The sequence below is a fragment of the Bacillus sp. EB600 genome, assembly GCF_024494385.1.
Classification (GTDB): domain Bacteria; phylum Bacillota; class Bacilli; order Bacillales; family Cytobacillaceae; genus JAEVLT01.
This window is the reverse complement of record NZ_JAEVLT010000028.1, coordinates 1-57,671: the sequence shown is the minus strand read 5'-3', so window position 1 is coordinate 57,671 and position 57,671 is coordinate 1. Positions and strand designations below refer to the sequence as shown.

Here is a 57,671-nt window from a genome sequence, read left to right as displayed (position 1 = left end):
TTAATGCTTAATTTTACTTTTATTATGTATCGTAATGAATAAAAAAAGACCGTATTATGGTCTCGATTATTGATTAAGAAAATCTCTAATTTCATCAACTGATATTCCTAACTCTAAAGCCTCCTTAATAAGTTCCACCCATTCTTTATCCAGTTCTTTTTCAGTAGCTAGAGTAATCAAACTAAATCCCCCCAAAAGTGTGCTATTTTAGGCAGCCCAGCCGTCATAGCGTCAACCTTAGACCTGTTTGCTTTGCATCCCAATCTTTCGAAAGGTTTGCTTTCTAATCAATATTTAATTAATTGTATAAATTTTACTACAAATGTTCACTATATCGAACAAATATAGTTCCCGAAAGTTCGACATTAAGAAATAAATTTACCAAATACGACGCTATTCGAAGTTAATGCGCACAAGCTTAGCCCACTAACGGGTGCTTGAGATGAATAAGCGTCAGGTTGCATGAGCAGCTTTTTTTGTGGATTCAGATGCTAAAAATGAATGTTACATAATGGTGTTTTGTTACATTGGGTGAATTGCAGATCTTTTGTTTACTAAGCTGACGTGGCAGTTTAATTCAAAAGACATATATGAAACCATCAGATTAGAATTTATAAAAACTACACATTATAAACACTAGAGGTGGTACAGTTGAAAAAATCAAAATTACTTTTAGTTCTACTAATTCTTCCTTGGTTAACCGTCCCGTTCCTAGGTGTAAATGCTTTTAAAAAATATCTTCCTTCAGCACTATTCATTTGTACGTTTACAAAGGCATTAGATATGTTCGGTGAAAAAAAGAAATGGTGGCGTATTTATAAAGGTATCGGTCCCTTAGATAGTATGAACTTTTTTAATTGGGGTCCTTACTTTGTTTCTGCTCTTTGGATGTTAAAAATGTCTTACGGTAAATTTCCGTTATATTTACTCATTAATGCAATTAATCATATAATATTTACCTTCTTTGGCTTAAAACAGTTAAAACGTTACAAAATTGCCTTAGTTAATATAAAAAAATTTCCATATTTAATGTTGCTCACTTTGAGAGAGTTAGTTCTATATGGTTTTCAATTGATAAGTGACTTAAAAAAATCAAATTATAAAGTATAGAAAACCAAATTTTTAGTTTTTTTATTTCAATAATTTGTGAAGGATTGTACTTAAAGAAAGATCAGGCTGCACCAGCAGCTTTATTTATGGATTCAGAAGAAAAAATGAATGTAACATAATGGATGCTTTGTTACATTGAAATACAAGGCCTTTGTTTCTTAAGCTAATGAGCAGGAGTGTTTAAATAGATAATGAAAAAGGGACTAATTTTAGCATTAACGGGTTCCCTTTGAGGTGCAAACTTAGCAGATCACATCATATTTTTTGTAACTAATATCAATGGAATTCTTTGATTAAATAACGCCAATAAACGCAAAGAAGGGATAGCTTATTGGCTATCCCTTAAATTCTCTATCGACTACCTTTAATTAAATAAATTTGTTGTCTGTTTTTATTGAGTGTCTTCGTCGCTTTTGTACTCCAAAATATCACCTGGCTGACAATCCAAAGTCTTACATATCGCTTCTAATGTTGAAAAACGAACCGCTTTTGCTTTCCCATTTTTCAGAATGGAAATATTTGCCATAGCAATTCCAACCCTCTCCGAAAGCTCCGTTACGCTCATTTTCCTTTTAGCCAACATTACATCAATATTGATGATAATCGCCATGTTATTCACCTCAGATCGTTAAATCATTTTCTGATTTTATATTAATAGCTTCTTGTAAAAGTCTTTGGAGAACAGCAGCAAAAACGGCGATCACCATAGAGGCGAAAATAATGACCAATCCCATTGGTATGAAACTTGGAGGGTCAACTCTCTTCCCCATGAGATAGTAGAGTGGCATACCTAGCAGGTACAAGGTACTGATTGTGATGGCACAGTATTTTATATTCTTTAAAGCCTTTACCGATAATTCCGAGAACGCTTGGTTCTTATCAATATAGCTTAAAAGTTTAAAAACTTGATACAGAGCAAAGTAAAAAGGTATCGCTGCCGTGTACATATCGATTAAAACGAGAGATTTCATATAAGCAATATCTGGATACAATTCTCCAGCAAAGTTCCCGATCTTAGGCACCAAAAATATGCACAATGCAAGAATTGGGATTCCAATAAGAATAACAGCTATCTTCAAAAAGAGCGTTGTTCCTTGTTTCATAAAAAGCACCTCTCTTATTTAATGTCATTCTTGACTTTAACACATAATTTATCGTTTTACAATAAATTTGTATCGTATTTTATTATATTGTTATCGTTATAGAAATATCCTTTTAATTTCAGACAAAGATAAAGAGCATTTCTTATAACAAAGAAATGCTCTAACTTTAAAATGTTAAATTTACAACTTGTTCAACAAAACTACCAAATAGTTTAATAAAGCAAATCAACAACGAAAGATAACAGAACCTACTTAAAATAAATAATATCCTTCGTAATTCACAGTAAAAATCACATGTTAATTCACAGTTAAATTCACAGTTAAATTCACACTGTACAATAATTATTTCCATATTCGAGAATTGGTATGCGAAATAATGATTGAATTTTAATAAAAACATCAAAGAGCGTAGTAATATCAAGGAAATAAAAAACGTGAATTCATGTGTGAATTCACGTTAAAAATGTATTGTGAAATTGACTTTTGCACCCCAAAAGAGAACCCGTTATTTTAGCATTAGGTCCCTTTTTTTGTGTTAAATCAATTTTTCAGTTGTTTATTGTATTTTATTTCCATCTCGGGGATATTAAATTTGATTGATTAAATAGTTAAAAATACGGTTTAAGGAGTAAGTTTATGTATAAACATAATAAACAAATAGCATTCTCATTAGCAATGTTAATCATTCCGTGGCTGACTGTTCCTTTCATGGGAAAAAAATCATTTTTTAGGTTTTTACCTGTAGCAAGTTTTATTAATTTATTCCTAAGTGTTTTTAGTGTAATTGCTAATAAGAAAAGATGGTGGAAAAATAAAAATCCCTTATTTTCTGGTGTTCCTATGGATTTTTCATTTATATTAGGTCCTTATTTTGTAACCACACTATGGGTGTTTAAACTAACATACGGCAGTTTTCTCAAATACTTAATTACAAATGCAGTATTGGATTATATTTGTGCTTTTCCTTTTTATGCTATTAATAAAAAAGTTGGAATATTTGAGTTTAAAAAAATGACACGTTCTATGTGGTATTTTATATGTGTGTCTTTAGCAATTATTATTTATGGGTATCAGTACATTGTTGAACAAACAATTAAGAAAGCAAATAATTCCCAATCAGAATTATGAGTAGCTTTTAATTGTTTGTTATTGAACTGAAGGGTGTTAAATTTAAAAATATCAGCTGCAGATGCAGCTTTTTTTATGTCTTAAGTAAAAAAACGAATATAACTTAAAGGATAAAAAGTTACATTCAATATGTTGAAAATATTGGCCTTGACCATTCGATTTTTTTGAATGTAACGTTTATAAAAATATGTTACATTCAACTGATTTGCTCATGCATACCCTATTCATTCTTGGTTTACATAAAAAAACCTCTAGGAAGTTGGCAAATTTAAAACCCCTTGAGCTACAAGGGGTTTTTGTTTGACCGTTTTTCTGGATTATGCAGGATTTTATACATTCTCGTCATAACAAGGGTTTTGGAATCTTTTTAAATCGGCTCTGACGCTTCATTTTGTATAAAATCCTGCATAAAAAGAGGAAGTTCTATTTTAGAACGGGGTCTATGCCTTTATATTTAAACTCGCCACATAATTCAGATTATGTTAATGGTTTTGTCCTCAAAAAAATCCTAGTGAAAGAGCCCTTCCATCCTTAATTTCTCAACATATTTTGTAAGGATTAAGTATATAAAGGAGGGTATGAAATGTTTGGATATGGTGGATACGGCGGATATGGTGGTGGCTTTGGCTACGGCGGCGGTTTCGGTTTTGGCGGCGGTTTTGCGTTAATCGTTGTATTGTTTATCTTGTTAATCATCGTTGGAGCAGTTATCTGTTTCTAAGTAAAAACCAATTACGCTTATCTTAAAAATACAAAAAAAGCCCTTGCAGGGCTTTTTTATTTGAGACTATTCCTATTGAGATGATGTGGTATGGGATACGTTTGACTATGCTATGGGTTTACGGCTACTTTAGCTTATGCATCAGTTTAAGTTAATAGCCATTGGGTTAAGCCTTATTTTTAAGTAATATCAAGATAGAAGGAATTTTCAAATGAATTGACTTAAATCAGCACTTGTCCATTCATTTTAATCTCTTGTACATATGTTATTATTACTCCATCATAGCCATAAAACATAAACATTACCTTCCCAGGAACGTTTGCCTTATACAGCAGACGTTTTTTGTATTTTAGACAAGAGTTGATTTAGACCTAAACATATGATGATTGTCCAATCAACTCTTGTCTAAAAAAATATAAATACATAGAACAGTGTTTATATTTGGAATCCAATAGGTGGTCAAAAATATGGGATTTGGTTACGGCGGATTTGGTGGTTGCGGTGGCTTTGGCTACGGCGGTGGCTTCTATGGAGGCAGCACTTTTGTATTAATCGTGGTATTGTTCATTCTCCTGATCATTGTAGGTGCAAGTATGGTTTATTAATCCAAACAGTATGAATAGGGCAAGTTAAGTCCTTTAGTGCTGGAGGTGTTATAAAATGAGTGATGGGCACGGAACTTCTGGTTTTGCGCTAGTCGTGGTATTGTTCATTCTCCTGATCATTGTTGGGGCTTCTTTTATGTTCTACTAAAATGGATTTGATCGGGAAAAAGGCTCCTTATAAGGGGCTTTTTTGTTTGACAAATTCCAAGCTTCTAAAGAACAAACAAGTAAGAAGAGCGCCTGCTTGTACATTTATCAGGCAGGAAAAAACGGTTCGAAATTTCGGAAATTTCTGTTGATTTCCACAAATTTCCAGTTTTTAATTATACTTTAAACGTGTAAAACACATTTCGAGCGTTGGAAAATCCAGCATTCGATCTATGCTCGCTATTAACATTTAAATTTTATAATCCTGTAAGTAATGAGTAAAGTTATTCTATAGTACAAATAGATTCAATGGAGTATAAAGTAATGGTTTTCTAGCTGAAAGTTTGAAACGTCTAAAATATACCTTTAAATGCGTAAGAAGGGTACCTCAATTTTGGGGTACCCTTTTTTACATATCCCAGAAATCACTACTTTTTACATTTGGATCAATGCATGTCTTACATTGATCGTTTATGCAGGATTTTATACACCTATGATAAATCAACGTTTTTGGCTTTTGAAAAAGCCTGGATGCTGCATAAAAAAGAGAGGTTTTATGCAATTTATTTTAACCATCCTTGTCTTAAAAAAAAAACAAAATACTGTTTATCGTTGTTGCTACCAAATAGAGCAAATTTCTTCACACTGCTAATGTTTTTATGTTAAGCTTTGCTGAAACATAGGGGCGATGAATATGTCCATATGTTTACAGTTGTTAGCCAATGGGGAAGATAATAATGTGAACTTGGAAAAGGAGGAATGAAGAATGGATGTTCCATTAACATCAAAGGAAGTCATTACTCAGATCCAGAAGTTACAGAACGAAGGTCAATCTCTAAAGAAAAAAGAGGTAAAACAACTTTATCCTGATTTAATGCGGAGTGCTTTGTATTACTACCCAAGTTGGCAACAGGCCCTAGAAGAAAGTAAAACAGGCTAATTTACATTAAAACATTAAAAAACATGACCCTCTGTTAACAAAAAAGGCCATCCTATTGGATGGTTTTTGTTTTGTTTCTTTTAAACAATTTATAAAAATAAAAGAGTGATTGTCCGTTAATTTGGCAATCACTCTTTTATTACTTAAAAATTCGCCTATTTTGGCTATTGTTTTAATTAAGTAATAGGGATTGATTGTAGCCTAACAGGGTTGAAATGACTGTACAAGTCTCCTGGATACCTTAGAACAGGTAAATGATTCTACATATCCCAAAAGTCTGTGTAATCTATCTTTGAATCATATTTTTTTAAAGCTCTAACAATCTTTTTTGCACCCCTACAGTCGGTTCGTTTTCTTCAGGCTGACATAAACGACTAATTGTACTTTTACTAACCCCACTTTCATTTGCTATTTCTTGTTGCGAAATAGAATGGTCATCTAAATATTTACCGAACCGGGATCTCCTCTTAACAAGCCCAAACAATGCAGTTACCTCCTTGCTAAATATTATTTTTATCCTTTTTGTCTAATTTTATCATTTTTAAAACAATCTCCAATTTTTTAAATTAAATTTTTTTATTGGAAAGTTGGACAAGGAGTAATCCATAACATTTGCTAAGGACATTGCAGGCGTCATATGACGTCAAGCAAGTATAAGGAGGATAGAAGCGATATGTATCGACCAACGGTCCGTTATAACGATAGTTTTAAATCTTATATAGACAATCTTTTCAATGCTACCCATTTAGACCGAAATCAGCTAATAAGGGCGGTACTTTTTGCGGCTGCACACTCAAAAGAGTATCGAAGTATTTTAGAAAAATATAAAAAAGCTGACGTCAGCCTCCCTCAAGCTGATTGGGGGCTGGATGAAGAAGAGTGCTGGAAGAGGGGACAAATCCCTTAATGTAGAGTTTTTTACTTTAAATTACCATTTGTAAGAAAAAGTAAATTTGCAGTTTTATATGTTACTATTTTGTTAGAGGTGGTATGTTTTGTTTGTTTCACCAATGTTGTTACACAAAATTTATCATCCCTTTGATGATGATAAATATATAACGGAGCTTAAATTAGACGGGATACGATTGATCCTTTCCAAGTTCAATAACACCATAAAGCTTTATACCCGACACAATAACGAAGTAACTTCTAAGTTTCCCGAACTTCTTCATATTGATATTCCTGACGGTACTGTGTTAGATGGAGAAATCATTGTAACCGATACACAAGGTAAACCAGATTTTGAAGCCATGATGGAAAGATTTCAGTCACGAAGATCTGAACACAACATTCAATATTGTGTGTTCGATATGATCTATTTTGAAGGAAAGAAATTAACGATTCCATTAGTGGAAAGAAAAGTACTCCTCGATTCGGTTCTTAAACAAACCGAAACGATTGTTAAGGTTCAATGGATGTACGGCAATGCAGAAGCTTATTTTGATGTTGTAAAACAAAACGGGCTAGAAGGTATTGTGCTGAAAAAGGCATCATCGAAATACCAAATAAATAAACGCTCAAAAGATTGGTTAAAAGTCATCAACTATCAATATAAGGATGTAATCGTAACCGGTTTAAGGAAAGATAAATTCGGGTTGTTGCTCTCAGTCGAGGAAAATGGTCATCTAAAACCAGGTGGGATAATGGAGTTTATGGTCCCTGAAGCAAAGAAAGTATTTTATAAACAGTATCAGGAGCTAAAAAAGGAAGAAAACAAGAAGTTTATCTTCCTAGAACCCAAAATAAAATGCCGCGTAAAGTTTAGAAATTACACAAAAGCAGGTCTATTGAGACTCCCCTCTTTTGTAGAGTATATATCTTAAAGGTCAGTCCGCTTGGACAGACCTTCTTTTTTAAACCTTAACCTAATTAAAGTATGTACTTTTTCATAAAACACAAGTGAAATTATTGGTCTATCTAAATTGCCTTTTTTTAATTGATTGAAAAGATATTGTGGCATTTTAACAGATTTTAAATTAGTAATTTCATTTTCTAAAAGGGGAGGGATTATATCTCAAAAAAGATACCCATTTCCCTTTAAAATTACCTCAAAGCGGTCATTAACAGTGGTTTTCATGAAAAAACTTTTGCATTGTTTTAATTCTGAATATGGGTCCTTACCTCTCCTTTTATTTTATTTTAATGTAGGCAGTGAAGGCTTAGGACTGTTATTAAACGCATCCCAATACCAAAGGCCATAGTTGCTTTTCAATCTGGAAAAATGGTCTATTTTAAACTGCCTATGCAGGTGATACTCGGTATCGCTTTCAGACATGCCAAAAACTTCTACTATGGTAGGTAGTTCCGTATCAATAAATAACCCATCAGGTACTAATCCATTCCATTTTGGATGATACTTCGTGTCAATCGGTCTCTGTACCAGTCGCCTTTGAGAACAGAATAAATCATATGCTTCGCGCTCAAAAGAACTCTCAATTGGTACTCCATAATCATTAATGGGGAGCAAGCCAATACTAACAAAGTGAGGGGCACGCCCTGGTCCTGTGCTTTTTACAAAACCACCTACAAAATAGGGGCCGGTTGAGACATTGACGGAATTATTAACCTCTTCCCATAACACTTGTTTTACTGTAAATTTCATGCTGCTATCATTTAACGGATTCTCCAAGATAAGTAAAACTTGGTCACCTGTTTTTATAATTTCTTTCAACGGGAACAAAACGAAAGGATTAAACTTATTATTAAAAAATTGCTCTATATAATAAATACGGCCTGTATTACCTCCACTAAATAGTAAGTCTTGTATGTTAGTATTCTTAGAAATAAAAAATTTCTTTGTTGTGGATTTAATGATCTGATTGAAAATTGTTTTAATGGTAGGGTATTTGGTCCTACCTTGAAAGAACATATAATCATTCCATGCTTTAGTGACAATCAGTTTTATAAGTTGGCTCGTAGTAAGTTTACTAGCACTTTTCCCCAATCCATCATTGTTGGTTACTGTTCCATTAGAAGTAGGAGCAGCTTTTTTATTTAATTTCTTGTAATCATGAGCTGCAAGATTAACATGAAAATTACCATCCTCGTCTTCCTCGCAGTTCTTTATATAGCTGGAACCTGTCGAGATAGTGTTTTCGGTAAAAAAATGACAAGTTTCAGCGTGGTTTCCTGCTTGTTTTGGAAAGCTTTTCAGGTAATAAGAATCAGATACAGTTATATAACTCACACTCATTTTAATAGGGTTGGTATTGCAACAACAAAAAAGCTCTATCCTTTTGTGACGATACTGTTCATACAAAGACTTAAGCATGTCTTTCTTAAAATCTTGGTCGAGCGATAACAATGTATGATAGGTAAGCTGTGTTGAATTTTGTTCTTTAACATTGCGTATTTCTAGTATACCTGCCATAAAAACCTCCATTATACATTTGGTTTGTTTAGGAAGAATAAAAAGAAGGGAGGATGGTAGTGGTACATAATTGCATTTGAAGCTCGAAAACTGGTTTACCTGCTTGTTATAATTGTCATTTTTCCTCCGCATATCTAAAGCCTCAGTAGCTAATCTGGCTTTTTCTCTTGTTGTATCCATGTAGAGTAAGAAAATATCCAAATCCAAAGATGTATTTCCAATTTAAGAAATAATCAATGGAATATCTCCATTTGTTTGTTCTGATAGGTTCATAGAATAAGTATGACTTAGCTTTGGGGGACATTCAAGCTGGCATCTCCAAAAAAAAACGCCTTAGAGCGCTGTTAAGATTAGAGATTTCTAATTTTTTACATGGAATAAACACTCTGTAATTGCCTTAAGGTTGTTTTCGGTAAAACCATACTTTTATGCTTTTGTTAGTAAATGAATCAAAAGGAATGAAATGCTTTGACCGATCCCAGCGGATAAACCTGTTATCACCCGAAGAGTATTGTTGCTTGTATGCCATCTTTTCCATTGTGTGTATCCATCGACAACCATCGGTATATTAAGTACGATTCCTAACCAAAAAGCTACATGAATATGAAATAATAATAAAGGGATAAGGAATAAATAGCCAAGCAGAACAGACATGCAGCGACTGCAAATTGGAAAGTATTTTCCGTTAATGCAAATGGTCCGGTATTTTCTCCGATGGCATGGGACAAACTGAAGCGTTATGATGTCATGAAATAGTTCACGTACCACAATCAAACCCTCCAATATCGAATCCGCTGCAGTCATGTCCGTGTCCGCAATTTCTTTTATCACATCCCGTCTGTTTCCTTTAATTCCCTTATCACCTTCTTGATGTCTTCCTCGAATTTTCTCATGTCTTCGATTTCTTTTTCGAGTTCTTTTCTCTCTTTCTTACTCATTCATTTTTTCAATTTTTTCGGCTTTTCTAATTGAAAATGCCTATGGCGAAATTAAATAGTTCCCTTCTTTGTCTACAGAGTATCGAATATCGTTTGTATCAATCCATTTCTTTATAGTATCAGCACTCATTCCAAGCTCTTTGGTTGCCTGATCAATGCTATTCCCCTTCTTTGTTTTTAAGCTACTTCGCATTACCACTTCTTAAAAATAAATAAAAGCGCCCTAAAAGGCGCTTTCATGTTTAATGTTGTTTTGGGGTGCGAGGCTGGCAGGAAGAATACAAGGCTAAACGGTTTGAACGGTAAACTGGTCCAGTACAAAACTTTTAATGAAATCAAAAATAGGTTTCATTAAAAATAAGAAATATTCGCTGACTTGTATGTTTTTATAGCTTATTCAAAAAGGAAATGGAAAATAAATATTGAACTATAGATCTAGGAAGATTTAATCTTGGGTGGGAAGAAAGCTATGAATCTATTCCAATATCAAGGACAAGAGGAAGATCATTATACAAACATTCTTAAGAATATACTTGGACTCAATTCATGTTATTTGGTAAAGGGATTCTTAAAAGCCCTTATTCCGAAGCAAGCAAGTCATTTTAATTTTCAAAATGTATTTATTGATATAAGTATAAGAAAAAGATACTGCCCTAGGGAAATGAAAAAATTCCAATTTATTATTGGGATTGCGCCCATAAACAAGCCATTAATGACCATACTGCTTATGAAGATAATTCAGGATTCATTCCTGATACGTGGATATGTGGTGAAAATTTTAACTTGTTATTCGAATTTAAAATTAGAGGAATTTTAGATGAGTCACAACTGGCTGCTCATCTAAAACTCTGGGAAAAGACTGTGAGATTATCCTATTGGAATGGGCTCATGTAATACCTTAAAAATTATTTACATAGAAAGTGATAGCAACGAGAAGTTTTTAATTTCCCAGTTTCTTGAGGTTACAAAATCATTTAAATCTAAGAGAAAGGCCTCTGGAATGCTTAAAAAAGTCATTAGTCATATTAGCAAAGAAGATGACCTACATTTCATCATCACAGGGAGCAAGAAACTAAAAGTTTACACTGTAGAACAAGTATATTAGAACGAAAAGATCCTATTAAACAATGAATTAATTGGAATACAAGAGGCGCTAAGATTTATTGCTAATCATGTTTTTACTAACAAAAATCAAATTCCATTATCTTTTGATGGATTAAACACCGAGATTTCTGATTATTGTATGGTATCAGGAAGAGATCAAAGGAAAAATCAATGGAATCAATGGAGATTAGGAGCTTTCTTAACCTCGATTGATTAAAGGAAACTAAGAACGATATTGAGCAAATCGAGGTGTCAATATGAATGAACCAAGAGCTATCGGAACATTCTTGAAGGATGACGGAAAAATATTGAGAAGTAAAACGCGCCTACAATGGGGAGAATCTAAACAATCGATCGGTTCGGTTATTATGTTAAATCCTGGTTCAGCAACCTTAAAATCAAATAAGGAATGGGTAACATTTCTGAACTCAAGTATGAAGACAGTTAGTGGGGAGTTAAGTCTTGATCCAACAATGAAACAGCTTAGTCGAATGATTAGGGAGTTTTATAGTGATAACAAAAGACTGGAAGGAAGCTTATATATTTATAATTTATTTCCGTTAAGGGATCCGGACATGGAGAGTGCCAAAAAAGAGTTTACATTAGTTCGAGACAAAGTCACACACTGGAATGATCCAATTATTAAGGAATGCCTATCGATCGATCACCCCTGGTTTCTTTTAGCATGGGGATGTGGTCATCCTCCGGCTTTCGAACTTCCCATGAATCAATGGTATAACGCAATCACCAACCGTAATTCCATTATATTCGGTAGAAAAGGCAAAAAAGAATGGGATTATTATCACCCTTCTCCACCTGTACAAAGCGGAAAGGACAAATACCTTATGGAAATTAAGGAGTTATATCATCATTGGTTTAAAGGCACTAAGGACGACGAGCCGAATAACAAGGGAACCGGGTTGATTTTTATACCTAGCAATGGACCAGAGGACTGGGGAGACCTATTAGCAAATAAGGTTAAACAATTTAAAACAGGATATTCAGCAAAAACGTTAGCCTATAGCTGGGAAAAACAAAATGGTTTTCCTCGAGATGTTGAATCAGTATTTCATGCATCTGGAATTGAGTTATTTAAAACCATTGAAATGCTGCTAGGTATACCAGAATATAGGGTTCCATTACCAGGAGGTAGTCGCGCCTCTCAGAACGATATCTTTGTCTTAGCAAAAGGGAAATCACATCAACAAGAACAGTTAGTTGCAATTGCCGTAGAAGGAAAAGTAAGTGAGGATTTCGGTCAAACCACCGGAGCTAAGCTAGGTCAAGAACCCAGTAGTGGTTTAAGAAAAAGAGTAAACTTTCTACTTGAGACTCTTGGATTAGACAAGTTATCTTCCGAAGAACTATCTGTAATACGCTATCAACTGTTACATAGAACAGTCTCTTCTATTCTCCTTGCAAAGAAATTTACGGCTCCAAATGCAGTAGTGTTAGTTCATTCTTTTAGTGAAAAAGACAATGGATATAAAGATTACGAAATGTTCTTAGCTCTCTTTAACTTAAAAGCCTTTAAAAATCGTATCATTGGTCCAGTTAATATTAATGAAATTAATGTATATTTTGGTTGGGTGTGTGGAAAAAATTATTTTTAAAGTATTACCTTAGAAAATCTATAAAGACCAGATATTGTTTTAGTTATCTAGTCTCCTGTAAATTTATCTGGCAAATCTACCCGTTTTTCCTATGATTGATAATACTCTGGCTTACTAACCTTTTTTCAAACGACTTTTCTCCTGCTCGCAATAATCTTCAACTGTTAATTTACTCCAATAGGGGGTACCTGCAAGTTCTATATCTGCCTTTGGCAGCTTTCCTCGGCTGTAATACACATTTAATTTCCGTTTATCGTAATGTAAGCCGTTTTCAGACAAAAAGTCAGCAAACTGTTTTTGATTGAAATAATTGTCATTTGGTTCCCGAAGAATAGAAAAGGTTGGTTTTTGAATTAAATACGTGTCCTCTCGAAAGAACTGAACCATTAATTCTAATGCGAATTCAAGCCATTCATCATCCAAATATTCATATAACCATCGTATATTAAAACTTTCATATTCTGGAGCCTCAAAAAACCAAGCTAATTTTAAAAAAGTAGCTTCTACTTCAGTTAAACCTTTTAATGCTTCTTTCACTAAATCAATATTCTCATATGCCTTTAATCTGCCTTTAAACTTCGGAAAAGTTTCAACGATGCGTTTGGTTGAGCTTTTCATCTTATCACCTCATGTTGACTTAGTCAACAATAGAATAAAACAAAAAGTTGACTAAGTCAACTTCAAAACAGCAACCCCAAATCTAAATATAAAAATCCTACTATTGGTTTTTGTAAGTATTTAAGAAGTTTTGTCGCAACTATTCCAATTATATGAGATTTCTCGCATAATATTGCTTGTATGCAAGTTAATTATGCACTAACCCATAACGGCCAAGGGAGTTATGATAATGTTTGTAGAGGACGATGAATTAGATTCAATGAAATCATTCAGATCCTTTTGATCCTTTTGATCCACGATCTGTTCAAAGTCACATGGTTGTCCCAGTGTTATCCCTCTTCGTCTAGCAACGGAAATGATTAGACCTAATTCATAATACATAGTTTTTGTTAATAAGCCTTTTTCAATGTTTTTCATCATTTCATCATAAAAAGCGATTAAAAAATCAGTAGGCAGCTTTTCATAAAAATCCACTATTACATCTCCCTTATAATAAATGTAGGAAAATCTTTTTGGACATTAATAGATCTGTTCAAACTTCATTATAAATCGAAGATTGTAAAATCTTTGTCGATTTAATTGAACATTTATTTACAGTTCAATTAAATTCATTGGTCAATACCAATAGAGCAATAACAGCTTCCTAGGGTTTAATGCTTTATCTATGCGCAGCATTGATGAAGCCGTCTTGTTGGGGCTCGATGCCCCTAAACAAGACGAACGACCACAAAAAAAATGAAGATATAAAGAAGAGGGAGAATTTCCCCCTCTCCTTCGAATCTTAGATGTATCCTTTCTCTTTCAAGCTGCAGTATTCAGCATTGGCATTCACAATCAGGTGATCAAGGACTTCGATGCCCAGAATCTTACCTGCCTCTACTAACCTGCGCGTTACCTCAATGTCTTCTCTCGATGGTTCAACATTTTGGGATGGATGCTGATGACTTACAATGATGGATGCACTATTATTCAAGATAGCAGACTTGAACACTTCTCTTGGCGTAACAATACTGGAATTTAGACTTCCTACGTGACAACGATGGACAGCAACTACACGATTTTTTGTATTCAAGCTCATGACAAAGAATACTTCACGATCATCATCTCCAATAAATTGAGAGGCTATTTTCGCCCCATCTTCAGGGGAGCGAACAATGTATTGTTCTCCTCCTTCAACCTCTTGAATGACTTGTTTAATACGTTGAATTTCATACACTTTTTCCATTTGTAACACTCCCTTTCTTTGTTTGAGAAGAGAGCAATGATGGGCGCAAACCGTGTGAAGGGTTCGCTTACGAAGAAGCGAACTTGCCAGGCAGGCATAGGCAACGGGCCGGCTTTTTGCCCGTTGTCGTTCAAAATCGAGTAAAGCCCAATGACTTAGGGGCAGTTGGGAAGCGTTTTTTGCTTCCGTACTGCCCCTTAGCCTACTTGGCTTTGCCGATTTTGTTTGCCTGGCGCCCGCCCTTCACACGGTCATAAGCCCACTCATTATAATGAGGAGAACAAAGAAGGCTTACTACAGTCCGAGCGTGGCGGTCAAACATACCTAAAGGTATAGGACCGCCTAATGGCATTAGGGCTCGAAGCCCTTTTTCCATTAAAAAACAGGGCCTGAGCGTCCGAGGCGAATAGCTACCGAAAGGTAGCAGCATCGGTTAATAAACGAGGCTCGACGCCGAGTTTTTTAACTAAAAAGCGATCTTTATTCAACAGGATTTCGATTGAAAGACTGTTAATAAAAATCGCGTACTGTCTCCTTGCGTAAGCTTGGAGGCAGTCGGCCTTTTTGGGGATTCGATGTCCCCAAAAAGCCGTCAAAACTCTTTAAATCATATGGAGCAAAGCGAAGCAAACGACACGATTCCTGGCGTTAGCCGGGAATTTTTCATTGTGTACGGTACACTTTTTAAGATAACAGAAAAAAAGGGAGAACTCAGTCCCCCTCATTCCTCTCTGTGATTTCTTCCAGGATGGATTCGAGCCACTCGATGGCTTCTTGTTTGCTGCTGAAATCATCGGTAAGTCGGACAAACTGAGTGATAACTTCGTCCTCTTGAAAGAATCTTCCTACATAATAGCCTGTGCTTGACTTTGCAACCTTCAACCCATAATAACTTGCTTTCATTCTCCATCACTCCTTTTTTGTTTGACCTCTCTAAATCTTTGCGAAAAGGGCTGTCAACGGGCTTGAAGTTTGTGAAGTTTTTTAAGCGCTCTTCTTAAAAAAGTTCACAAAGTTTGCGAAGCGTAGCGTAGCACCCTTGACTGCCCTAATGAGCAAACGATTACAATGAGGAGAACAAAGAAGGAACTAAACTTGGGCTGAGGAGCATATAAAGCGATCCAACGGGCTACCGTTGGCTGGGTTTGGGCGAGGAGCCCAAGGTCTTAAAGGTTTTCGGCTCGTTCGGTATGGCGGCTTGCCGTAAATGGAACAGGAACCTACGGATTGTTAAGAAAGGCGCCCTTCCCTTTCTTTACAGGCCGTGGTTATCGGTCCATTTAATACCGAAGCGACACGTACAGAATGACAGAAAGCGCTCTTTGCTTTCTGATCAGTCTGTAGTGCTGCCGCCTAATTTAATTCCTATATTCCTTTATCCTAAATCTTTAAATCTCTAATTCTAAAGAAAAAATGCAGCCTTAAGGCTGGGTTTTTAAGGAAAATAAAATAGGAGTGACTACTATTTATAAATATTTACTATCAAAACTTTTGAATTAAGGATTTCATGATGCTAAAGTTTATTAAGTTTAGTTTACATTGATTCCTCCTATACATATGTACTTTGGGAACTTTGGTTAAAACCCATAAGAATTTTAAGATGGGTACAGTAGAAGCCTTGATAAGTCTTGACCTAGATAATCCAGTAGCCATTTAAAGTGTATCCCCAATTCTAACCTTTCTGGGGTCCAAAGCAAAAAACGCGAATTTTGTACGCTAAGCGAACCTCAACCTAAAAAAATCGGTTCCCTGTACGTTAAGGAACCGACTTTTTAAGTGATCACTTTATGACCTATTATCATTCAATATTGAGGGGGTATGTAGAATGATTACTCTCATATTTAAAAGTCCCATTTACTTTTTAATCATAGACAGCAGTATTTTTTCCATTTCTTCTTTGGACAAAACATCTGCAATCATAACGATTTTATAACCTTTTTCTGAAACTGATATTCTCATTCCTTGAATATTGGTGTCATCTGAATGGTCATAATCAATTTTATAATTTTTTAGCATATATGAATCTGTTTTCTCAAAGTCCCACATTTCTAGCTAGTCTTTTTGACTGTTATCTATTTTTTGCTGAATAGTGTAAAATCCAAATTCTCCGTTTTTATATTCCAATTTAACAACGGGATCTTTCTCAATATGATTTTTCTCAGTCTTAATGTCTTCTTTCTTTAATTGATACCCTTCTGGTATTATACTTCTCTTCATTTTTTAGATTTATTATAATAAATATCAAAAAGGACTCGAATAGAATGTAGGATTATTTCTCCTTTTATCAAATTGAAAGATAAAAGGAGATTTATTTTATTCCTTTTTCAAACGATTTTTCTCGTGCCAAACTAATTAATACCCCAACCTATTATGCAGAATTCGAAGTAGTTTAAATAAGTAAATTATTAACATGAATGTACCGTATATTAATCCTGACTCATGGACAGGTTAGCAAAAATTCCCGTTGCCTTAGCGACTAGTTCGTTATGGTCATTATAAATAAAACAATCCAGATGATTTAGGGTTTTCCCCTTTTTTATTAAATGAGCATCCGCAATAAGGAGCTCCCCTTTTGCTCCTTTTAAATAAGTTGTTTTAAGATCCACTGTTACAACGGACTGGCAGTTGTTTTCAACTTCAAATGTTTCACATGTATTACCCATCGCAAGGTCAGCTAGTAAACTAATGATCCCCCCATTAACAACTCCTACTGTATTTAAGTATAATGACTGTACTGGCAAAATTACTTTTAAATTAGTTTCACTTATTCTTTCGTATTGACAATTTAATAAATTATCAAATTGGTTTTTTATAAACTTGGTTTCCATTGTTCTCACCCCAGAAATAGATTTACGTTTAAAAGTGGTCTCAATCATAATGTACAATCTAAAAAAAGAGACCCGCTCTTTAATAAGATTGACTTTATTTTTAATCCTGAAGGAATGGATAATTATAGTGTTTAGTTCCTACTACTCCCCTGAAGAAAACAGTTATACTTTTTCAATCACAATAGCAATACCCTGACCTCCGCCAATACAAAGGGACGCTAGTCCATAACGTGCATTACGTGTATGCAATTCGAGCGCCAGTGAATAGGCAATACGCGCACCACTTGCTCCAACTGGATGTCCTAGTGCAATTGCTCCGCCATTAACGTTTACTTTCATCGGATCGATATTCAGTTCCTTAATAACAGCAAGGGATTGGGCTGCAAACGCTTCGTTTAATTCAAACAAGTCAATATCGGCTAAGGAGAGTCCAGCTCTCGAAACAGCGAGTTTACTGGCTGGAACAGGTCCGATACCCATTACGTTTGGATTTACACCGGCGATTCCCCATGATTTTATTTTGGCAAGCGGCTTTACAGTTGGATGCTGTTTCAAAAAGCTTTCTGATGCAACGACAAGGGCCGCAGCACCATCATTAATTCCACTTGCATTTCCTGCGGTTACCGTACCATCCTTTTTAAAAGAGGGTTTTAATTTACTTAGTTTCTCTATCGATGTATCCGGTTTGATAAGTTCATCTTCCTTGATTGTCTTTTCCCCACGACGCCCCTCTGAAATAACAATAGGTACAATTTCTTTTGCTAATCGTCCAGATTTCGTAGCAGCAGCTGCTTTTCGATGAGAAGAAACGGAAAATTCATCCTGTTCTTCTCTAGTAATATCATATTGCTCCGCTAAATTTCCAGCTGTTACTCCCATGCCACAACCAATGTATTCATCAGTCAATGTTGCCCAAAGCATATCATCAAGTTCAGGCGCTTTTAAACCGGTACCAAAACGTGTTTGACGCAGTACATGCGGGGACTGGCTCATATTTTCAGTTCCACCGACAAGTGCCGTTTGTCCGTCTCCTGCCATAATAGATTGTGTAGCTGAAATGATCGATTGCATACCAGATCCGCATGCCCGGCTTAGTATCAATGCCGGGGTTTCTTCTGGAATGCCTGCTTTTAAAGCGATATGCCGCGCTAAATAGGAAGCTGATTTTGATGTATGAATCACATTTCCAAAGAATACGTGATCAATTTCATTCGGTTGAATGTCACTTCTTGAGAGTGCCTCTTTTCCTGCAATTACTCCAAGATCAATATCAGTAATTGATTTTAGTCCCCCACCGAACGTACCAATTGGCGTCCTTGCTCCTTCAATGATATAAATTGGTTCCATATTCATTGTCCTCCGTCTCTCTTGTTATTTTGGTTTACTAGATATTTCTACGGTATTGTCCTCCGACTTCATATAAGGCTGCTGTGATCTGACCAAGGGATGCTACTTTTACGCACTCCATTAATTCTTCAAAAATATTGCCGTTTTGAAGGGCCGCTTGCTTTAACTTTTTAAGCGTACCCGGGCATTTCTCTTTGTTTCTAGCCCAGAATTCATTAAGATTTCGAATTTGAGTTTCTTTTTCTTCTACTGTCGAACGTGCTAACTCAATTTCATAAGTATTCTCTTCTGCATTCGGGTTAATGAATGTATTGACACCAATAATTGGTAACTCTCCAGAATGCTTTTTGTGTTCATAGTAAAGGGACTCTTCTTGGATTTTCCCGCGTTGATACTGTGTTTCCATCGCGCCCAGCACACCTCCGCGATCATGAATCCGTGTAAATTCATCTAATACTGCTTCTTCAACCAGGTCCGTAAGTTCATCAATAATAAAAGCTCCTTGCAGCGGGTTTTCATTTTTCACGATACCCAATTCTTTATTAATGATCATCTGGATGGCCATCGCCCTTCGGACAGAGTTTTCTGTCGGTGTTGTAATCGCCTCGTCAAATGCGTTCGTGTGCAAGGAATTACAGTTGTCATAAATGGCTATCAATGCTTGCAGGGTTGTACGGATATCATTAAAGTCCATCTCTTGTGCATGGAGGGAGCGGCCCGATGTCTGGATATGATATTTCAGCTTTTGGCTGCGTTCATTCCCGCCGTATTTATTTTTAATGCCCGTTGCCCAAATCCTTCGCGCAACCCGTCCCATAACCGTGTATTCAGGATCTAATCCGTTGCTGAAAAAGAAAGACAGGTTCGGTGCAAAATCGTCAATATGCATGCCCCGGCTTAAATAATATTCTACAAAGGTAAAGCCATTCGCCAAGGTAAACGCCAATTGCGAAATAGGATTTGCTCCCGCTTCTGCAATATGATAGCCGCTTATACTAACGGAGTAGTAGTTACGGACCTTATGATCAATAAAGTACTGTTGAATGTCCCCCATCATCTTTAGGGCAAATTCCGTTGAGAAGATGCAGGTATTCTGCCCCTGGTCCTCTTTTAGAATGTCCGCTTGCACTGTGCCTCTTACTGTTTGCAGTGTCCATTCCTTGATTTTTCCAAATTCCTCTTCGTTCGGCTGGCGCCCGTTTTTCTCAACGAACTTTTCAAACTGCTGTTCGATGGCCGTATTCATGAACATCGCCAAAATGATCGGTGCCGGTCCATTAATGGTCATGGAAACACTTGTCGATGGGTGGCATAGATCAAATCCCTTATAGAGCTTCTTCATATCATCCAATGTACAGACACTTACACCGCTGTTGCCAATTTTCCCATAGATGTCAGGCCGGTAATCGGGATCCTGCCCATACAAGGTGACACTGTCAAATGCAGTCGATAACCGCTTTGCCTCATCATTTTGACTAAGAAAATGGAAGCGGCGGTTCGTGCGGTCCGGTGTCCCTTCTCCAGCAAACTGGCGCTTCGGATCTTCATTTGTACGTTTAAACGGAAATACCCCTGCTGTGTACGGGAAATAACCAGGAAGGTTTTCTTTTAAGAGCCAACGGAGAATTTCCCCGGGATCCTCGAAATTGGGTACACTTACCCGGGGGATTTTATTTCCGGATAATGATTCGGTATATAGCTCAGTAACCATTTCCTTATCCCGAACCTTTGTAACTAGTTGATTTTGCCGGTAGGCTTCCCTAATTTTCGGCCACTCTTCCACCATCTTTTTGCATTCCGGATCAATCTTTAGTTCATAATGAGCAATCATTTCATCCAGCTTCGCCGTAAAGGTTTGCGCTTCTTCCTTTGACATCACGTTCGTACTGTTACCCTCGATTAATTCCTTGGTTCCTCGCAACTGGTACAACTTACGAACAAGATTGACTTGTTCTTCCGAAAATTTACGGTATTGATAAACCGTTTGGACGATTTCTCCTAAATAGCCGGTACGGTTTGGCGGGATAATTAAGTTTTGCTTCGTTACTTTTTGAATTTCGCTGTCATAATTAGTTGACCAGCTGCGATCCGTCTTCTCTTCGACCAGCTTCATTAAATTTGCAAAAAGAACGTTTGTCCCGGGATCATTAAATTGGCTTGCAATCGTTCCAAATACAGGAAGCTTATCATCAGGGACTTCAAACAGCTGACGGCTGCGCTGATACTGCTTGCGCACGTCGCGCAAAGCATCTTCTGACCCGCGTCGTTCAAATTTGTTGATGACGATGAGGTCAGCAAAATCAATCATATCGATTTTTTCAAGCTGTGTGGCAGCTCCAAATTCGCTTGTCATTACATACATGGCCAGATCACAAATTTCAACGATTTCAGAATCCCCTTGTCCAATGCCGCTCGTCTCTACAATAATGAAATCATATCCGGCTGCTTTGACGACATTAATGGCTTCCTTTGTAGCATTACTTAACTCGGACTTGGACCCCCGGGTAGCCAAACTGCGCATATAGACGCGAGGGTTGTTTATGGCATTCATCCGTATTCGGTCACCTAATAATGCTCCCCCTGTCTTCATCTTGGAAGGATCTACGGATATAATAGCAATGGAACGGTCCGGGAATTGTTCCAAGTAACGGCGAACTAACTCATCCGTCAGTGAGCTCTTTCCCGCTCCCCCTGTTCCAGTAATTCCTAAAATAGGGACCTTTGGAGCTTCTACCAGCAATCGTTCCAAAGCAGCGGAAACCATTTCTTCCCCCTTATTTTCCATCAGAATTTCTTCGGCAATGGTAATTAACTTCGCAATGGCGCCCCAGTTTTTCTCATTTATTCCGGCAATTTCTTGTTCAAGTTGCCTTGGCGTTTGAAAATCACTTTCCCGAATCATATGATTGATCATGCCCTGTAACCCAAGGTCCCGTCCATCATCTGGTGAAAAAATTTTTGCAATTCCATATTCTTGCAATTCCCTTATTTCAGAAGGAACGATGACCCCGCCGCCGCCTGCAAATATCTTAATGTGGCCTGCCCTTTTTTCCTGAAGTAAATCATACATATACTTCAAATATTCCACATGGCCGCCTTGATAAGAGCTCACTGCAATCCCCTGGACATCCTCTTGGATTGCGGCATTGACAACCTCATCTACAGAACGGTTATGTCCCAGATGGATTACTTCCACACCTGAATCCTGAAGGATGCGGCGCATAATATTAATAGCCGCATCATGGCCATCAAATAATGCCGAGGCAGTAACAAATCGAACATTATTTGTGGGGCGAAAAATTTCTGTCTCCATCTTTTAGCACCACCTGCCTTGTTCTATTTATTTGCCGTTTAAAAGGTTTCCTGCAATTACCATTCGTTGAATTTCGTTTGTTCCCTCATAAATTTGTGTAATCTTGGCATCACGCATAAAACGTTCTACTGGATAATCCTTTGTATAACCGTAGCCACCAAATATTTGAACAGCTTCTGTTGTAACCTTCATCGCCGTATCACTTGCTAACAGCTTCGACATTGCCGACTCTTTTCCGTAGGGCAAACCGTTGGATTCCAGCCACGCAGCCTGATAGGTTAATAGACGTGAAGATTCAACTGCCGTTGCCATATCTGCCAGTTTAAAAGAAATACCCTGATTAGCGGCGATTGACTTGCCGAATTGCTGTCGTTCTTTTGCATATCCTACAGCTGCGTCTAAAGCACCCTGAGCAATTCCGAGCGCCTGGGCTGCAATTCCATTACGTCCCCCGTCCAAGGTCATCATTGCTACTTTAAACCCTTTCCCTTCTTCACCGAGCACATTTTCCTTCGGTACAAGGCAATCTTCAAAGATAATTTCCGCTGTCGGCGAAGACCTGATCCCCATTTTCTTTTCTTTTTTTCCTATATAGAAGCCGGGAAAATCTTTTTCGATAATAAAAGCGGTTATCCCATTCTTTTCAGATGAGGGATCTGTTACCGCGAAAACAATATAGATATCCGCAATCCCTGCATTCGTAATAAAAATTTTGGAGCCGTTCAAAATATACTCATTACCTGCTTTGCGGGCAGTTGTTTTCATGCCGCCGGCATCGGAACCGGAGCCTGGCTCAGTTAAACCGTAGGCGCCGATTTTTTCTCCTTGTGCCATCGGTTTTAAGTATTTTTGTTTTTGTTCTTCTGTTCCAAATTTAAAGACAGGCCATCCTGCTAAAGAGGTGTGTGCAGAGAGTGTAACACCAGTTGAAGCGCATACACGGGACAGTTCTTCTACCGCTATACAGTAAGAAACATAGTCACTGCCGATGCCACCATATTTTTCAGGCCATGGAATACCTGTTAAACCGAGCTCGGCCATCTTTCGGAAAATCTCCCGGTCAAAGCGTTCTTCTTCATCACGTTCTTCCGCTGTAGGTGCTACTTCTTTCTTTGCAAAATCCCGCACCATCTTTCGGATCATTTCATACTCTTCTGATAATTGAAAGTGCATCATAGCATCCTCCATTTGTAAAAGGTCCGTTTCCTTTCCTTATTCAAAAGTGATTATTTGGTTTTATTAAAAGCTAGAGAATTTTTCCTATAGATTACTAACCGGTTCTCCTTGACAAAGGCGGATAACAGGGTTTAGTGAAAAACTACGATTTCCTTTCGAGGTCTTAATAGATTCAAAACTGATTACCCCATCAACTTCTATTTTCTCCCCTATATTAAAATCGGAAAAACCGTCACATATTATTGGGATAAACTTAATCATCTCACCATTAACTTTTATCATTTTTTCTAATTCAACAAATAAAATACTGGTAATATTCTGTCTGTAGTCATCTATATATGTTCTTTTGTTATAGATTTCTCCACTTATTTTCATGTGTTTCCTCCAATTTAACCGGGACCATCTTACTTAATCGGATTTTTGAAACATGTTTTTCTTGGGCTTCTGCTGATTCACATGATCTAAAATATATCTTTGTCCGTTCCATTCAATCACAGTAGGAACTCCATTTTTAGTTTTTTTTACTTTAGGCAGAATTTCAGATTCTAACAAACTCATTTTTACTCCTTATTTACAAATACTTATGGTTATACCATTACATCAATCTTAAAACCCTTATCTTATATATATTTTGATATTAATCTCTCTACTTCGAGTACCTTAAACGTCTATTAGGAAATATATCTTGCCAATTTAAAAGCAAAATTTCGATTTTTCCTAGTAACTATAAATAAATTTAATCAAATTTTTATCTTTGTTGTAGAAATATTACTGATTATCAGAAAATATTAGATACTTTTATTTATTTTTCTTTACCTAAAGCTATTTATTTCTATTTAGTCTACTTAAATTCTATTGAAATGAGGATCTCTTTTATCATAAAAGGCCCTAAGCCCCTCCTGATAGTCTTCTGTTTGCATAAGGAATGTTTGAATCATATTTTCTTGATTCAGGACAATATCCCAATTTAAATTTACGGTATGATTGAACATTTGTTTAACATATTTGTTGCTTAACTGGGGGCCCTTTAATATGATCTGAGAGAATTCAATTGCTTCTTGAAGAACATCTTCTTCCGATATTCGATTGATAATCCCCCAATTTTTTGCTTCTTCCGCCGAAATTACTTTCCCGGACAAAATCCATTCTTTGGCAATAGCCACAGGTACTCGTTCCGAAAGTAATTTCATTAAACCTAGATCAGGAATGACCCCCACATGTACAAAATTCAAACCAAACTTTGCGGAGCTGTCAGCTACAATAAAATCCGATGCAAGTGCTAAACTAAAACCTGCCCCTGCTGCAAATCCATGGACAGCGGAAACAACATATTTATCAAGGCTAAGGATTGTCTTAGTCAAACCAGAGGCTTTTTGCATATAATCAAGTTTGTCATTTGATTCGGATAAATTCTTCATTGTCTCCAAATCTCCGCCCGCGCAAAATGCTTTTCCTTCAGCCGATACAATAATTACTTTCACTTTTTTATTTTTATCTAATTTTTCCAATTCCAGAGTAAATGCTTCGATTAACTCAAACGATAATGAATTTAGTTTTTCTGGACGATTTAACGTAATAATTCCAATCCCATCTTCAATATTCACTTCTATGGGTTTAGACATTATGTTCACCTGCTTTCATAATCATAAAATCCCTTGCCTGTCTTCCTGCCTAAATGTCCTGCACGTACAAGCTTCTTCAGCAATGGACATGGGCGGTATTTGCTGTCATATGTCTCCGTATATAATGTTTCGGTTACAAAGAGCAAAGTGTCCAAACCAATAAGATCCGCTAATGCAAGGGGTCCGATCGGGTGGTTTGCCCCAAGCTTCATACCCTCGTCAATATCCTCAGCACTGGCAGTTCCCTCCGCGAGAACAAAGATGGCTTCATTAAGCATTGGCACCAAAATTCGATTGACCGCAAACAATGGTGCATCATTTACCTGAATTCCTGTTTTTCCAAAGGATTCTGTTAAGTTCTTTACAATTTCAAAGCACTCATTTGAAGTTTCCTGACCCTTAATAATTTCGATCAACTTCATTACAGGAACCGGATTAAAGAAATGCATGCCTATAACCTTATTGGGTCTGTTTGTTACGGAAGCAATCTCGGTAATACTTAAACCAGAGGTATTAGTAGCAAAGATTGTGGAGTCTTTGCAAATGACATCAAGTTCCTTAAATAGAGCCTTTTTAGGTTCCAACTTTTCAATAATTGCTTCGATGACTACGTCCGCATCAGCCAAGTCCTGCAAATTTACGGTACCACTGATTCTATCTAAAATTTGTTGTGCCCTTCCTTGCTCCATTTTCCCTTTTTCTACAGCCCGGTTTATGTTTTTTTGAATTGAAGCTAATCCTTTTTCTACAAATCCTTTTTCTACATCACGCATAATCACGTAGTAACCTGCTTCTGCGGCCACCTGCGCAATTCTATTCCCCATGGTTCCTGCTCCCACCACTCCAATTGTTTTCATAATTAATTCTTCATCTCCTTATAAAGCTTTTATTTTAACTTTGTTTTATTAAATAATCTGGTTTGGATTACTGTCCTTCGAATTTCGGAGATCTTTTTTCCAAAAATGCTGCAGCCCCTTCATTTTTATCTTTTGTTTCACAAAGTTGTCCAAACAGATCCGCTTCAAATTGAATGCCTTCTTGTAAGCTCATATTGAGCCCCGTATCTATTGCCCGTTTAGCTCTTTCTAAAGCCAATGGAGCATTTCTTGCTATCTTTCGTGCAAATACTATTGAGCTATTCAAAGCTTCCCCTGCGGGAACTATTCTTTCTACAAGGCCAATTCGATAGGCTTCCTCTGCCGAGATCTGTTCACCGGAAAGAATAAGTTCCTTTGCTTTTCCTGAACCGATCAGTCTTGCCAGTCTTTGAGTGCCCCCATACCCAGGGATGATCCCGAGTCCTACCTCTGGAAGCCCAAACTTTGCATTCATAGCAGCAAAACGGATATCACAGGCCAAGGCCAGTTCACAACCTGCTCCAAGTGCAAATCCATTGACAGCACAAATTACAGGAATATTTAAGCGGCTGATTTTTTCAAAAACAGACTGTCCAAATAAGGCCAGTGCTTTCCCGGAGGACTCATCCAGATCTGTAAATTGTTTAATATCTGCTCCAGCCACAAAAGCCTTCTCCCCTGCTCCAGTAATAACAGCAGCCCGGACTTTTTCTAACTCTTCCACATGATGAAGGATCTGGTTAAGCTGAGCCATAACTTCTGAATTTACAGCATTTACCGGCGGATTATCAATGATTATGACGGCCACATCACCGTCTAACTCCAAACTTACCAAACTATTTTTTACAGTTTTTTCCCCTTCATACATATCTACAACTCCCCTTCGTGTAAACAATTCATATCCCAATTAGATTGGATTTGTCCTTAACACTGCCATTCCAGTACGCAGCTTTGAATTACAATGTTCCATTTTATATCTCTTATAAACGGTTCTTGAATTGTCTTTCCTTTTCTTAATCAACTGAAAAGGCCTGTATTAGAAAATTCCTCGATTTTTTCTTGCGAGTATCCGTGACTTTTCATGACTTCTTCCGTGTTAGCATCTGATATAGAAATCCCTGTATGACGGTACTCTGGGGAAGATTCTGAAAACTTAATCGGATTTGCAATCTGTTTCACCTTTCTCCCATTCGGTCCAGGAACCTCAACGACCATACTTCGTTCTTTCACAAGAGGCCCCTCTAATACTTCAGAAAGCGTAAGTACCGGCTCAACACAGGCATCCGCAGCATTGAATAATGTCATCCACTCATTTAATGATTTCGTCTTTATAATCTCCCGAATCTCTTCCTTAATTTTAGCCCCGTCCTTTGGAGCTACTCCTTCAGCAGCAAGATCTGGTTTGCCAATTGTTTGGCAAAAAGCTTTATAAAATTGCGGCTCAACCCCGCCAAAACTTAGATATCTTCCATCCAGAGTCTCATAGTAATCGTACAGTGATCCTCCATTAACAAGGTTTTCTTCCATTCCTATGTCTTTTCCATCAACTAAATAGGCAGCCCCCTGCATGAACGAATTGAATGCAACCATCCCGTCAGTCATTGAAACATCGATATGCTGACCTTTTCCAGTCCGCTCCCGATAAATGACTGCTGAAAGAATACCGATAATTGCATTGTTAGAACCTGAAGCAATATCTGCAATTTGCACTCCCATAAGTGGCGGGCCTGATGCTTTCTTCCCCGAGTAAGATGCGACACCAGACATTGCTATGTAGTTAATATCATGTCCTGCACGATCCCTCATCGGACCTGTTTGTCCATATCCAGTTAACGAGCAATATATCAACCTCGGATTTACTTTTTTCAGACTTTCGTAGTCAAGATTTAGTTTTGCCATCACTCCTGGACGGAATTGTTCAATAATAATATCGTACTCACTCAGAAGTTGATGAATCACTTTGATTGCACGAGAATCCTTCAAATTTAGGGTCATGAGTTTTTTGTTCCTGCTCAACTGTGCCGATACGGCTGACAACTCTGTCCCAGGCAGGAAAGGCGGTAAAAAATCCACCACATCAGGCCGGGATCCAGATTTAATCCTGAGAACATCAGCTCCCATATCTGCTAAGCACATGGTGGCGTAAGGCCCCGGAACCAATGTACTGAAATCTAGTATTTTTAAACCTTCAAGCGCTCCAGCCATTTTTTTCCCCTTTCTGCGTATAGAATTCTATCTCTATCGGGGCTTTACTTTCCTGCCCCCTGCACAACAGCCATTATCTGATGTTATTAAAATAATGCCTGGCTTTAACGGCAATCTCTTCGGGTGCTTTAAATGACAGTGTTTCTTGATGCAAGGCCTGGAAGAAATTGATATCACTTGTATTGAGAAATCCCAGTGTATGCCGTGGGATTAGACGGGCATGGATCGGCTGATTTGCTTCTGGATCCATTGATAGATTTATAGATAAATTAAAACTTTCCAATCCTTGTTCCGATAATGTAGAAAAGATAGCAGTTAATCCTTTCGCAAAATTTAACCAGTCTTGTTCGATAAGATCATTGACAGAATGCCGTTGAGAAAAAATAGCCATGAAATCATTCTGACCTTTTGGAGAGAAGGCATGCATCCAAGCAATGTTTCCAACTTCACCGATCCATCTTTCACCTAGGTTCTTTTCTTTCTCTAATAAGGAAGTAAAATAAACTTTACCCATTTCCCTTTCAAATGCGTCTGTCTTTTCAATTGTTCGGAATTGGTAGTTTGTCGGCGATTCTGAAACCATCACTTGTATATGCGGATGGAGAATACTTCCTCCTGATAATGGCAGGTAGTTCCAATTTATAGAAGCATATTTTGCCTTTGAATCAGTAGGCACTATTTTTTGGATATATATTTGAGCTGCCATGAATGCATCTCTCAGCATACTCGTGGTAAATTCCTCTAGACGGACATAATGCTGATCAGAAATGATAACAACTCCATTATGTTTGCTGTACGGGAAAAGATTTGGTACAACAACTGCTATTCCTTGTTGAATCCTTCCTTCTCCAGTGATTTCTTCGAGAAAAATTGGAGTCATTTTTACTAAATTTTCACTACAGAACGGACAATTAGTCCCGCCTGTTTGGACAGCTACCTCTGTATAATCAGGAGGGATTATTTTTAACCCTGGATCATAAATTAAGCGTGACGATTCTCCTGTAAGCGGATCAAAGCGAATTTCCGTTTTTCTTTCTATTAAATTTCCTTGGCTATCCTTAAAAGTAAACCACTCTTCTACTTTCCTAAATTCTATTGTCACGCCTCATACCTCTCTTACTTAGCAGGCAGCTGTGCTGCACCATCAAGCATAATGGTCGTTCCGTTTAGATAAGGGTTCTCTACGATATGCCTTACTGTTGACGCATACTCCGCCGTTTTACCCAGACGTTTTGGGAAAGGAATATGCTTCGTAACCTCCTGTTTAAAAGACTCAGGCATGCCACTGGACATTTGCGTATCAAACAAACCTGGTGCAATTGAAACGATCCGCATCCCATAATCCCCAATCTCACGGGCAATGGGAAGAGTCATGCCGACTACTCCAGCTTTGGATGCACTGTACGCCGCCTGTCCTAATTGACCGCCAAAAGCCGCAGCAGAGGATGTATTGACAATGACCCCTCTTTCCCCATTATCATCTGGTTCGTTCTTCATCATTTCTCGTACAGCATAGCGAACTACGTTCATCGTGCCGATTAGATTGACCTGGATGACTTTATTGAACATTTCCATTGGGAAAAGACCTTTCTTTGAGTAAACCTTAGAAGCATAAATAAGACCTGCACAGTTGACTGCCACGTGTATGGATCCAAAGGTTTTAACAACATCATCCACAGATTCCCATACAGAGCTCTCATTAGACACGTCCGTTTTACAGAATAGAGCAGAGCCGCCAAGCTCTCTTGCTAAGTTCTCCCCCCTGTCCTCATTTAGGTCCAGGATTCCGACCTTAGCACCAGATTCCACAAACAGCCTCGAACACGCTTCACCAAGTCCCGAGGCACCTCCTGTGATGATAAACACCCGATTTTCTATTTTCATTTCTTGTTTCCCCCTCAATACCCCTTAAATTCCGGTTGGCGTTTCTCTGTGAAAGCTTTCAATCCCTCAGCAAGATCATATGAACGAACGTGCTGTCGAAGATTCAGTATCTCGTGACGAAGCGCCGCTTCCTGAGTTTGATCAAGCGAGGCGTTTGCCACTTCTTTCATGCGCCGCAGCACCAATGGACTTTTAGACGCTAGCATCTCAACATACTGTTCTACTTCCCTGGCAAGTTCCTCATCCGGCACAACCTTATGGACCAGACCAAACCTTTCCATCTCAGCAGCTGAAAGGAATTCCCCGCTAAACAAAAGGTGTTTTGCCCGGTTAAGACCAATCTTCTTTGGAAGAACGGCTGCACCGCCCGCACCTGGAAATACACCAAAATTGGAGTGGGCATCGCCAATCTTTGCACTTTCAGCTGCAAAGACGATATCACAGGACATCACGAGTTCAAGTCCCCCTGCCAGTGCCAGCCCGTTCACTGCTGCAATTACCGGCTTCGGCATTTTCCGAATCATATGGCAAACTTCCCCAAACAAATCGAGGAAATCTCTCGTACCCGGTTCAGCATTGTTAAGGGAAGAAAGCACATTTTTGAGGTCTGCTCCAGCGCAAAAGGCTTCACCTTTTCCAGTAAAAACGATTGCCCTGATCCTGTCGTCTGCTTGACATTCATTCAGGACGCTGTCCAATTCCGTCAGCATTTGTGACGATATCGAATTCATCTTTTTCGGCATGTTTAAAAAAATCCATGCACCGGCGCACCGGCGTTCAAATTGGATTGTTTGAAATTCCACAGGCCTCACCTTTCTTTATAAAGTCCTTGTTTTCATTCATTATTTAATTTTTAACTGAATATTCTGAACAATACATGTCGAGCAATCCTTAGATGGACCCCGCGCTGAATCTAAATTCTCTTCCTCTTCAACTTTTTTCCTGAGACCTGTTGCAAAGTCATTGGCAAAAATCGCTGCCCCTAAAGCACCGACGATTTGCGGATCATCCGGAATAAAAATCGAAACACCTAATGATTTTTCTAACGCCGTAACCAAACCGATGTTTTTGGCTCCACCTCCTGTCATCATCACAGGTGTCTGCATTCCGACACGGCCGACCAAGCCTTTCATACGTGCTGAAATGGCTCGATGCATGCCGGAAAGAATATCTTCGGTTGTATTTCCGTCAGCAACTAAAGAAATCACTTCCGATTCCGCAAATGTTGTGCACATACTGCTAATTTTAATATCGGCATCCGACTTTAGTGACAATTCGCCAATTTCAGATAATTCGACATCCAATGCTCTTGCTAATACTTCTAAAAATTGTCCGGTTCCGGCGGCACATTTGTCATTCATAGCAAAATTTTTAACATTCCCGACAGGGTCCACGGCGATCACTTTACTATCCTGGCCGCCAATATCAATCACCGTTTTTACTTCAGGAGATAAATAGTTCGCTCCTCTTGCATGGCAGCTAATTTCCGTTAAATTTTTCCCGGCAATGGCTAACCGCTTCCGCCCATATCCGGTACTGACAGTAAAAGATATATCTTCAAGCTCAAGTCCTGCTTTTTCCAATGCTTCTTCAATCGCCAATTTCACTGCTTTATCACTTACAAATCCCAACTGCTTCACACTGTGTGAAACGATTCGTTTCTCTCCATCCAGAATCACGGCTTTCCCTGTTAATGAACCGCTATCAACACCCATTGTATAAAACGGTGTTCCTTCTCCTTTAGCTGTCATTACACTCACTCCTTTTTCATCATCTTCATTCGTACAAGATGATTCCAATTTCACGATTGAAGAATTCCCCGGGAATGGGTAACATTCCCGGATTCGCCCTTTTCGAAAAAACCTTATCCTCTGCTTTTCCTTGCCTCAAGGCTTTCAATTAATGCTTCGATACGGGTATTGACAAGTTCTTCTTTATAGAAGGATTCATCTACCATGTCCCCTTCAAATGAAGTTGACTGGATGCCCATTTTCTTATTCAAGTTTTCTGCCAATAGGAAATGTGATCTTGAAAAAGAGCGACATGTTCTAGCTCCATGGAAGACAATTCCATCGATCGAATAATCTTCAGATAGTTTCATCATTCGCTCTTCAGTAATTGGGTAACCAAGATTTAGTTGGCATTCAAGATGATTGATGGCAATTCCGCGGAGCGGATTTTCAGGATCGATGGAATCAGGCTCATGCCAGAAGGCCATATGTGTATAACGACCTGCGACAACTGTGGCATCATAGCTTGCAAACTTATTAGCCATCCAACCGAGCTTGTTCCAGTTCATAATTCCCTCCCAGAAAATTCGGTATTTTTCATTTGGAACAGCGCTAATGCCATTATCAAGTCTTTCCTGAACTTCATCCTTAACCGCTTGCATCGCTTCTACGGTTCCCGGCCATGCAGTCAAATAATTAACTGGAGCAATTTGAATCGTCCAATCAAAGAAACTAGCAGGGGCTGGTTTCGCTTGGCATAACTCCATTGCCTCCATACGAAGTTTACCAACTTGCTTTGTCACACCCATTAACTCTCTGAATTTATCCCAGTTATAAGGCTTGCCGCTAACGACCTCTAGGAACTTAATCAAATCTTCAAACTGTCTGACAACATATTTCACATTTTCCTCAAATTCTTCGCCCTTCATATAGGTAGAGCCGTTACGTCCCATATGGTATGGAATGACGACGTTAAACCAAGGAATCTTTTTACCAAAGACTCGTTCGATGGCCCAGTCCCACTGAGGACCGGTAGAACATCCAGGATAGCAGGTGACAATTGCATCGGGTGCTGGGATTTCGGTAGCAATTGGTCCAGGTGTTAGATCATCTGGAACCCCTAGTTCAGCAAACATGGCACATCCCATCTGCGTTCTTGCATAGGAGCATAATTCGCGATTGAAGCCACGATTTTCAGCAAATATTTGGGGTTCTTTTTCCTCATGCCTCGCCGCAACACGTGCCCCGTATCCTTCTCCATGGATCCATGCCATATCTTGGGCCGCCATGAAAGGTCCAATCGGCAGACCTGTCGTATAAACGACCTTTTTCCCAGATTTCTTTGCATTAATCAAATCTTCCCAATACTCATTAACCAGTTTATTCACTAACTTTCCAGATTTTAATCGATTTGCTTTTTTTGCTTCCTGTACTGCCATTTATCCCCATCCCTTTCATTCTTTTTTTAAATTAAACAGCCATTTCAACAAAGGCTTCAAGTCTAGTCTTAATCGTTTCAATGGAATCGAGTTCATGTGAGATTTCTAGCAACAGATGGGGGATTCCCTCTGCTTGCATCGCATCTTTAATATCTGGATAAAAGAACATATGGGGCTCACAAAATTGTGTCATCAGGATAACAAGCTGATCGGCCTTATTCTTTCTCACAGAATCGACAAGGTACTGTGGCCAATCAGTTTTTGGGTCACATCTAGTTGGACAAGGGACACTTGTGTTCTTATCCAGATAATTCAGGGCAATCGCATCTAATGGCTCCCTTTCTTCGGCAATATTGTTGCTTGTATATCTTAAACCGTGGAATAGGTCATCACCGACAACAACGGCTCCTGATTCTTCAATTAGAGATAAGACTTCGCTTTTCGGCGCTCCACATAAGCTGCCAGAAATAAAGACACGTACGGCATCGCTTCCTCTAGAATCCTTTTGCTTTGCAAGCTTTGGTACGAGCGTTTCAAGAATTGCGTTATGTTCCTCTTTCGGCATGACCATACTTGATTTAATAATGGATAACATTTCACTTGCTGTTAATAAACCAGGATTTTCGGATTTTAGTGCATATATTTCGCGAATAAGGCTGCGGTTTTTGTTATAAATCCGAATGCTTTTGGAAATTGACTCATCACTGATTTCGTTTCCTGTAAAGCGTTGAATATCACGCTTTAATTCTTTTAAGCCCGTAACGATATCTCCATGTGTCCAAGGCTGATTACCAACCGGCAGGCGGAAAAACATGTTATTTGCGTTTGGAAGAAGATTCCCTAATACCTCTGTTCCGCCAACAACCTGAATACAATAATCACCTCCCACGAATCCGTCGAGGAATTCCAAATCCCCTTTTGCCGCTTGGTCAACGATGCTTCGTGTTGGTCCACAAAAGTAAGAAGGATAATACGCGTGACCCGAAGTAATTGGTTCTTCTTTTACCTGGAGGACAATCGGGAGGGCTCCGGCTGCATGAATCAACTCTTCAGGAAAATGCATAATGTAACAGCCAACTACTTTTGATCCTGTTTCCATTTTCCACTCTTTTGCTCTCTCATAAGGATTTGCTGCAATACTTGCCAATTGACTTAAGATTTCATCCGCTGATAAATTTGAATACATTGTAATGAACCTCCTTAATTTGATAAATTGCTAGATTTTTATGACTGTTAAATGATAAAACTAGGAATCAAGCTGGCTTCTTTATTAGCCTGAAAATGAAAGCCCGCCATTAATGCTTAATGTTTGACCAGTAATCCGATCCGATTCAGGGGAAGCGAAGAACAAAGCTGCTTCGGCAACATCTTCCGCGTTTGGAAGACCCAATCTTGCTCGATCAACCGCTTTTTTAAAAACATGACTAGCATCACTGGCCATTACCTCATCAAAAGCTGGTGTTTCCTCAATAACGGTTAGGCAGAGGGTATTCACCCGAATTTGCCAGCGTGAAAACTCACTGGCAAGTGCCTTGTTCATAAGGACTAATCCAGCTGCAGAAGATCCTATTAATGATTCCCTTGGTGTAGCAACTCTGCCTGCATCACTTGTAATAATGATAATTTTCCCGTAATTTTGTTCTCTCATATGGTCAAGTGCTGCGCGGATGGTGTATAGCCGTGTAAATTGTTGAGTGTTTAAACATCCCACATAATCGTTTGGGTCTAGTTCATGAAAGAATTTTGCATATTTAACTGTCGTCCCTCCGTTTGATATTAAAATATCAAGTTTTCCCATTTCAGTGACAGCACGGTCTGTCATTTCTTTGACAGAATCATAGACCCAAAGGTCACACTCTAGAAAAAGGGCTCGCCTGCCCATTTTCCTGATTTCAGAGACGATTTGCTCACCGGCCTCGTGGTTCCTGCCAGCAATCACAACATCTGCTCCACTCTTGGCTAATTTTAAAGCGGTCGCCTTACCAATGCCATTGGTTCCCCCTGTAACGAGAGCGACCTTCCCATCCAAATTTGTTATCATAGTCTTCTCCTTTTTGCATTTAAATGTAATCTTTAGTCTTTATTTTAGATAGCAACCGTTTTTCTAATGAAAGTTTACAAACTTATTACGTTTGTAGAACGCGGCCAATTGCCATGATTTCTGCTTCTTTTGTGCCTTCATAAAGTTCAAGGATTTTCGCGTCGCGGTACCATTTTTGGACACTATACTCATCCATATACCCATATCCACCATGTATTTCAATCGCAGCATTCGCACAAAATACGGCTGTTTGCCCACCTAAATATTTAGCCATCGCTGATAGCGTATAATCTGGTTTCCCTGAATCAATCAGCCATGCAGCTTTATAGACAAGATTTCTTAGGGCTTCAATCTTGATCGCCATTTCCGTTAGTTTGGTCATGGTTGCCTGATAGTTACCGATTGGTTGCCCAAAGGCATGTCGTTCTTTCGAATATTTGACAGAGGCATCAAGACATGCCTGAGATAAGCCAAGTGACTGACCAGCAACCATGATTCGCGTAATATCAAAAAAGTGCATGAGCTGTGGGAACCCTTTTCCGTCCGTGCCAAGAAGATTTGATTGAGGCACACGGACATTTTCAAAAGAAATTTGTGCTGTATCACTTGCCCGGATTCCCATTTTTCCATGTAGTTTGCTTCTTGTGATTCCTTCGGTATTTGTCTCTACGATGATTTGCGAGAATCGCTTATGTCTTTTTTCGTCAGGTTGGGTAATCGCCTGAACCACCATAAAATCACTAACGGTTCCATTGGTGATAAAGATTTTACTTCCATTTATAACAAAATCATCCCCATCACTAACTGCCCTTGTTTGATAACCAGCAGCATCCGTACCGGCATTTGGCTCTGTGAAGGCACCGGATGAAACCCATTCCCCTGAGCAAACTTTCGGAAGATACTTTTGTTTTTGCTCCTCTGTTCCGTAAAGATAAATGGATTCACATCCAAAGCTTGCCGTAATAATATTCGTTCCAATTCCCATATCTACCCGCGACAGCTGTTCCGTAATAATGGCCTGCCCTAATATCCCCATGCCAGCGCCGCCATACTGTTCGGGGATCCATGCTCCGACTAGGCCCAGTTCCGCCGCTTTTTTACGAATTTCCGGTGTATATTTTTCTTCTTTATCACATTCAAATGAAAAAGGAGCGATTTCGTTCTCTGCAAATTTAAATGTCATATCCTTTAACATCATCATTTCATCCGATAAATTAAAATCCATGCTGCCACTACCTTTCTACTAATCTCGTGTTTATACATTTCCGAGAATATGGATACACATCGCTGCTTCTTCGACACCAATGCTTCCGCCACCATTTTCAGCAAGACCAATTTTCGCATCAATTACTTGTCGTTTCCCTGCTTCTCCTCTTAGCTGGGTTACGATTTCATAAATTTGTGCCAGCCCTGATGCACCAATTGGATGTCCTCGGCTTTCAAGGCCTCCACTTGTATTGATTGGTTTTTCTCCTCCTAATGTCGTAGCACCTGATTCCGCATACTTTCCACCTTCCCCTGGAGGGCAAAAACCCATGGCTTCACATTGATGTAATTCCCCATATGCAGTGGCATCATGCAATTCAGCTAAATCGATATCATCTGGACCAAGAGCTGACATTTCATAGGCCGCTTTTGCAAGTCTTTCTCCAATGTCCTCTCCATCGAGGTCGCGATTGCTTCCCTGTCCATGAATGGATGCGAGAATCTTTACTGCTCGATTGCTTCCTAATTTCTTAAGAAAAGCCTCCGAGCAAACAACGACAGCTGCCGCTCCGTCTCCAACCGGTGCACACATACTGCGAGTTAACGGGTAGGTTACCGGGCTATCGGCTAACACCTGCTCGACGCTCATTTCGGTCTGATATTGAGCTTTAGGATTAAGAGAAGAATGATAATGATTTTTTGCTGCAATGGTCGCGAGCTGCTTTTGAGTTGTTCCGTATCTACTCATATGCCAACGCGTCATCATCGCGTAAACATCCATAAAAACACTTCTGCCAGAACCTGGTTTCGATTCTTCAGCCGGGAGCGTCACCTGCAAGTTTTTTCCGTAATCCAGTAGGGTTTGAATCTGTTGTTCGTAATTCTCCACGTCCATACAGCTAGAATAGGCGGATAATGATTTCGCTTTATCTGGATTGGTTAGTTTTTCAGAACCAATAGCAATCGCCACATCATACATTCCTGCTCTTATTCCGGTATAAGCCAAGTGAAGGGCAGTGGATGCACCCGCACAAGCATTTTCCACATTCGTAACCGGGATACGATCAATCCCCATCCCTCTAAAGACTACTTGCCCACGAATCGAATGCTGATTATCGAACATCCCCCAAAACGTATTAGAAAAAAAGCCAGCTTCAAGGTCTTCTTTGTTAATCGCTGCATCTTCTAGAGCCTGATGAATTACATCTTCAGCCATGGTACGTACCGTTTCTTCGGGATACTTTCCAAACTTATTCATTCCAATTCCGATGATATAAACATCTTGCATGAGTACAACCTCCCAAATCCTTTAGTTTTTCTTAATTATGTAGTTTCATTGTTTAAGATTCGTTCTTGAAGGTTTTATAGAAAAGCTATGTTTGAATCTTAAACAAAGCTTGATAGCATAAATTGGTCAAACAGTTTGCAACTTCATGAATATCTTCTTTACCCTGGTCCTTCATCATTAAATAGTGGCCATATCCCTCAAACATACAGGTGATTGACCGAATCGTTACTTCTACATTCACTTTACGGCAATATCCCTTTTCCATTGCCCCAGTAATATCACGCTCAATTCGTTTAAAGAGGCTTTCACTGATTTTCAACCAACTTTCCTCAAACTTTCTGTCGATCATCACCGCTTCTTTTAGTGCAATGAGAATACCCCTATTTTTTACGTAATACTCTAAAATTTTTTGTGCTTCATTTCTCATATTTTCATATAAACTTTTGTCCTTATTGTTGCGCTGAACATAGACATCGACTTTGTTTACGAGGTCATCTACCAAGCTAGTAAGGAGGTCCTGTTTATTCTGGAAGTAATGATAAAAGGTCCCATAACCAACGTTCGCTCTAGTTGTTATATCGTTAACTGTAGCCCTCTTGTAACCGATTTCAGTAAACGCATCCATCGCACCGCTTATGATTTGCTCACTAATCGATCCCTTATATGGACTTATTTTCGTTTCCTTCTGAGTTCTCGCGGTTTTCATTGGTATTAACTCCCGTATCGTTATTTCCTTTCTTAATTTACATTATAGTCACGATTGACATCAGTGTCAATGACTTAGATGTCAATGTTTATAAAAATTTAAAATATTTTGAAAATAAACTCAAACCAGCTGCTGATCGACCATGCTTTTAACAATTTTAATAGCGGGAACGGGGCCGATTCCCATAATATGAGGATCTACCCCTGCTATTCCCCATGATTTAATCTTTGCTAGTGGCTTTACATGAGCATGGTTGTTAAGGAATTTTTTTGATGCAACAACAACCGCTGCAGCACCATCATTAATTCCGCTTGCATTTCCGGCCGTTACGGTCCCGTCGCGCCTGAAAGAAGGTTTAAGTTTACTAAGTTTTTCTACCGAAGTTTCCGCTTTCACATGTTCGTCTCGGGCAATGATCTTTTCCCCATGTCTCCGGTCGGGTATCACTACCGGTGCGATTTCTTGTGCAAACCTCCCTGATTGGATGGCTTCGTATGCCTTTCGATGCGATTCAACAGAAATGTCTTTATGTATCCCACTTCCAAAAACGAATCCATTGCAGCCTGAATGAGCTGTTCCCTCATCAAATCCTTCCGTCTTTCCGTTCTTGTGAGATTATCAGAACTCATAATATCCTGCTCCTATGAAAATTTTAATTATATTTAATAACATTGTTATCAGATATGACAATACTGTCAATAACTATATAATAAAATTCTTGAAAAATCATATATTAAATCCACCAAGTGGCGAAGTTGATTTAATAAGGACTTACGAACCTTTTTCTTTCTTTACTAGTATTTTCGTATTACCGACAATACACGTTTCTCCTGTTTGCTTCAGAATCGAATGTTTTACTGTAACCACTCCCGTTCCATTCCCTTTATCATGAAGATCCAAGACTTCCAGTTGTACATGGATTGTATCGTTAATAAAAACCGGTGCAATATAACGTAATCTATCAAGTCCATAATTGGCTATCACTATAGATGGTTCAAATTTTAGCAGACCAAAACTAAATGATAATACTAACATACCATGGGCAATTCTCTGCTTAAAAAAGGAGTTCTTGGCATATTCAATATCCGTATGAAGCGGGGAATAGTCTCCTGTAAGTCCGGAAAACGATACTAAATCCGTTTCCGTTATCGTCCTCCCACTTGACTCCCATCTCTCTCCAATACTGAAATATCCAAAATATTTATCATACATACAATCCTTCACCCCTAGTAAAATATTTTTTATTGCGCCTTTATCAAGCGCAGGTAAATAGATTTCTTCCACCTTTAGAATATTAAGCCTTTTAGTAATATTCAGGAATATTATAATCACGTATGACGAGTTTGTCATTTTTTTGCTGAGCTTTGTGCGATTTACCATTTTTAGCTTTATTAATGAGCAAACAATAGGAAATTATTCTTATTGCAAAAAGATAAGATACATTATCATGAATTCTTTTTAAAAAGGAATCGCAGCTTTTCTGTCATTCAGGTTTCCAAATGTATTATAGTCATAGGAAGTCTTCTCCCAGTCCATAGTGTTTGTGTTAGTTACTTTCTCATTTCGATATGTTGAAGAGGTACTCCTTTTTGAGTATAAAATCCTTGAGCCCGTAGAGCTCATAATTATGAAATTAATTCATTAAGTAACGGTTGATACTTTCCAAAAAAAGATTAATAAACTAGAATACTTTCTGCCATGTAGGACGGATTAAAATTTCATTTACAGAAACATTGTCAGGCTGTTCAATAGCATAAATAATAGAGTTTGCTATATCTGTACCTTCAAGCTTATTAGGGCTTGGGTTTTTACTTATTAAATTTAGGGCATCTTTATCCGTAATATTGTTATTCAAATCTGATTCAACCGAACCAGGATAAATCACCGTAGTACGTATATTTGATCTTGAAGATAGTTCTAAACGTAAACCTTCCGTTATAGCTCGAACTGCAAATTTAGTACCACTGTACACTGCTCCAGTCATTCCAACGGAATACCCAGCAACAGAAGAAACATTTATAATATGCCCGTTTCCTTGTTTCTCCATTATTGGAATGGCTGCTGCAATCCCGTACAGTACTCCTTTGATGTTCACATCTATCATTTGATTCCATTCATCAATTTTTAATTTGTTCAAAAAGGAAAGTGGCATAATACCAGCATTGTTAACCCAAACATCTATTTTTCCGAATTTTTCTATAGTAAATTCAGATAGTTTTTGTACATTACTATGGGAAGTCACATCTGTCTCAAAATAAATAGCAGACCCGCCATTTAATTTTATTTTTTCTGTTATTTCCTTTAACCGATATTTTCTTCTTGCTGCTAGTACAACCTTTGCACCTTTTTCTGCTAAAGACAATGCAGTCGCTTCTCCAATCCCACTACTTGCACCTGTAATCACTATAACTTTCTCTTTTAGGCCACTCAACAGAAATCCCCCTCATATTTAAATATTAATTAATTAGTCATTTATGGAGTTGTATTTGTAACTAAAATTCCACTAACAGGATTTCCCATTAATGCTAGGGAATTTTTTTGCTTAAACTAAAAAGAAAAAAGCAGATAAAGCAGACTAAGAGTCTTTTTGAAATACATGGGCAACAAACTTGTGATCAATTAACAAAGAAAGTAAAATTTGTAGGGATTTACCCAAATATGGTTCCGGTTGCTTAGAGAACAACCGAGGGATACACTTGGAAAAATTAATAAAGAAAGGCTTAATTATGCAAGACGAATCCTTTTATTCCCCCATAAAAGATTAATGATTGGCCCTTTTCTTCATTTTTTCTATTTGAGCTGGGGAGAGGTAATCCGAAATATTGAATGCAGACATGGCTAGCTCTCCCCCATTAATAAAGGAGAAGATGGCCTTCAAAGAATGTAGGGTAGGAGGCGCTATCATTAATTCCAAATTATAACCATTAACGGCGTCTTCTGGAACAATCCAAGCCGCATGGTCAATTTCACCTATATGAGGTTTTGGTATTTGTGATTTTGGCAGCTTAGCCATGAAAAATCTTGTATCAAACCGAACCGGATTAAACTCTGGTGTAACAATATGGCCAAAGTAAGTTAAATTGGTAAGATCCAAATGGAGATTTTCCTCTTGCAGCATTTGAGCAAAAGTTATTTCTTCATTAATTAGGAGACGCCGGTACTCCTTTTTCTTCTCTGTGCTCAGCTGTTTTCCATCCTCTTCGAACACAAGCAGAATTCCCACTTCTTCAAATAATTCTCTCGCTGCAGCAATATAATAGGAATAATGGAAGGATTCATCCAGGTTAAACGTTTTTAGTCTTTCTTGGTTAACTTCATAATCTCCCTTTGCCACCTTACCCCCAGGGAAAACATAAAACCCTCCCATAAACTTCATGGTATTCGGTCTTTTTGTCATATACACTCTAAATGCATCATCCATTAAGACTACAGTTGACGCAGGTCTTGAGATTGCTACAGCCATCAATGTTCCACCCCTTGATTTTTTAAATAATAATTCAAATTGAATCAATTTCATAATTCCAATTCATTAAGATTACCGAACTTACTTATATGCCATAGCATAACCATCCATAAAAACATTTCTGCCAGAACCTAGTTTGATTCTTCAGCCGGGAGCGTCACCTGCGAGTTTTTTTCGTAATCCAGTAGGGTTTGAATCTGTTGCTCGTAATTCTCCACGTTCACGCAGCTAGAATAGGCGGATTATGATTTCGCTTTATCTGGATTGGTTAGTTTTTCAGAATCAACAGCAATCGTATGTTTCATTATTTAAGATTCGCTCTTGAAGTTTTTTAGAAAAGCTTTGTTTAAACCTTAAACAAATCTTGATAGCATAAATTGGTCAAAGAGACGGCAACATCATGAATATCTTCTTGGCCCTGGTCCTTCATCATTAAATAGTGTCCATACCCCTCAAACATACAGGTGATTGATCGAATCATTACTTCTACATTCACTTTTCGGTAATATCCCTTTTCTATTGCACCAGTGATATCACGCTCAATTCGTTTAAAAAGGCTTTCGCTAATTTTCATCCAGCTTTCTTCAAACTTTTGATCAATCATCCTTGCTTCTTTTAGTGCGATGGGAACTCTTCTGTTATTTATGTAATACTCCAAAACTTTTTGTGCTTCATTTCTCATATTTTAATAAATACTTTGCTTCCTATCCGTATGAGAAACATGATCATCTAATTTGTTTACAAGATCATCTACCAATCCAGTAAGAAGGTCCTGTTTATTCTTGAAATAATGATAAAAGGTTCCATAACCACCGTTCGCTCTTGTAGTAATATCATTTACAGTCGATATATCGTATCCGATTTCAGCAAAGACAACAATCGCACCGCTTATGATTTACTCACTAATCGATCCCATATTTTGACTTGCTTTCGTTTCCTTATGAATTTTCGCGGTTTTCATTGGTATTAACTCCCGTATTGTTTATTCACTCCCTTAATTAACATTGTAGTCACTAGTGACAATGACGTCAATTTCGTTTGTGTCAATATTTATAAAAATTTTAAATAGTTTAAAATCCCTTTTTGGAAACAGTGTTATTCTACGTTTCTTATTAAGAAGAAAACAAAATAAAAAGTGCCTCCCTTTTTTAGAGACACCGTCAAATTCACTATACATTTAATACTTGAACCGTAGGACCACGATACTGCTTCATACTAGATTAATTTGTCAAAGCAGTATCTCCTTTTCTAGCTCATCTTGAAGAATCATCTCTTTTAGCTTATATTTTTGAAGTTTTCCCGTGGCTGTTATCGGAAATTCATGGATAAAATACCAACGTCTTGGTCTTTTATACCCCGCAAGATTTGCTTTACAGTATTCGGAAAGCTCGTCTGGAGTTGGTCGGTTATCTTCGGACTGTGGTACAATCACAGCTGCCACTTGCTCCCCCCAATATTCATCTGGCACTCCAACTACTGTTGCATCAGCGACCTTAGGATGACTTTTGAGCAGATTTTCAATTTCCGCAGGGTAGATATTCTCTCCCCCACGAATAATCATGTCATTTAAGCGACCGGTGATACGCAAATAGCCTCGTTCGTCCATAGAACCTATGTCTCCTGAATGGAACCATCCATCAGGTGTAAGGACCTTGACTGTCTCCTCTGGCATATTATCATAACCATCCATTGTTTGGTAGGTTGAACGATAACAGAATTCTCCCAGACCACCAATCGGGGGTACATCTCCAGTTTCAGGGTCAGCTACCTTTATCTCGCAATGGGGCATTGGTTGACCCAGTGTTTCAGATTGGTCCTTAACAGAATCTTCACGATGAGTTTGGGAAACAACTCCGTGCATTTCTGTCTGACCGAAGACAATGGATACACCAATCCCCAATTCTGCTGCAACTCGTCGGACCAAAGAGGCCTCTACTTTAGATGCTCCAGACATGAAATGTTTTAGAGTAGAAAGATTATACTTCATGCGGTCAGGATGACTTAATAATGCTTCAATCATTGTAGGAACAAGAAGAGAAAATGTCCCCCTTTCCTTTTCAATCAATTCGAGCACGAGGCCAGGTTCGAAGGATGGCACCAAAACTTGGGTGCCTCGCTGCAGGATCACCCCTACAGTGGCTAGCCCACAACCACCGATGTGGAACATTGGCATCGGATTCACCCACACACCACCTATATCTAAACCTGCACCTTCCGCAGTGAAATAACATGCGTTGACTGTCCCCTTGTGGTGAAACAACACACCCTTTGCGAAGCCGGTTGTACCAGACGTATACATGATAATACAGTGATCTGTTGGTTTGACCTCGGGAAAATGCTTAGTAGTACCGGATTTAATAAAATCAGATAAGCTGGAGAACCCAATCACTTCCCGTAAACCAGAAGTATTGGTGCGAACCTGATTGGCAGTAGCCATCATATCATGCCCTCTGTACTCATCTATCAAAAATAGACCTGCTGCTCTAGATTGTTTCAGGACATACTCAAGCTCGCTTGCTTTATAGGCTGGGTTAACTGTGACCATTGTCATACCTGCAATCGCACATCCAAATTCAACAAGTACCCATTCAACTACATTCGGTGCCCATACCGCAATTCGTTCTCCAGGCTTAAACTTGGTAAGCAGGGCTGAAGCCGTCTGCTCCGCGTCCGCCAGCAGCTGAGCGTAGGTCCACCTACGACGTTTTTTTGCATCAGGTATCCCTTCAACTAAGGCAATGCGATCAGGTACCTCTGCGGCAGCCTCCCTTAATGCCTGACCAAGTGTCCAGTCTAGAAGCGGCCTAGATGTATCAGCAGGCCAATAGGACTCCGTTAACCGGGTAGTGCGAAAAACTTCATTTTTCAATTGCATATCCCCTTCCAACAAATTTTTTTATCATTTTCCCTCCATTTCTGAAGCAAATGGATAAAACAATAATTAGACTTTTTCAATCACAAGGGAGATACCCTGTCCGCCGCCAATACAAAGTGATGCTAATCCATAGCGTGCATTGCGTTTGTGCAATTCGAGAGCTAAAGAATATAACTGAGATTGTGCCCGCTCCAGTTGTACGAGTGTAGTTTTGCATAATACTCAATAAACTGTGGTGCAAGTTTCTGGCGTAATTCTTTACCATATGCCACTCCCAATCCCGTTGCCATGGGGACATTACGGGACGGTGACGCAACTCCCGGGACAAAGCTAGTAATACATGCCATCTCACCAAAGTATTTGGGGTCGATGACAAGCCAACGTGGTTGAGGTGTCGGCATGATCTCCTTCACCACATTTAACTTTTGAAACTCACGTGGAGCTGAAGTTGCACAAATGGCTCCTAAAGTCTTCAACCGAAGGACCAATTTCTCAATTTTAGATCCTCGAGTTAAGATAAAGCTGTATCCCTCATTGGCTCCACCTCCATTTAGACGCTGAACATCACTAATTGTAAATGAATCTTCAATATGAGCATTAAAGAAATCTTTCAGACGTCCTTCTGGGTCATCTATACTTATCGAAGGTCTTTTATCTTTAAGAGCCGCACGTTTGCGTAACTTGTCGGAAAGCAACATATAGATAGCCTTCGCATCGATACCTGTTGCTAAGTACCTTTATTCTTGCCTCTTTCACACCATCCAAACTGCTTATATTGGTCATTAAAAAACCTCCCCTATTTTTCTGTTTTCAGTTAGATAACTACCACTTTTAACCCCTTAAATGCTTTTTGTAAAGATGCAACAACATTACCGGTTTTGATATGCTCTAAATATAAATCTGTCTGTTATTTTCAATAATTAACATCTCACCACATCCTATAAGTCAGAAATTTATGAATATTAAAAATATTAATTTGTGAATATTGTATCACGTATGACTTTGGTGTCAATACATTAATGTTTTAGTAACAAAAATACTTATAACCCTCATTCCATTTGGTTCTGCAAGCAATCTAAATCTTTTCTGTTAGCAAAGTATCACTATTTAAGGGACCGATTTATTAAACAATTATTTTTGATAACTTCAAATTACCGAAAGTTGACGGTATTGCCTGTCCAGAAATTGACAAGTATAATGACCTTTATAATTGTAAAATTCTGGAGAAAGGAAAGGACGCCTCCCTTCATGTATAACTGCGCCAACAGTTATACGGGAGACGTCCCACACAAAAAAACTTATGGTTATTGTATCGATTATAAACTAATTGAAAACAGCCATACAGGCGGTTTTAGTTAGGGGTGCGGGGAGGATTCCTTCTCCTTGTTGTGAAAAAAGCATGAGCGTAATTGGAACTAAAGATAGAAAATCTAAGAAAAGATCTGGAGAATCAAGTGTTTATAATATTCGCCGTTTGGTGTGCGATGATTGTTGACGGATTCACCACGAACTACCTGATTTCTTTTGTACCCTATTTCTTGATTGTTGGATGGTCTTTTGGGACTACGAAAGAAGAGATTACAAAGTACGATGTGGCGATTTGTTCAAACTTCATCTTGGGGACGGGCTGAAGCTTTCCTGCCGGATGGAACTAGGGATGACTGGTACATTATCGTTGGTCAAAATGATACAAAGTTTTATTTAAAACCAAACGAAACCTATCAGGTTGATATTTAGTATAAGGGGAAGCTAAAGCAGGTTGCGGGCTTCCCCTTTCCTTCGGTCAAAATTTCCGTCAGATTATGGACAAAGGATTCCGTCAATTTCTTGTCAATAAAGAGCGTCAATAACAACAATATAAAAAGACACTCTTATCACTCCAATCGGGAAAGCCGATGTCTTTTTATTTAGTCCTTTAAAAGGTAAAATTCCTTAAAAAAATAACAAAAGGGGTCCCGACTTTAGGACACCATTTGTTTATTTTATTCATTTTCCAGCAACATCCTAAAGAACAGCATACTTACAAGTTTCTTTTTAGTATATAGATGCATCTTCTTGTGCCTTGAAGTTATTCTTTGCGATTTCGCGAAGTTTAAACTTTTGGATTTTTCCTGCTGGTGTCGTCGGAAATTCATCTACGAATACCCAAAATCTTGGTCTTTTGTAGCTCGCCATATTAGCCTTACAGTATTCTTCGAGTTCCTCCGGTAGTGGGAGATTTTCACTGGACTTCGGAACCACAATCGCAGATACTTGTTCGCCCCAGTATTCATCAGGTACGCCAACCACCGCAACATCCTGAATTAATGGATGCTCTTTAAGTAAGGCTTCGATCTCCGTTGGATAAATATTAACACCGCCGCGGATGATCATATCTTTTAGACGTCCTTTAATTTTAATAAAACCACGTTCGTCCATCGTCCCAATATCCCCAGAATGAATCCAGCCATCCTCTTTGAGTGTGGCAGCTGTTTGCTCCGGCATCTGATAGTAACCAATCATCGTTTGATAGCCTCGACAGCAGATTTCCCCTTCCTGACCTAGTGGCAGTATCTCCCCTGTTGACGGATTGGCAATTTTAACCTCAATATGTGGATAAGGCTGTCCAATCGTTTCTGCTTGATCCTCTGCTGAATCATCCAAGTGTGTCTGAGTTGTGCCACCATGCATTTCTGTTTGTCCGCAAACAATGGAAATACCACAGCCCAATTCCTTTTTAATGCGGTGAACAAGATGAGGTTCAACTTTAGAGGCACCAGACAACAAACTATGTAGTGTCGAAAGTTGATATTTTTCTCGTTCAGGGAAGTTTAAAATCGCCTCGACCATGGTTGGCACAAGGAGAGCAAAGGTTCCTTTCTCCCTTTCAACCAGCTTAAGGAACAATTCAGGGTCGAATCCTGGTACAAGGACATGTGTTCCTTGCTGTTGAAGGGTTCCCAATACCGCGAAACCACATCCACCACAATGGACGAGCGGCATAACATTCACCCATACACCGCCAACCTCCATACCAGCACGTTCAGCCATAAACTTTGTACTGTTAGTAATACCCTTATTGTGGAGAATGGCTCCTTTAGGATTACCAGTTGTGCCTGATGTATACATAATTACAAACGGATCGTTTGCTTTAACGTCAGGAAATGAAATCGATTTATCGTTGCCAATTTCAATGAACTCATCAAAATCCGAAAAACAAATCACTTCACGAAGAGACGGCAATTTCTTCTGAACCTCACTGGCCGTTGTTAGCATATGATGACCGCGATATTCCTCCGCAACGAAAATCCCCGCCGCTTGGGATTGTCGCAAAACATAATCAAGTTCTTTCGCCTTAAATGAAGGGTTAACGGTCACTACTGTTAATCCCGCTATCGCACATCCAAATTCCGCCAGCACCCATTCCACCATATTTGGAGCCCAAACTGCTATATGCTCCCCTGGCCTGAATTTTTTGAGAAGCGAAGTTGCTACACGTTCTGAATCAGCTAATAGTTGGGCATAGGTCCACTTTCTGCTTTCAGAAGGATCATGCGTTCCTTCCACTAGGGCTAGGCGGTCAGGTACTTCTTTTGCTGTATCACGTAATACTTGAGCGACAGTCCAGTCATGAAGCGGTTGTGTCGTGTCAGCAGGCCAATAGGACTCCGTTAAACGTCTTTGACTATAGATTTCATGTTTTGTCAAATAAAATCCTCTCCTTATATTCACCACTTATTCTTTTCTAAAATATAAGTATATTAAAGTGTTTCCAAACCACTATCATGAACCACCTCCTTAAGTTTTTCTGTCATAGGAAAGGAGAAAAATATTGGGGCCTTAAAAGATTTCACAATTTACTTTGAAAACATTGTTTAAGCCTATAAAAGTTTGTATAAACTGATTTTTCTGTGAACAAGAGTGGTAGCGTTAGATAATTGAATGATAAAAAATTTTTAAGGTAATTTTTTGATTTAAAATAACTATTGATTTATAGGTATGTATGCGTTTACAAATAATCTGCTACTCTATAGCTGATTATTTATTTCATTCTATATACAATATGATTTACTGCTATTTTAAGAGGTTGATTTTTTATTGAACAAATAAAGATGCGCCCATTAGTTCTTGAGGATTAGATTGAAGAATTTCCTTATTATTAAGCATAGCTAAAGAACTAGCAACCACTCACCTACTTGTTACTTATTCTTTCTATCCGTTTTCGTTCATTGATATTCATTTAATTTAATCACATTCGCTTGTAAAGTAGCTACTTCAGGAAATTTCATAAGAGCCACAGTAACACCAGAATGTTTAGATTATTCTGATATTTCAAAATAAAAATAAAAGGGTATTTCCCTTTCATTTTTATTTATTTCGTTTGATTATCATCCGTCTTAAAAACAGCACGATAGCATAATGAAGTGATGGACTCAGCTATCTCATTCAGATTATCACAAGAAGGCGGATCCATCATTAAATAATGACCATACCCCTCAAACGTGCATGTAAGTGCCCGAATCGTGACGTCAACATTCATATCATGACAATATCCCTTTTTCACGGAACCTTTTATATCACGTTCGATTCTTCTAAATAGACTTTCACTAATATTATTCCACTTTTCCTCAAATTGTCTATCTACCATCATGGCTTCTTTTAAGGCCATAAGAATACTTCTGTTGCTTACATAATATTCTAGTATTCTTTTAGCTTCGTACCTCATTCTTTCATAGATGTTTAACTTCAATTCTTTTGGCTGAACAAAGTCATCAACTTTTTCAGCGAGTTCATCTACTAACATCTCTAATAGCTCTTGTTTATTTTTAAAGTGTTGATAAAATGTCCCATGCCCCACGTCTGCCCGCGTTGTAATATCATTCACGGTTGTCTTTGTGTACCCGATTTCTAAAAATGACTCCATCGCAGCATTAATGAGTTGTTTCCTCATCAAAACCTTCCGTTTTTCCGTTCTTGTGAGATTGTCAAAACTCATTATATTCTACTCCCATTAAATATATATTTATCATCTCTAATATTGTAGTCAAATATGACACCAATGTCAATATCATTCTAGATAATTCTAATCTTTTATTTGAAACATGCAAACAAGAGGGGCTTTTTGTGTAGAGAGTGGACTATACAAATTTTCCTTTGCCAATGCAAGTGCATTCACAACTTCCAAATAAGAATGAAAACAAGGAAGCAATCTGCCTGAAAACGGAACAAACAGAATATTCAAACCAAAGGAAACACAAAATACGAATCAATTCGGGTTTCTTTTATAGCTCTTTTTGCTAAAAATCTAATTTTGCAAAATGCTCAATGAAATATCTATACTGCATACTGAAAATCTTTCCATAATATTTATCTACAAAATTCATTTTGCCATTTCAATAAATCAGTATCTACTTTCCAATACGGAATATCCTGGGTAACTAATTCTGTATAGGCAGATTCCAAGGCCTTTCTTTTTCTTCCTGAATTTACCCTAGCATAGTGTTCAGTGGTAGTGACACTTAGTTGCCCCAACAAATCTCTTATATATACAAGATTTACCCCTGATTCTAACAGATGCATTGCTTTGGTATGCCTTAACATATGGGGTATCTCTTCAACACTTTGCTCGACGTGGCGTGGAATCGGTCTTTTTATTAAAACCATAGGAAGGAGGAAAAGGAACATGCAAGATCTCGCTCCATTAATCAGCGAGGGCGGGTTTCCGATTTTCGTCACATTGTACTTGCTACATCGACTTGAAGCGAAGCTCGACAATGTTGTTCATTCCACCCAAAGCCTTTCGTTGGAGAAGGCTTAGACGTTCATTCACCCATACAAAAACAAAATGGGAAGATACCTACATTTCATTCAGGGCGCCTAATCTTTGTTTATAAAATAGATTTTCCTGGGAGTGACACTGGATCAATGCACGCTAACTGGCATTTCAATCATTCTAGCTCTTAAACGATCAATTACTTCTTTCGCTACACCTTTTGCACTTAAACAACGATCAACACTTAGGTATGTGTGAAGAATATACTCATACGCTCTTAGAATGTATTCCCGATTCGAGTACAAAAACTCCCTTGGAATATTTTCATACTGTCTTTCGTTTTGTTGAATGGACTCTAAATTTGTGAATGTCACTTCATAATTCGAGACAATGTCCTTCTTCTCTACTCCTGCTATGCCTAACAGTAGCATAGCTAAAACCCCTGTCCGATCTTTTCCGGCCTGACAATGAAAGACAATGCATCCTTCTTCTGCCTGATCAATCACAGCAAAGATCTTCTTCAGCGCACCGCTTTGCTCCAATAAATCTACATAGAGATCTCCCATAGAGACATCCTTAAAAGTATGAGTCGTAATATCCGATACACTCTTTGTAATTAACGGGATGTTATGGTAATTACAAAAATCCTCTTCTGCAAGCGGATTTTTATGAGTTTGTATCTCATCTTCCCCTCTCAGGTCAATGACTGTTTTCACACCGTATTCTTTTAAAAAGGTTATGTCCTCTCGAGTGAGTTTGCTCATATCACTTGACCTTATAAAGGAATGCCACTTCGTTTGTTGGCCAAATTTAGTACTGTACCCACCTAACTCTCGGCAGTTTTCAAGGCTATTTATAGGCAATCGAACCCAGTTTAACTTTGCATTCTTCATCGGCTTAGTGTCCTCCTAAAACAATTGTTCTCAAAATTCATTATAGATTCTTAAGTGCGTACCAAAAACAAAGGGGTTTTTTGAAACCCCTGCATGTTTTATTGAATTTTATTGTCCAAAAAATGTGAATTAGTTTACCATAAAGCCTGTAATGAACTTTTCTACTCCACAACCGAACTACATATTCTCACAATCCTCTTTTTATTGACTATTTGATAAGATGATTTGCATTATGACATTGTGTGTAAAGGTCTAAAAATATATTTAGAATGATCAAACATGTTTCCTAAGGTTAATGAAATCCTATATTAATTCATTTTTAAAATAGGTTTAATGATTAAACCACTTTCTGAATCATGAATTGCTTGATTAATATTTTCAAAATCATAGTATTTAACTAATTTATCAAATGGGAACTTTCCTTGCTTATATAATTCAAGTAATTGTGGAATAAAAATTTGAGGAATACTATCCCCTTCTACTACACCAACAATTGTTTTTTCTTTAAGCAAAATATCATTAACATCAATATTAGCTTCAGTTCCCATTGGTGGTGCCCCAATTACAGCTGTTGCTCCTTGAAATGTTAAAGAATCAATCGTCTGTCGAAGAACCTCGACACGGCCCGATGTTTCGACAGCATAATTAACGCCCTCGCCAGTAATTTCTAGTATTCTTTCAACTGGATTTTCATGTTTTGAATTGATAGTATGAGTAGCACCTAACTCGCGGGCCATTTCAAGTCGATTTTCATGAACATCTACTGCAATAATTTTCGTTGATCCTATTGCTTTTGCAGCCATTAAAGCACTCAAACCTACTGTACCACAACCAAATACTGCAAAACTAGAACCCGCAAAAGGCTTTAACTTGTTTAATACTGCTCCCGCACCTGTCTGAATACCACAACCAAGTGGTCCAAGAAGACTAATATCTATATCCTTTTCTACCCTAACAAGGTTATTTTCAGCAACGATTGAGTATTGAGCAAATGAAGATTGACCAAAAAAGTGTGAAATAGGACGATCATTGTGATGCATTCGATGAGTCTTATCTCCCATTGCCCCACCAATATTTAAATCAAAAAATTTTTCACAAACAAAAGGGCGTCCATTTAAACAATTTTTACAATGTCCACAATAGCTAAAGGAAATAACAACATGGTCTCCAGGTTCAACATTTGTTACTCCCGCCCCAACCTTTTCAACTATCCCAGATCCTTCATGTCCTAATACTGCCGGAAGAGGAACTGGGTAGTACTGGTCTCGTGCAATCATATCAGAATGACATATGCCAGAAGCGACAATTTTTATTAATACTTCCCCTGCTTTTGGTTTTTCTAAAATAATATCCTTAATTGCAAAATTTTCACCTTTACCTTCTGTTACCGCTGCTTTAATTTTCATATTAATACCTCCTCTATAAGAATCATAAATTTATGGTGCCTTTAGAATGGATAATCTATCGGTTCTTTTTGTACTGTAACCCATTTAGTAGCAGTGAACTCTTCAACAATCCACTCATACCCGAAGCGACCAATCCCACTTTGTTTTACTCCACCAAAAGGAACATTCCCATCAGCAAGTGCTGACATGTCGTTTACATGTGTCATTCCAGATTCAATTTCAAGTGCAAGTCTTTCTCCACTTTCTAAATTAGATGTAATAATCGAAGCAGAAAGTCCGAATTCCGTATTATTTGCAATGGAAATTGCTTCTTCGTCCGATTTAGCAGGAATAATTTGTGCTATTGGTCCGAAAAGTTCACAAGAAGCTAGAGTTGAATCGTTTGGAACATCTATAAAAACAAATGGGGTAATTAAATTACCATTTCGTTGACCATGGAGTACTAATTTCACCCCTTCCTCCTTAGCTTTCGCAACAAAATTCATAATTTTATCTGTTTGATGTTCATTAATAATTGGTCCAATATTCGTGTTAGGGTCTTTAGGATCACCGACTTTTAATGTTTTTACTCTTTCTACGAATTTCGAAACAAATTCATCATAAATATCATTATGAACGATGATACGGTTTGTAATGGCACAAATTTGACCACTGTGTAAAAATTTACTGAAGGTTGCAATTTTTACTGCCTGCTCCACGTCTGCATCACCAAGAACAATTAATGGATTATTTCCACCGAGTTCTAAGGCTACTTGTTTTAAGTTTTCTCCTGCAATTTTCCCAATATGTTTCCCGACAGGAGTAGACCCAGTAAAACTAATAAAAGCAGAATGGGGGTTTGTTAGAAATTCATCACCGGATTCTTGTAAATCAGTAAGAATAGAATTATACACTCCTGCTGGTAGCCCAGCTTCTTCAAACGCTTTTGCAAAAACTTGTCCACCAATCAAACCAACTTGAATATCTGGCTTATGCACAACGCTGTTTCCTAAAGCAATCGCAGGGAAAACCGTTCTTGTTCCTAGATTGAATGGAAAGTTAAATGGTGTAATCGATGTAATAACACCAAGCGGTAACTTATACACACGACTTACTTTATTTGGATTTTGAGATGGATAATCTTTAGGGACATAAATTTCATCCACCATTTTAATTGCATCAGTTATATCCCCTATTGCCATTTCATATTCAAATTCAGCTTTAAGTACTGTTCCTCCAGTTTCACGAATGATCAATTGTATGATATTTTCTTTATTTTCCTTAATATAATTTAATGCCTTTGTTAAAACTACCGTTCTTTGTTCTGGAGTCGACTTCGACCATTCTTTTTGTGAATTTTTAGCGATTTCGTAAGCTTCTTTTATTTGTTGCAAATTAGCCAAACCAATGGTCGCGACAACAGAATTGTCATATGGATCTTTAATATCGTAATATCTCCCACTTTTCCCTTCAATCCATTTACCATTAATAAAACTTTTACTTAATTCTTTAATCCATTTACCAATAGTAATACTTTTACTTAGATCTTCATAACGTTGCATATTTCAAACCCCCCTTTTATTTTTTGGTTTTCAGAGTAGTTGTCCACAAGTTTAATATAAAAATCATCCCATACACTTGCGAAGTGTAGATTTTTAGTTTCATTCCCTTATTTTTATGATGGAGCACCGTGGGAAAGTCGTTTATCACTTTGGCTGATCTTATTCATCTTAGTTTCATTAGTACCTTGGAATAACCTTCTCACTTGGCCGATTGGTAACTATTTGCATATTCAGCAAGTACTGTTCCTAGTTCAGGGGCATCTTTCGAAAATCCCGTCATACGGAAGAATGCAAACTCAAGCTTAGCTTGACGCTCAGCTACTTTTGCAAGCTGAGTTCGAGCTTGCCTCGCTACCTCTTTGTTCGGAAGTACGCGCATGACATCGTAAAGCCGTTCTGTAAGCCCCTTCATCTTCCTATTTTGGTCAATAATTTTATTCAACGGTATGATTGCTTCAGTTGGCTCCGGTCCAACTTCGGAGAGAACCTCATAAACTGAGGTAATTACTTCCACATCTGTGTGTATCAACTTTACATTACTTACCAACTTGGTTAGCAATTCTCTGTACTCAGCATTTTCGACAACCTCATAACGGTATTGATGCTCGTGCGTATCCAACATCCAATCAAGTGTAGCCAACATGAGATTCGCTTGTTCATGTGCAAATGCTGCGTCAGAAGGTAAAGCAGGTATGATAGTCTCTTCCATCCTAAGCTTAAGAGCTTGTAATTGCAGTGCCATAGTAGGAATCATAGTATGTCCTCCAATATTAATTTATTAACGTCATCAATGAAACGGCCGCCTAAACCGGCAATGAAATTGTACATTACGTCAAGTTGTGTTATTTTCAAGTCAGCATTCTTGATACCGGTACCAATCAAAGATACAATTGACCAATAATAATTGTAGACAAAATAGTAATGAAGACGACTGTGATCAATCTTTAAACCTGAGATTCTCTCGTATTCAGCGATGAACGTCTCCGTATCAACGAGTCCAGCAACAAGAAAATTGCCTTTTTCGTCGAAAGATCCCCAACCTGGGAGCATGGTATAAGCTAAGTCAGAGTGACGGTCACCTAGGTACGATAATTCCCAATCTATTATTCCGTTAATCTTGCCGCTCTCCTCGTCAAAAAGGAAATTGCCATTACGAAAATCTCCGTGGAGCAAAGATACATGATCTACCACTGGACGGTTTTCCCATAGCCATTGTTTCATGAGTATCATCGTGGGGTGTGATTCAATTTTATCCTGTTCCCATGACCTTTCCCAAAAGGCTAAACGCCAATCAATAGCATCGGTTGTATTTGGTTGAGGGATATCAAAATAACTGAGGTTTTGCCCGCTCCAGTTGTACGAGTGTAGTTTTGCATAATACTCGATAAATTGTGGTGCAAGTTTCTGGCGTAATTCCTCACCATAGGCCACTCCCAATCCTGTTGCCTTGGGGACATTACGTGACGGTGACGCAACTCCTGGGACAAAGCTAGTAATACAGGCCATCTCACCAAAATATTTGGGGTCGGTGACAAGCCAACGTGGTTGAGGTGTCGGCATTATCTCCTTCACCACATTTAACATTTGAAACTCACGTGGAGCAGCGGTTGCACAAATGGCACCAAGAGTTTTCAACCGAAGGACCAATTTCTCAATTTTGGATCCTCGAGTTAGGATAAACCTGTACCCCTCATTGGCTCCGCCACCCTTCAAACGCTGGACATCGCTTATTGTAAATGACTCTTCAATATGGTCACTAAAGAATTCTTTTAGACGTCCTTCTGGATCATCTATACTAACCGAAGGTCTTTTATCTTTAAATGTCACACGTTTGCGTAACTTGTCAGAAAGCAACTCATCTAGATAGCTTTCGCATCGATACCTGTTGCTAAGTTCCTTAATTCTTGCCTCTATCACACTATCCAAACTGCTTATATTGGTCATTAATGAACCTCCCCATATTTTTCTGTTTTCAGTTAGGTACCTACCACTTTTAACTCCTTAAATGTAAACGGTTTCGTAAAATGTAACAACAATACCGTTTTTGATATGCTCAAAATATAAACCGGTCCGTTCTTTTCAATAATTGCATCCCATCACACCCCTTATCATCAAGTATTATGAATAATATTAATATTCAATTATGAATATTGTATCACATATGACTACCACGTCAATATATTGATAATTCAATAAATTAAGAATATTTTTAATTTTTACTTCATTAGTTGAACGGTTTGGAATTAAATCGCCTTTTTTATAAGATTAAGTAGAGTGTACATATAACTTTTCGGTTACTTTATCTATTGGAAAAACATCTCCATATAAGCGGAAATAAACTTTTACCTGAGATTTATCCAAGTGTAATTACACCTCCAATTAAGCCTCATTTTTGTCTGTCTATGTACTAAATAATATCATTTCCTCTTCAACAAAACTGCCAGTTACTTGAATATAAAAATGGCATTACCTCGTTGTAGAAGTAATGCCCCCGATAGTGAAAGATAAATTTTGAAGTTAGATAGTCAATTTTTGTTGTAATAATTAAATTCTGGTTTGAGTTTCCTTCTCTGTATTCATTTTAATGATTGTTCCTGAATCCGTTGATTCTACAAAAACCTTTTGATACCTACTATTAAATGTAACCAAAAATCTATCCCCTTCAATACACTCAAAAGAAACCATCTCCAGATTTTGTGGAGCCTCACCTAATAGATGTGCAACATTCTCTTTTAGTCTTTGAGCATTAAATGTACCAAACTGTAAATCCCTATAATGATTATTAAATTTTTCTTGTAATTTGGCTTTTACAAATTTTATTGAATCCCAGGCAACAGAACTAGCAATTCCTAGAATAAAGGATTCCCAAAGGTCACTTGCCCCTCTTTCATATTTAAAAGTTGTCATACCTATCTTCTCAGCATTTAAACCACAACTTCTAATTATATTTAATGCTTCTTCAACTTCATCTGAATACTTTAAATAAATAAATCCTTGATAATTTGATAAATCATTCGTAGATGGTAATTTATCCAGCTTCTTAAATTGACTTAAGAATTTAATAATATAATTAATATCATAGGTATCTCCTGGCTCCCCTAAAAAGAGATCAATTTCCATAAAATGAAGATCATTAAAGGAATTAACTTCAATAGTCATTCCATCATGTTTATCATTCATAATAAGTTTACATAGTTTCTCTTCAAGTTCAGATATATCAATATCTATTCTAAATACTCCTTCATACACAAGCTTTTCACCTACTCGAGATATCTCAGTATTAAAATCCCAAAATGAATACTTTATTCTAACAGATACAACGTTCATTTATATTCCCCCTTATTAAGTAAAGCAACTAACAATCTGAGTTAAAATATTTAACATCATAGAACTTCCTACTTGAACGCTATATATTGAAATTCATTTTAATGCACTTATTTTCCTGCTTTCCTTCTTCACTAGTCGAGTAGAAGGGAA

The 57,671-nt window shown here is 38.0% G+C and carries 62 protein-coding genes, 2 pseudogenes and 1 riboswitch; of the genes and pseudogenes, 12 read left to right on the top strand and 52 right to left on the bottom strand.

The window, feature by feature from the left end; all coding sequences use genetic code 11:
- Nucleotides 1-66: 66 nt before the first annotated feature.
- Nucleotides 67-180 (bottom strand): anti-repressor SinI family protein, encoded by a 114-nt coding sequence (locus JN080_RS21395; RefSeq protein ID WP_256238005.1) that lies wholly within the window; start codon nt 178-180, stop codon nt 67-69.
- Between the two features lie 27 nt (nt 181-207).
- A riboswitch (cyclic di-GMP riboswitch) is annotated at nt 208-291 on the bottom strand.
- A 360-nt stretch (nt 292-651) separates the two neighbouring features.
- On the opposite strand from JN080_RS21395, the gene JN080_RS21390 reads away from it, so the two are divergent.
- Nucleotides 652-1,110, top strand: a complete 459-nt coding sequence (locus JN080_RS21390) for a hypothetical protein (protein WP_256238004.1) — start codon at nt 652-654, stop codon at nt 1,108-1,110.
- 391 nt (nt 1,111-1,501) lie between these two features.
- On the opposite strand, the gene JN080_RS21385 is transcribed toward JN080_RS21390, so the two are convergent.
- Nucleotides 1,502-1,720, bottom strand: a complete 219-nt coding sequence (locus tag JN080_RS21385) for a helix-turn-helix domain-containing protein (protein WP_256238003.1) — start codon at nt 1,718-1,720, stop codon at nt 1,502-1,504.
- A gap of 10 nt (nt 1,721-1,730) precedes the next feature.
- On the bottom strand, nt 1,731-2,213 hold the full coding sequence (locus JN080_RS21380) for a DUF2975 domain-containing protein (protein ID WP_256238002.1): 483 nt from the start codon (nt 2,211-2,213) through the stop codon (nt 1,731-1,733).
- Nucleotides 2,214-2,849: 636 nt separating this feature from the next.
- On the opposite strand from JN080_RS21380, the gene JN080_RS21375 reads away from it, so the two are divergent.
- The 5 genes and pseudogenes from JN080_RS21375 to JN080_RS21355 all read left to right on the top strand — a co-directional run bounded on the left by JN080_RS21375 (nt 2,850) and on the right by JN080_RS21355 (nt 5,754).
- The gene (locus JN080_RS21375; RefSeq protein WP_256238001.1) at nt 2,850-3,341 is read left to right on the top strand and encodes a hypothetical protein; all 492 of its coding nucleotides are present in this window, start codon (nt 2,850-2,852) and stop codon (nt 3,339-3,341) included.
- Between the two features lie 598 nt (nt 3,342-3,939).
- Nucleotides 3,940-4,062: pseudogene (locus JN080_RS21370) on the top strand (YjcZ family sporulation protein); the annotation flags it as partial.
- A 467-nt stretch (nt 4,063-4,529) separates the two neighbouring features.
- Entirely contained in the window at nt 4,530-4,667 is a 138-nt protein-coding gene (locus JN080_RS21365; RefSeq protein ID WP_256237999.1) for a YjcZ family sporulation protein, read from the top strand.
- A gap of 55 nt (nt 4,668-4,722) precedes the next feature.
- Nucleotides 4,723-4,815 carry a YjcZ family sporulation protein gene (locus JN080_RS21360; protein ID WP_256237998.1) on the top strand — a complete coding sequence of 31 codons (93 nt, stop codon included), beginning with the start codon at nt 4,723-4,725 and terminating at the stop codon, nt 4,813-4,815.
- 765 nt (nt 4,816-5,580) lie between these two features.
- The gene (locus JN080_RS21355; protein ID WP_256237997.1) at nt 5,581-5,754 is read left to right on the top strand and encodes a hypothetical protein; all 174 of its coding nucleotides are present in this window, start codon (nt 5,581-5,583) and stop codon (nt 5,752-5,754) included.
- A 307-nt stretch (nt 5,755-6,061) separates the two neighbouring features.
- On the opposite strand, the gene JN080_RS21350 is transcribed toward JN080_RS21355, so the two are convergent.
- Nucleotides 6,062-6,238 (bottom strand): helix-turn-helix domain-containing protein, encoded by a 177-nt coding sequence (locus JN080_RS21350; protein ID WP_256237996.1) that lies wholly within the window; start codon nt 6,236-6,238, stop codon nt 6,062-6,064.
- 189 nt (nt 6,239-6,427) lie between these two features.
- Between JN080_RS21350 and JN080_RS21345 the strand changes: the two genes are divergently transcribed.
- Entirely contained in the window at nt 6,428-6,661 is a 234-nt protein-coding gene (locus JN080_RS21345) for a hypothetical protein (protein WP_256237995.1), read from the top strand.
- Between the two features lie 88 nt (nt 6,662-6,749).
- Nucleotides 6,750-7,577 (top strand): ATP-dependent DNA ligase, encoded by an 828-nt coding sequence (locus JN080_RS21340; protein ID WP_256237994.1) that lies wholly within the window; start codon nt 6,750-6,752, stop codon nt 7,575-7,577.
- Between the two features lie 311 nt (nt 7,578-7,888).
- Here JN080_RS21340 and JN080_RS21335 read toward each other — a convergent pair whose 3' ends face one another.
- From JN080_RS21335 to JN080_RS21325, 3 genes are all read right to left on the bottom strand, one after another.
- Complete coding sequence (locus tag JN080_RS21335) at nt 7,889-9,124, bottom strand: DUF1173 family protein (RefSeq protein ID WP_256237993.1); 1,236 nt, start codon at nt 9,122-9,124, stop codon at nt 7,889-7,891.
- Nucleotides 9,125-9,550: 426 nt separating this feature from the next.
- Nucleotides 9,551-9,955, bottom strand: coding sequence for a DUF2085 domain-containing protein (locus JN080_RS21330; RefSeq protein WP_256237992.1), 405 nt, complete (start codon nt 9,953-9,955; stop codon nt 9,551-9,553).
- A 147-nt stretch (nt 9,956-10,102) separates the two neighbouring features.
- Nucleotides 10,103-10,255 carry a hypothetical protein gene (locus tag JN080_RS21325; RefSeq protein ID WP_256237991.1) on the bottom strand — a complete coding sequence of 51 codons (153 nt, stop codon included), beginning with the start codon at nt 10,253-10,255 and terminating at the stop codon, nt 10,103-10,105.
- A gap of 1,168 nt (nt 10,256-11,423) precedes the next feature.
- Here JN080_RS21325 and JN080_RS21320 point away from each other — a divergent pair.
- The gene (locus JN080_RS21320; protein WP_256237990.1) at nt 11,424-12,779 is read left to right on the top strand and encodes a DUF6946 family protein; all 1,356 of its coding nucleotides are present in this window, start codon (nt 11,424-11,426) and stop codon (nt 12,777-12,779) included.
- A gap of 114 nt (nt 12,780-12,893) precedes the next feature.
- Here JN080_RS21320 and JN080_RS21315 read toward each other — a convergent pair whose 3' ends face one another.
- The 36 genes and pseudogenes from JN080_RS21315 to JN080_RS21145 form a co-directional block, all read right to left on the bottom strand.
- On the bottom strand, nt 12,894-13,397 hold the full coding sequence (locus tag JN080_RS21315) for a hypothetical protein (protein WP_256237989.1): 504 nt from the start codon (nt 13,395-13,397) through the stop codon (nt 12,894-12,896).
- A 198-nt stretch (nt 13,398-13,595) separates the two neighbouring features.
- Entirely contained in the window at nt 13,596-13,871 is a 276-nt protein-coding gene (locus JN080_RS21310) for a hypothetical protein (RefSeq protein WP_256237988.1), read from the bottom strand.
- A gap of 307 nt (nt 13,872-14,178) precedes the next feature.
- Nucleotides 14,179-14,622 (bottom strand): JAB domain-containing protein, encoded by a 444-nt coding sequence (locus JN080_RS21305; protein ID WP_256237987.1) that lies wholly within the window; start codon nt 14,620-14,622, stop codon nt 14,179-14,181.
- Between the two features lie 202 nt (nt 14,623-14,824).
- Entirely contained in the window at nt 14,825-14,974 is a 150-nt protein-coding gene (locus JN080_RS21300) for a hypothetical protein (protein WP_256237986.1), read from the bottom strand.
- Nucleotides 14,975-15,333: 359 nt separating this feature from the next.
- Entirely contained in the window at nt 15,334-15,525 is a 192-nt protein-coding gene (locus JN080_RS21295; protein ID WP_256237985.1) for a hypothetical protein, read from the bottom strand.
- Between the two features lie 951 nt (nt 15,526-16,476).
- Nucleotides 16,477-16,668 (bottom strand): hypothetical protein, encoded by a 192-nt coding sequence (locus JN080_RS21290; RefSeq protein WP_256237984.1) that lies wholly within the window; start codon nt 16,666-16,668, stop codon nt 16,477-16,479.
- Nucleotides 16,669-17,048: 380 nt separating this feature from the next.
- Nucleotides 17,049-17,450, bottom strand: coding sequence for a PaaI family thioesterase (locus tag JN080_RS21285; protein ID WP_256237983.1), 402 nt, complete (start codon nt 17,448-17,450; stop codon nt 17,049-17,051).
- 162 nt (nt 17,451-17,612) lie between these two features.
- Nucleotides 17,613-18,797, bottom strand: a complete 1,185-nt coding sequence (locus JN080_RS21280; protein WP_256237982.1) for a thiolase family protein — start codon at nt 18,795-18,797, stop codon at nt 17,613-17,615.
- A 37-nt stretch (nt 18,798-18,834) separates the two neighbouring features.
- Nucleotides 18,835-22,110, bottom strand: a complete 3,276-nt coding sequence (gene icmF / locus JN080_RS21275) for a fused isobutyryl-CoA mutase/GTPase IcmF (RefSeq protein ID WP_256237981.1) — start codon at nt 22,108-22,110, stop codon at nt 18,835-18,837.
- A 27-nt stretch (nt 22,111-22,137) separates the two neighbouring features.
- Complete coding sequence (locus tag JN080_RS21270) at nt 22,138-23,283, bottom strand: acyl-CoA dehydrogenase (RefSeq protein WP_256238009.1); 1,146 nt, start codon at nt 23,281-23,283, stop codon at nt 22,138-22,140.
- 87 nt (nt 23,284-23,370) lie between these two features.
- Nucleotides 23,371-23,661 carry a hypothetical protein gene (locus tag JN080_RS21265; protein ID WP_256237980.1) on the bottom strand — a complete coding sequence of 97 codons (291 nt, stop codon included), beginning with the start codon at nt 23,659-23,661 and terminating at the stop codon, nt 23,371-23,373.
- Between the two features lie 33 nt (nt 23,662-23,694).
- Nucleotides 23,695-23,844 carry a hypothetical protein gene (locus JN080_RS21260; RefSeq protein ID WP_256237979.1) on the bottom strand — a complete coding sequence of 50 codons (150 nt, stop codon included), beginning with the start codon at nt 23,842-23,844 and terminating at the stop codon, nt 23,695-23,697.
- A 287-nt stretch (nt 23,845-24,131) separates the two neighbouring features.
- The gene (locus JN080_RS21255) at nt 24,132-24,908 is read right to left on the bottom strand and encodes an enoyl-CoA hydratase/isomerase family protein (protein ID WP_256237978.1); all 777 of its coding nucleotides are present in this window, start codon (nt 24,906-24,908) and stop codon (nt 24,132-24,134) included.
- A 5-nt stretch (nt 24,909-24,913) separates the two neighbouring features.
- Entirely contained in the window at nt 24,914-25,765 is an 852-nt protein-coding gene (locus JN080_RS21250) for a 3-hydroxybutyryl-CoA dehydrogenase (RefSeq protein WP_256237977.1), read from the bottom strand.
- A 67-nt stretch (nt 25,766-25,832) separates the two neighbouring features.
- Nucleotides 25,833-26,633: an enoyl-CoA hydratase/isomerase family protein gene (locus tag JN080_RS21245; protein WP_256237976.1), complete on the bottom strand. Its 801-nt coding sequence runs from the start codon at nt 26,631-26,633 to the stop codon at nt 25,833-25,835.
- A gap of 149 nt (nt 26,634-26,782) precedes the next feature.
- The gene (locus JN080_RS21240; protein ID WP_256237975.1) at nt 26,783-27,970 is read right to left on the bottom strand and encodes a CaiB/BaiF CoA transferase family protein; all 1,188 of its coding nucleotides are present in this window, start codon (nt 27,968-27,970) and stop codon (nt 26,783-26,785) included.
- Between the two features lie 73 nt (nt 27,971-28,043).
- A complete protein-coding gene (locus tag JN080_RS21235) occupies nt 28,044-29,072 on the bottom strand; it encodes a hypothetical protein (RefSeq protein ID WP_256237974.1) in 1,029 nt (342 codons plus the stop codon).
- Nucleotides 29,073-29,086: 14 nt separating this feature from the next.
- Nucleotides 29,087-29,854, bottom strand: a complete 768-nt coding sequence (locus JN080_RS21230) for an SDR family NAD(P)-dependent oxidoreductase (RefSeq protein ID WP_256237973.1) — start codon at nt 29,852-29,854, stop codon at nt 29,087-29,089.
- Between the two features lie 14 nt (nt 29,855-29,868).
- Complete coding sequence (locus tag JN080_RS21225; protein WP_256237972.1) at nt 29,869-30,657, bottom strand: enoyl-CoA hydratase/isomerase family protein; 789 nt, start codon at nt 30,655-30,657, stop codon at nt 29,869-29,871.
- A gap of 39 nt (nt 30,658-30,696) precedes the next feature.
- A complete protein-coding gene (locus tag JN080_RS21220) occupies nt 30,697-31,605 on the bottom strand; it encodes an acyl-CoA dehydratase activase (RefSeq protein ID WP_256237971.1) in 909 nt (302 codons plus the stop codon).
- A 113-nt stretch (nt 31,606-31,718) separates the two neighbouring features.
- On the bottom strand, nt 31,719-33,023 hold the full coding sequence (locus JN080_RS21215) for a 2-hydroxyacyl-CoA dehydratase subunit D (RefSeq protein WP_256237970.1): 1,305 nt from the start codon (nt 33,021-33,023) through the stop codon (nt 31,719-31,721).
- Nucleotides 33,024-33,054: 31 nt separating this feature from the next.
- Nucleotides 33,055-34,209: a 2-hydroxyacyl-CoA dehydratase subunit D gene (locus JN080_RS21210; RefSeq protein ID WP_256237969.1), complete on the bottom strand. Its 1,155-nt coding sequence runs from the start codon at nt 34,207-34,209 to the stop codon at nt 33,055-33,057.
- 84 nt (nt 34,210-34,293) lie between these two features.
- Nucleotides 34,294-35,064 carry an SDR family NAD(P)-dependent oxidoreductase gene (locus JN080_RS21205; RefSeq protein ID WP_256237968.1) on the bottom strand — a complete coding sequence of 257 codons (771 nt, stop codon included), beginning with the start codon at nt 35,062-35,064 and terminating at the stop codon, nt 34,294-34,296.
- An 85-nt stretch (nt 35,065-35,149) separates the two neighbouring features.
- The gene (locus JN080_RS21200) at nt 35,150-36,289 is read right to left on the bottom strand and encodes an acyl-CoA dehydrogenase family protein (RefSeq protein ID WP_256237967.1); all 1,140 of its coding nucleotides are present in this window, start codon (nt 36,287-36,289) and stop codon (nt 35,150-35,152) included.
- Nucleotides 36,290-36,319: 30 nt separating this feature from the next.
- Entirely contained in the window at nt 36,320-37,558 is a 1,239-nt protein-coding gene (locus tag JN080_RS21195; RefSeq protein ID WP_256237966.1) for a thiolase family protein, read from the bottom strand.
- Between the two features lie 85 nt (nt 37,559-37,643).
- Nucleotides 37,644-38,264: a TetR/AcrR family transcriptional regulator gene (locus JN080_RS21190; protein WP_256237965.1), complete on the bottom strand. Its 621-nt coding sequence runs from the start codon at nt 38,262-38,264 to the stop codon at nt 37,644-37,646.
- A 120-nt stretch (nt 38,265-38,384) separates the two neighbouring features.
- Nucleotides 38,385-38,723, bottom strand: coding sequence for a thiolase family protein (locus tag JN080_RS21185; RefSeq protein WP_256238008.1), 339 nt, complete (start codon nt 38,721-38,723; stop codon nt 38,385-38,387).
- Entirely contained in the window at nt 38,711-38,893 is a 183-nt protein-coding gene (locus JN080_RS21180; protein WP_256237964.1) for a hypothetical protein, read from the bottom strand. Before JN080_RS21180 ends, JN080_RS21185 begins: the two co-directional genes overlap by 13 nt.
- A 142-nt stretch (nt 38,894-39,035) precedes the next feature.
- Nucleotides 39,036-39,476 (bottom strand): MaoC/PaaZ C-terminal domain-containing protein, encoded by a 441-nt coding sequence (locus tag JN080_RS21175; RefSeq protein ID WP_256237963.1) that lies wholly within the window; start codon nt 39,474-39,476, stop codon nt 39,036-39,038.
- Between the two features lie 469 nt (nt 39,477-39,945).
- Nucleotides 39,946-40,695, bottom strand: coding sequence for an SDR family oxidoreductase (locus JN080_RS21170; RefSeq protein WP_256237962.1), 750 nt, complete (start codon nt 40,693-40,695; stop codon nt 39,946-39,948).
- Nucleotides 40,696-41,025: 330 nt separating this feature from the next.
- A complete protein-coding gene (locus tag JN080_RS21165; RefSeq protein ID WP_256237961.1) occupies nt 41,026-41,727 on the bottom strand; it encodes an NUDIX hydrolase in 702 nt (233 codons plus the stop codon).
- A 346-nt stretch (nt 41,728-42,073) separates the two neighbouring features.
- Entirely contained in the window at nt 42,074-42,409 is a 336-nt protein-coding gene (locus JN080_RS21160) for a hypothetical protein (RefSeq protein WP_256237960.1), read from the bottom strand.
- 3 nt (nt 42,410-42,412) lie between these two features.
- Nucleotides 42,413-42,619 carry a TetR/AcrR family transcriptional regulator gene (locus JN080_RS29970; protein ID WP_375141724.1) on the bottom strand — a complete coding sequence of 69 codons (207 nt, stop codon included), beginning with the start codon at nt 42,617-42,619 and terminating at the stop codon, nt 42,413-42,415.
- A gap of 336 nt (nt 42,620-42,955) precedes the next feature.
- Entirely contained in the window at nt 42,956-44,596 is a 1,641-nt protein-coding gene (locus JN080_RS21155; RefSeq protein WP_256237959.1) for an AMP-binding protein, read from the bottom strand.
- Nucleotides 44,597-44,668: 72 nt separating this feature from the next.
- Nucleotides 44,669-44,776: pseudogene (locus JN080_RS21150) on the bottom strand (hypothetical protein); the annotation flags it as partial.
- Nucleotides 44,764-45,297, bottom strand: coding sequence for a phosphotransferase family protein (locus JN080_RS21145; RefSeq protein WP_256237958.1), 534 nt, complete (start codon nt 45,295-45,297; stop codon nt 44,764-44,766). The pseudogene JN080_RS21150 and the gene JN080_RS21145, both read right to left, overlap by 13 nt.
- Before the next feature lie 632 nt (nt 45,298-45,929).
- Between JN080_RS21145 and JN080_RS21140 the strand changes: the two genes are divergently transcribed.
- Complete coding sequence (locus JN080_RS21140; protein WP_256237957.1) at nt 45,930-46,097, top strand: DUF6431 domain-containing protein; 168 nt, start codon at nt 45,930-45,932, stop codon at nt 46,095-46,097.
- Between the two features lie 62 nt (nt 46,098-46,159).
- Nucleotides 46,160-46,339, top strand: coding sequence for a hypothetical protein (locus JN080_RS21135; protein ID WP_256237956.1), 180 nt, complete (start codon nt 46,160-46,162; stop codon nt 46,337-46,339).
- A gap of 297 nt (nt 46,340-46,636) precedes the next feature.
- Here the strand turns inward: JN080_RS21135 and JN080_RS21130 are convergent, their stop codons facing one another.
- From JN080_RS21130 to JN080_RS21120, 3 genes are all read right to left on the bottom strand, one after another.
- On the bottom strand, nt 46,637-48,289 hold the full coding sequence (locus JN080_RS21130) for a class I adenylate-forming enzyme family protein (RefSeq protein WP_256237955.1): 1,653 nt from the start codon (nt 48,287-48,289) through the stop codon (nt 46,637-46,639).
- Between the two features lie 664 nt (nt 48,290-48,953).
- Nucleotides 48,954-49,577: a TetR/AcrR family transcriptional regulator gene (locus JN080_RS21125; RefSeq protein WP_256237954.1), complete on the bottom strand. Its 624-nt coding sequence runs from the start codon at nt 49,575-49,577 to the stop codon at nt 48,954-48,956.
- Between the two features lie 371 nt (nt 49,578-49,948).
- Entirely contained in the window at nt 49,949-50,182 is a 234-nt protein-coding gene (locus JN080_RS21120) for a tyrosine-type recombinase/integrase (protein ID WP_256237953.1), read from the bottom strand.
- 82 nt (nt 50,183-50,264) lie between these two features.
- Between JN080_RS21120 and JN080_RS21115 the strand changes: the two genes are divergently transcribed.
- Nucleotides 50,265-50,399, top strand: coding sequence for a YvrJ family protein (locus JN080_RS21115; RefSeq protein ID WP_256237952.1), 135 nt, complete (start codon nt 50,265-50,267; stop codon nt 50,397-50,399).
- 104 nt (nt 50,400-50,503) lie between these two features.
- On the opposite strand, the gene JN080_RS21110 is transcribed toward JN080_RS21115, so the two are convergent.
- From JN080_RS21110 to JN080_RS21085, 6 genes are all read right to left on the bottom strand, one after another.
- Entirely contained in the window at nt 50,504-51,247 is a 744-nt protein-coding gene (locus tag JN080_RS21110) for a tyrosine-protein phosphatase (protein WP_256237951.1), read from the bottom strand.
- Between the two features lie 308 nt (nt 51,248-51,555).
- Nucleotides 51,556-52,653, bottom strand: coding sequence for an NAD(P)-dependent alcohol dehydrogenase (locus JN080_RS21105; RefSeq protein WP_256237950.1), 1,098 nt, complete (start codon nt 52,651-52,653; stop codon nt 51,556-51,558).
- A gap of 41 nt (nt 52,654-52,694) precedes the next feature.
- A complete protein-coding gene (locus JN080_RS21100) occupies nt 52,695-54,194 on the bottom strand; it encodes an aldehyde dehydrogenase family protein (protein ID WP_256237949.1) in 1,500 nt (499 codons plus the stop codon).
- Nucleotides 54,195-54,393: 199 nt separating this feature from the next.
- Nucleotides 54,394-54,948 carry a hypothetical protein gene (locus JN080_RS21095; protein WP_256237948.1) on the bottom strand — a complete coding sequence of 185 codons (555 nt, stop codon included), beginning with the start codon at nt 54,946-54,948 and terminating at the stop codon, nt 54,394-54,396.
- A complete protein-coding gene (locus JN080_RS21090; RefSeq protein WP_256237947.1) occupies nt 54,945-56,138 on the bottom strand; it encodes a phosphotransferase family protein in 1,194 nt (397 codons plus the stop codon). The genes JN080_RS21095 and JN080_RS21090 overlap by 4 nt, the downstream gene beginning before the upstream one ends.
- A 600-nt stretch (nt 56,139-56,738) precedes the next feature.
- The gene (locus JN080_RS21085) at nt 56,739-57,521 is read right to left on the bottom strand and encodes a hypothetical protein (protein WP_256237946.1); all 783 of its coding nucleotides are present in this window, start codon (nt 57,519-57,521) and stop codon (nt 56,739-56,741) included.
- Nucleotides 57,522-57,671: the final 150 nt, after the last annotated feature.

Excerpts from the sequence above, each read along its gene's own strand:
- JN080_RS21285 (WP_256237983.1), bottom strand. The coding sequence starts at position 17,450 with ATGGAAACCAAGTTTATAAAAAACCAATTTGATAATTTATTAAATTGT.
- JN080_RS21195 (WP_256237966.1), bottom strand. The coding sequence starts at position 37,558 with ATGCAAGATGTTTATATCATCGGAATTGGAATGAATAAGTTTGGAAAG.
- JN080_RS21115 (WP_256237952.1), top strand. The coding sequence starts at position 50,265 with ATGCAAGATCTCGCTCCATTAATCAGCGAGGGCGGGTTTCCGATTTTC.
- JN080_RS21220 (WP_256237971.1), bottom strand. The coding sequence starts at position 31,605 with ATGACAGCTAAAGGAGAAGGAACACCGTTTTATACAATGGGTGTTGAT.
- JN080_RS21290 (WP_256237984.1), bottom strand. The coding sequence starts at position 16,668 with ATGTGGGACTTTGAGAAAACAGATTCATATATGCTAAAAAATTATAAA.
- JN080_RS21305 (WP_256237987.1), bottom strand. The coding sequence starts at position 14,622 with ATGGAAAAAGTGTATGAAATTCAACGTATTAAACAAGTCATTCAAGAG.
- JN080_RS21365 (WP_256237999.1), top strand. The coding sequence starts at position 4,530 with ATGGGATTTGGTTACGGCGGATTTGGTGGTTGCGGTGGCTTTGGCTAC.
- JN080_RS21250 (WP_256237977.1), bottom strand. The coding sequence starts at position 25,765 with ATGAAAACAATTGGAGTGGTGGGAGCAGGAACCATGGGGAATAGAATT.
- JN080_RS21320 (WP_256237990.1), top strand. The coding sequence starts at position 11,424 with ATGAATGAACCAAGAGCTATCGGAACATTCTTGAAGGATGACGGAAAA.
- JN080_RS21245 (WP_256237976.1), bottom strand. The coding sequence starts at position 26,633 with ATGTATGAAGGGGAAAAAACTGTAAAAAATAGTTTGGTAAGTTTGGAG.
- JN080_RS21280 (WP_256237982.1), bottom strand. The coding sequence starts at position 18,797 with ATGGAACCAATTTATATCATTGAAGGAGCAAGGACGCCAATTGGTACG.
- JN080_RS21215 (WP_256237970.1), bottom strand. The coding sequence starts at position 33,023 with ATGGCAGTACAGGAAGCAAAAAAAGCAAATCGATTAAAATCTGGAAAG.
- JN080_RS21345 (WP_256237995.1), top strand. The coding sequence starts at position 6,428 with ATGTATCGACCAACGGTCCGTTATAACGATAGTTTTAAATCTTATATA.
- JN080_RS21240 (WP_256237975.1), bottom strand. The coding sequence starts at position 27,970 with ATGGCTGGAGCGCTTGAAGGTTTAAAAATACTAGATTTCAGTACATTG.
- JN080_RS21380 (WP_256238002.1), bottom strand. The coding sequence starts at position 2,213 with ATGAAACAAGGAACAACGCTCTTTTTGAAGATAGCTGTTATTCTTATT.
- JN080_RS21315 (WP_256237989.1), bottom strand. The coding sequence starts at position 13,397 with ATGAAAAGCTCAACCAAACGCATCGTTGAAACTTTTCCGAAGTTTAAA.
- JN080_RS21270 (WP_256238009.1), bottom strand. The coding sequence starts at position 23,283 with ATGCACTTTCAATTATCAGAAGAGTATGAAATGATCCGAAAGATGGTG.
- JN080_RS21120 (WP_256237953.1), bottom strand. The coding sequence starts at position 50,182 with ATGTTAAGGCATACCAAAGCAATGCATCTGTTAGAATCAGGGGTAAAT.
- JN080_RS21180 (WP_256237964.1), bottom strand. The coding sequence starts at position 38,893 with ATGAGTTCTGATAATCTCACAAGAACGGAAAGACGGAAGGATTTGATG.
- JN080_RS21110 (WP_256237951.1), bottom strand. The coding sequence starts at position 51,247 with ATGAAGAATGCAAAGTTAAACTGGGTTCGATTGCCTATAAATAGCCTT.
- JN080_RS21265 (WP_256237980.1), bottom strand. The coding sequence starts at position 23,661 with ATGAAAATAAGTGGAGAAATCTATAACAAAAGAACATATATAGATGAC.
- JN080_RS21205 (WP_256237968.1), bottom strand. The coding sequence starts at position 35,064 with ATGATAACAAATTTGGATGGGAAGGTCGCTCTCGTTACAGGGGGAACC.
- JN080_RS21385 (WP_256238003.1), bottom strand. The coding sequence starts at position 1,720 with ATGGCGATTATCATCAATATTGATGTAATGTTGGCTAAAAGGAAAATG.
- JN080_RS21360 (WP_256237998.1), top strand. The coding sequence starts at position 4,723 with ATGAGTGATGGGCACGGAACTTCTGGTTTTGCGCTAGTCGTGGTATTG.
- JN080_RS21105 (WP_256237950.1), bottom strand. The coding sequence starts at position 52,653 with ATGAAAATTAAAGCAGCGGTAACAGAAGGTAAAGGTGAAAATTTTGCA.
- JN080_RS21325 (WP_256237991.1), bottom strand. The coding sequence starts at position 10,255 with ATGCGAAGTAGCTTAAAAACAAAGAAGGGGAATAGCATTGATCAGGCA.
- JN080_RS21260 (WP_256237979.1), bottom strand. The coding sequence starts at position 23,844 with ATGAGTTTGTTAGAATCTGAAATTCTGCCTAAAGTAAAAAAAACTAAA.
- JN080_RS21175 (WP_256237963.1), bottom strand. The coding sequence starts at position 39,476 with ATGTATGATAAATATTTTGGATATTTCAGTATTGGAGAGAGATGGGAG.
- JN080_RS21190 (WP_256237965.1), bottom strand. The coding sequence starts at position 38,264 with ATGAAAACCGCGAGAACTCAGAAGGAAACGAAAATAAGTCCATATAAG.
- JN080_RS21335 (WP_256237993.1), bottom strand. The coding sequence starts at position 9,124 with ATGGCAGGTATACTAGAAATACGCAATGTTAAAGAACAAAATTCAACA.
- icmF (WP_256237981.1), bottom strand. The coding sequence starts at position 22,110 with ATGGAGACAGAAATTTTTCGCCCCACAAATAATGTTCGATTTGTTACT.
- JN080_RS21095 (WP_256237948.1), bottom strand. The coding sequence starts at position 54,948 with ATGATTCCTACTATGGCACTGCAATTACAAGCTCTTAAGCTTAGGATG.
- JN080_RS21165 (WP_256237961.1), bottom strand. The coding sequence starts at position 41,727 with ATGGCTGTAGCAATCTCAAGACCTGCGTCAACTGTAGTCTTAATGGAT.
- JN080_RS21375 (WP_256238001.1), top strand. The coding sequence starts at position 2,850 with ATGTATAAACATAATAAACAAATAGCATTCTCATTAGCAATGTTAATC.
- JN080_RS21090 (WP_256237947.1), bottom strand. The coding sequence starts at position 56,138 with ATGACCAATATAAGCAGTTTGGATAGTGTGATAGAGGCAAGAATTAAG.
- JN080_RS21200 (WP_256237967.1), bottom strand. The coding sequence starts at position 36,289 with ATGGATTTTAATTTATCGGATGAAATGATGATGTTAAAGGATATGACA.
- JN080_RS21355 (WP_256237997.1), top strand. The coding sequence starts at position 5,581 with ATGGATGTTCCATTAACATCAAAGGAAGTCATTACTCAGATCCAGAAG.
- JN080_RS21125 (WP_256237954.1), bottom strand. The coding sequence starts at position 49,577 with ATGAGTTTTGACAATCTCACAAGAACGGAAAAACGGAAGGTTTTGATG.
- JN080_RS21100 (WP_256237949.1), bottom strand. The coding sequence starts at position 54,194 with ATGCAACGTTATGAAGATCTAAGTAAAAGTATTACTATTGGTAAATGG.
- JN080_RS21230 (WP_256237973.1), bottom strand. The coding sequence starts at position 29,854 with ATGAAAATAGAAAATCGGGTGTTTATCATCACAGGAGGTGCCTCGGGA.
- JN080_RS21160 (WP_256237960.1), bottom strand. The coding sequence starts at position 42,409 with ATGAGAAATGAAGCACAAAAAGTTTTGGAGTATTACATAAATAACAGA.
- JN080_RS21085 (WP_256237946.1), bottom strand. The coding sequence starts at position 57,521 with ATGAACGTTGTATCTGTTAGAATAAAGTATTCATTTTGGGATTTTAAT.
- JN080_RS21255 (WP_256237978.1), bottom strand. The coding sequence starts at position 24,908 with ATGTCTAAACCCATAGAAGTGAATATTGAAGATGGGATTGGAATTATT.
- JN080_RS21300 (WP_256237986.1), bottom strand. The coding sequence starts at position 14,974 with ATGCCATTAGGCGGTCCTATACCTTTAGGTATGTTTGACCGCCACGCT.
- JN080_RS21295 (WP_256237985.1), bottom strand. The coding sequence starts at position 15,525 with ATGAAAGCAAGTTATTATGGGTTGAAGGTTGCAAAGTCAAGCACAGGC.
- JN080_RS21210 (WP_256237969.1), bottom strand. The coding sequence starts at position 34,209 with ATGTATTCAAATTTATCAGCGGATGAAATCTTAAGTCAATTGGCAAGT.